The 57,671-nt window shown below is 35.7% G+C and carries 50 protein-coding genes, 5 tRNA genes and 2 rRNA genes (2 of these 57 running past the window's edge); 26 read left to right on the top strand and 31 right to left on the bottom strand.

Going from position 1 to position 57,671, the window contains the following annotated elements:
• A protein-coding gene (locus R1X58_RS08060; protein WP_240573694.1) for a thymidylate synthase crosses the window boundary here: on the top strand, positions 1-115 show its end. 710 nt of this gene lie to the left of the window's left edge; only the last 115 of its 825 coding nucleotides appear in the window; its start codon lies beyond the left edge, outside the window; the stop codon is at positions 113-115.
• Positions 116-183: 68 nt separating this feature from the next.
• On the opposite strand, the gene R1X58_RS08055 is transcribed toward R1X58_RS08060, so the two are convergent.
• Positions 184-480: an isoamylase early set domain-containing protein gene (locus tag R1X58_RS08055; protein WP_240573695.1), complete on the bottom strand. Its 297-nt coding sequence runs from the start codon at positions 478-480 to the stop codon at positions 184-186.
• A gap of 303 nt (positions 481-783) precedes the next feature.
• On the opposite strand from R1X58_RS08055, the gene R1X58_RS08050 reads away from it, so the two are divergent.
• The 5 genes from R1X58_RS08050 (at position 784) to lspA (ending at position 5,841) form a co-directional block, all read left to right on the top strand.
• Positions 784-1,680: a dihydrofolate reductase gene (locus R1X58_RS08050; RefSeq protein WP_240573696.1), complete on the top strand. Its 897-nt coding sequence runs from the start codon at positions 784-786 to the stop codon at positions 1,678-1,680.
• Positions 1,681-1,807: 127 nt separating this feature from the next.
• Complete coding sequence (locus tag R1X58_RS08045) at positions 1,808-2,710, top strand: DUF6807 family protein (protein WP_240573697.1); 903 nt, start codon at positions 1,808-1,810, stop codon at positions 2,708-2,710.
• Positions 2,711-2,779: 69 nt separating this feature from the next.
• The gene (locus R1X58_RS08040) at positions 2,780-4,336 is read left to right on the top strand and encodes an NAD(P)/FAD-dependent oxidoreductase (RefSeq protein ID WP_240573698.1); all 1,557 of its coding nucleotides are present in this window, start codon (positions 2,780-2,782) and stop codon (positions 4,334-4,336) included.
• 68 nt (positions 4,337-4,404) lie between these two features.
• On the top strand, positions 4,405-5,286 hold the full coding sequence (fabD, locus tag R1X58_RS08035; RefSeq protein ID WP_240573699.1) for an ACP S-malonyltransferase: 882 nt from the start codon (positions 4,405-4,407) through the stop codon (positions 5,284-5,286).
• A 33-nt stretch (positions 5,287-5,319) separates the two neighbouring features.
• A complete protein-coding gene (lspA, locus tag R1X58_RS08030; RefSeq protein WP_240573700.1) occupies positions 5,320-5,841 on the top strand; it encodes a signal peptidase II in 522 nt (173 codons plus the stop codon).
• 90 nt (positions 5,842-5,931) lie between these two features.
• Here the strand turns inward: lspA and galE are convergent, their stop codons facing one another.
• Positions 5,932-6,954, bottom strand: a complete 1,023-nt coding sequence (gene galE / locus R1X58_RS08025) for a UDP-glucose 4-epimerase GalE (RefSeq protein WP_240573703.1) — start codon at positions 6,952-6,954, stop codon at positions 5,932-5,934.
• Positions 6,947-8,101 (bottom strand): DegT/DnrJ/EryC1/StrS family aminotransferase, encoded by a 1,155-nt coding sequence (locus R1X58_RS08020; protein WP_240573705.1) that lies wholly within the window; start codon positions 8,099-8,101, stop codon positions 6,947-6,949. Before R1X58_RS08020 ends, galE begins: the two co-directional genes overlap by 8 nt.
• A gap of 164 nt (positions 8,102-8,265) precedes the next feature.
• Between R1X58_RS08020 and R1X58_RS08015 the strand changes: the two genes are divergently transcribed.
• A complete protein-coding gene (locus R1X58_RS08015) occupies positions 8,266-9,501 on the top strand; it encodes a 3-deoxy-D-manno-octulosonic acid transferase (protein ID WP_240573707.1) in 1,236 nt (411 codons plus the stop codon).
• Positions 9,502-9,637: 136 nt separating this feature from the next.
• Positions 9,638-10,042, top strand: coding sequence for a hypothetical protein (locus R1X58_RS08010; protein WP_240573710.1), 405 nt, complete (start codon positions 9,638-9,640; stop codon positions 10,040-10,042).
• A gap of 73 nt (positions 10,043-10,115) precedes the next feature.
• On the opposite strand, the gene xylA is transcribed toward R1X58_RS08010, so the two are convergent.
• The 7 genes from xylA to R1X58_RS07975 all read right to left on the bottom strand — a co-directional run bounded on the left by xylA (position 10,116) and on the right by R1X58_RS07975 (position 23,167).
• Positions 10,116-11,441, bottom strand: a complete 1,326-nt coding sequence (gene xylA / locus R1X58_RS08005; RefSeq protein WP_240573712.1) for a xylose isomerase — start codon at positions 11,439-11,441, stop codon at positions 10,116-10,118.
• Positions 11,442-11,453: 12 nt separating this feature from the next.
• Positions 11,454-12,941 (bottom strand): xylulokinase, encoded by a 1,488-nt coding sequence (locus R1X58_RS08000; protein WP_240573714.1) that lies wholly within the window; start codon positions 12,939-12,941, stop codon positions 11,454-11,456.
• 1 nt (position 12,942) lies between these two features.
• Positions 12,943-13,929 (bottom strand): GntR family transcriptional regulator, encoded by a 987-nt coding sequence (locus R1X58_RS07995; RefSeq protein WP_240573722.1) that lies wholly within the window; start codon positions 13,927-13,929, stop codon positions 12,943-12,945.
• Positions 13,930-14,052: 123 nt separating this feature from the next.
• Positions 14,053-16,080, bottom strand: a complete 2,028-nt coding sequence (locus R1X58_RS07990) for a sulfatase-like hydrolase/transferase (protein ID WP_240573724.1) — start codon at positions 16,078-16,080, stop codon at positions 14,053-14,055.
• 9 nt (positions 16,081-16,089) lie between these two features.
• On the bottom strand, positions 16,090-18,699 hold the full coding sequence (locus tag R1X58_RS07985) for an alkaline phosphatase D family protein (RefSeq protein WP_240573733.1): 2,610 nt from the start codon (positions 18,697-18,699) through the stop codon (positions 16,090-16,092).
• 269 nt (positions 18,700-18,968) lie between these two features.
• Positions 18,969-20,186, bottom strand: a complete 1,218-nt coding sequence (gene dinB, locus R1X58_RS07980) for a DNA polymerase IV (RefSeq protein WP_240573744.1) — start codon at positions 20,184-20,186, stop codon at positions 18,969-18,971.
• Complete coding sequence (locus R1X58_RS07975) at positions 20,186-23,167, bottom strand: DNA polymerase III subunit alpha (protein WP_240573746.1); 2,982 nt, start codon at positions 23,165-23,167, stop codon at positions 20,186-20,188. Before R1X58_RS07975 ends, dinB begins: the two co-directional genes overlap by 1 nt.
• Before the next feature lie 55 nt (positions 23,168-23,222).
• Between R1X58_RS07975 and R1X58_RS07970 the strand changes: the two genes are divergently transcribed.
• Positions 23,223-23,999 carry an XRE family transcriptional regulator gene (locus R1X58_RS07970; RefSeq protein ID WP_240573748.1) on the top strand — a complete coding sequence of 259 codons (777 nt, stop codon included), beginning with the start codon at positions 23,223-23,225 and terminating at the stop codon, positions 23,997-23,999.
• A 47-nt stretch (positions 24,000-24,046) separates the two neighbouring features.
• Here R1X58_RS07970 and R1X58_RS07965 read toward each other — a convergent pair.
• The 5 genes from R1X58_RS07965 to mutS all read right to left on the bottom strand — a co-directional run bounded on the left by R1X58_RS07965 (position 24,047) and on the right by mutS (position 27,351).
• Positions 24,047-24,130 (bottom strand) — tRNA-Leu (locus tag R1X58_RS07965).
• 25 nt (positions 24,131-24,155) lie between these two features.
• Positions 24,156-24,227 (bottom strand) — tRNA-Gly (locus tag R1X58_RS07960).
• A 212-nt stretch (positions 24,228-24,439) separates the two neighbouring features.
• Positions 24,440-24,523, bottom strand: a tRNA-Leu gene (locus R1X58_RS07955).
• A 25-nt stretch (positions 24,524-24,548) separates the two neighbouring features.
• Positions 24,549-24,620: transfer RNA gene (locus R1X58_RS07950), tRNA-Gly, on the bottom strand.
• A 118-nt stretch (positions 24,621-24,738) separates the two neighbouring features.
• Positions 24,739-27,351, bottom strand: a complete 2,613-nt coding sequence (mutS, locus tag R1X58_RS07945) for a DNA mismatch repair protein MutS (RefSeq protein ID WP_240573759.1) — start codon at positions 27,349-27,351, stop codon at positions 24,739-24,741.
• A 124-nt stretch (positions 27,352-27,475) separates the two neighbouring features.
• Between mutS and R1X58_RS07940 the strand changes: the two genes are divergently transcribed.
• From R1X58_RS07940 to R1X58_RS07930, 3 genes are all read left to right on the top strand, one after another.
• The gene (locus R1X58_RS07940) at positions 27,476-28,015 is read left to right on the top strand and encodes an RNA methyltransferase (RefSeq protein ID WP_240573768.1); all 540 of its coding nucleotides are present in this window, start codon (positions 27,476-27,478) and stop codon (positions 28,013-28,015) included.
• A gap of 76 nt (positions 28,016-28,091) precedes the next feature.
• Positions 28,092-29,636, top strand: a complete 1,545-nt coding sequence (locus R1X58_RS07935) for a glycoside hydrolase family 28 protein (protein ID WP_240573770.1) — start codon at positions 28,092-28,094, stop codon at positions 29,634-29,636.
• An 80-nt stretch (positions 29,637-29,716) separates the two neighbouring features.
• A complete protein-coding gene (locus R1X58_RS07930) occupies positions 29,717-30,130 on the top strand; it encodes a lipocalin-like domain-containing protein (RefSeq protein WP_240573773.1) in 414 nt (137 codons plus the stop codon).
• On the opposite strand, the gene folK is transcribed toward R1X58_RS07930, so the two are convergent.
• Positions 30,127-31,257 carry a 2-amino-4-hydroxy-6-hydroxymethyldihydropteridine diphosphokinase gene (gene folK, locus R1X58_RS07925; protein WP_240573775.1) on the bottom strand — a complete coding sequence of 377 codons (1,131 nt, stop codon included), beginning with the start codon at positions 31,255-31,257 and terminating at the stop codon, positions 30,127-30,129. The genes R1X58_RS07930 and folK overlap by 4 nt on opposite strands.
• Before the next feature lie 71 nt (positions 31,258-31,328).
• Here folK and R1X58_RS07920 point away from each other — a divergent pair, with 71 nt between their 5' ends.
• From R1X58_RS07920 to rpsU, 4 genes are all read left to right on the top strand, one after another.
• Positions 31,329-32,033 (top strand): queuosine precursor transporter, encoded by a 705-nt coding sequence (locus tag R1X58_RS07920; protein ID WP_240573777.1) that lies wholly within the window; start codon positions 31,329-31,331, stop codon positions 32,031-32,033.
• A 122-nt stretch (positions 32,034-32,155) separates the two neighbouring features.
• On the top strand, positions 32,156-34,819 hold the full coding sequence (locus R1X58_RS07915; protein WP_240573779.1) for an AsmA family protein: 2,664 nt from the start codon (positions 32,156-32,158) through the stop codon (positions 34,817-34,819).
• 223 nt (positions 34,820-35,042) lie between these two features.
• Positions 35,043-35,906 (top strand): sigma-70 family RNA polymerase sigma factor, encoded by an 864-nt coding sequence (locus R1X58_RS07910; RefSeq protein ID WP_240573781.1) that lies wholly within the window; start codon positions 35,043-35,045, stop codon positions 35,904-35,906.
• Between the two features lie 32 nt (positions 35,907-35,938).
• Positions 35,939-36,133, top strand: a complete 195-nt coding sequence (gene rpsU, locus R1X58_RS07905; RefSeq protein ID WP_188216744.1) for a 30S ribosomal protein S21 — start codon at positions 35,939-35,941, stop codon at positions 36,131-36,133.
• Between the two features lie 65 nt (positions 36,134-36,198).
• Here rpsU and R1X58_RS07900 read toward each other — a convergent pair whose 3' ends face one another.
• A complete protein-coding gene (locus R1X58_RS07900; RefSeq protein WP_240573784.1) occupies positions 36,199-36,993 on the bottom strand; it encodes a DUF2797 domain-containing protein in 795 nt (264 codons plus the stop codon).
• Positions 36,994-37,131: 138 nt separating this feature from the next.
• Here R1X58_RS07900 and R1X58_RS07895 point away from each other — a divergent pair, with 138 nt between their 5' ends.
• Complete coding sequence (locus R1X58_RS07895) at positions 37,132-38,649, top strand: GH3 auxin-responsive promoter family protein (RefSeq protein ID WP_240573786.1); 1,518 nt, start codon at positions 37,132-37,134, stop codon at positions 38,647-38,649.
• Positions 38,650-38,881: 232 nt separating this feature from the next.
• On the opposite strand, the gene clpX is transcribed toward R1X58_RS07895, so the two are convergent.
• The 9 genes from clpX to R1X58_RS07850 all read right to left on the bottom strand — a co-directional run bounded on the left by clpX (position 38,882) and on the right by R1X58_RS07850 (position 45,661).
• On the bottom strand, positions 38,882-40,114 hold the full coding sequence (gene clpX / locus R1X58_RS07890) for an ATP-dependent Clp protease ATP-binding subunit ClpX (protein WP_240573787.1): 1,233 nt from the start codon (positions 40,112-40,114) through the stop codon (positions 38,882-38,884).
• Between the two features lie 75 nt (positions 40,115-40,189).
• The gene (gene clpP, locus R1X58_RS07885; protein ID WP_240573789.1) at positions 40,190-40,864 is read right to left on the bottom strand and encodes an ATP-dependent Clp endopeptidase proteolytic subunit ClpP; all 675 of its coding nucleotides are present in this window, start codon (positions 40,862-40,864) and stop codon (positions 40,190-40,192) included.
• Positions 40,865-41,017: 153 nt separating this feature from the next.
• A complete protein-coding gene (tig, locus tag R1X58_RS07880; protein WP_240573791.1) occupies positions 41,018-42,352 on the bottom strand; it encodes a trigger factor in 1,335 nt (444 codons plus the stop codon).
• A 234-nt stretch (positions 42,353-42,586) separates the two neighbouring features.
• Positions 42,587-42,928, bottom strand: a complete 342-nt coding sequence (locus R1X58_RS07875; RefSeq protein WP_240573793.1) for a phage holin family protein — start codon at positions 42,926-42,928, stop codon at positions 42,587-42,589.
• Between the two features lie 52 nt (positions 42,929-42,980).
• Complete coding sequence (locus tag R1X58_RS07870) at positions 42,981-43,340, bottom strand: energy transducer TonB (protein WP_240573795.1); 360 nt, start codon at positions 43,338-43,340, stop codon at positions 42,981-42,983.
• A 37-nt stretch (positions 43,341-43,377) separates the two neighbouring features.
• Positions 43,378-43,821 carry a toxin-antitoxin system YwqK family antitoxin gene (locus R1X58_RS07865; RefSeq protein WP_240573803.1) on the bottom strand — a complete coding sequence of 148 codons (444 nt, stop codon included), beginning with the start codon at positions 43,819-43,821 and terminating at the stop codon, positions 43,378-43,380.
• 57 nt (positions 43,822-43,878) lie between these two features.
• Positions 43,879-44,043: a toxin-antitoxin system YwqK family antitoxin gene (locus tag R1X58_RS07860; RefSeq protein WP_240573805.1), complete on the bottom strand. Its 165-nt coding sequence runs from the start codon at positions 44,041-44,043 to the stop codon at positions 43,879-43,881.
• 130 nt (positions 44,044-44,173) lie between these two features.
• The gene (locus R1X58_RS07855; RefSeq protein ID WP_240573807.1) at positions 44,174-44,938 is read right to left on the bottom strand and encodes an alpha/beta fold hydrolase; all 765 of its coding nucleotides are present in this window, start codon (positions 44,936-44,938) and stop codon (positions 44,174-44,176) included.
• 6 nt (positions 44,939-44,944) lie between these two features.
• Positions 44,945-45,661: a pyridoxine 5'-phosphate synthase gene (locus R1X58_RS07850; RefSeq protein ID WP_240573809.1), complete on the bottom strand. Its 717-nt coding sequence runs from the start codon at positions 45,659-45,661 to the stop codon at positions 44,945-44,947.
• A 178-nt stretch (positions 45,662-45,839) separates the two neighbouring features.
• Between R1X58_RS07850 and R1X58_RS07845 the strand changes: the two genes are divergently transcribed.
• From R1X58_RS07845 to murI, 8 genes are all read left to right on the top strand, one after another.
• The gene (locus R1X58_RS07845) at positions 45,840-46,499 is read left to right on the top strand and encodes a CBS domain-containing protein (RefSeq protein WP_240573811.1); all 660 of its coding nucleotides are present in this window, start codon (positions 45,840-45,842) and stop codon (positions 46,497-46,499) included.
• 62 nt (positions 46,500-46,561) lie between these two features.
• Positions 46,562-47,446: an NAD kinase gene (locus R1X58_RS07840; RefSeq protein ID WP_240573813.1), complete on the top strand. Its 885-nt coding sequence runs from the start codon at positions 46,562-46,564 to the stop codon at positions 47,444-47,446.
• A 99-nt stretch (positions 47,447-47,545) separates the two neighbouring features.
• A complete protein-coding gene (gene porG / locus R1X58_RS07835) occupies positions 47,546-48,232 on the top strand; it encodes a type IX secretion system protein PorG (protein WP_240573816.1) in 687 nt (228 codons plus the stop codon).
• Position 48,233: 1 nt separating this feature from the next.
• Complete coding sequence (locus R1X58_RS07830; protein ID WP_240573840.1) at positions 48,234-48,974, top strand: isoprenyl transferase; 741 nt, start codon at positions 48,234-48,236, stop codon at positions 48,972-48,974.
• Complete coding sequence (gene bamA / locus R1X58_RS07825; RefSeq protein WP_304653877.1) at positions 48,946-51,558, top strand: outer membrane protein assembly factor BamA; 2,613 nt, start codon at positions 48,946-48,948, stop codon at positions 51,556-51,558. Before R1X58_RS07830 ends, bamA begins: the two co-directional genes overlap by 29 nt.
• Before the next feature lie 255 nt (positions 51,559-51,813).
• Positions 51,814-52,824 carry an OmpH family outer membrane protein gene (locus R1X58_RS07820; RefSeq protein WP_240573817.1) on the top strand — a complete coding sequence of 337 codons (1,011 nt, stop codon included), beginning with the start codon at positions 51,814-51,816 and terminating at the stop codon, positions 52,822-52,824.
• 37 nt (positions 52,825-52,861) lie between these two features.
• Positions 52,862-53,368: an OmpH family outer membrane protein gene (locus R1X58_RS07815; protein ID WP_188216760.1), complete on the top strand. Its 507-nt coding sequence runs from the start codon at positions 52,862-52,864 to the stop codon at positions 53,366-53,368.
• A gap of 67 nt (positions 53,369-53,435) precedes the next feature.
• Positions 53,436-54,215 (top strand): glutamate racemase, encoded by a 780-nt coding sequence (gene murI / locus R1X58_RS07810; RefSeq protein WP_240573822.1) that lies wholly within the window; start codon positions 53,436-53,438, stop codon positions 54,213-54,215.
• A 149-nt stretch (positions 54,216-54,364) separates the two neighbouring features.
• Here murI and R1X58_RS07805 read toward each other — a convergent pair whose 3' ends face one another.
• Both R1X58_RS07805 and R1X58_RS07800 read right to left on the bottom strand, forming a co-directional pair.
• Positions 54,365-54,883 carry a gamma carbonic anhydrase family protein gene (locus R1X58_RS07805; protein ID WP_188216762.1) on the bottom strand — a complete coding sequence of 173 codons (519 nt, stop codon included), beginning with the start codon at positions 54,881-54,883 and terminating at the stop codon, positions 54,365-54,367.
• 17 nt (positions 54,884-54,900) lie between these two features.
• Positions 54,901-55,905, bottom strand: coding sequence for a PorP/SprF family type IX secretion system membrane protein (locus tag R1X58_RS07800; protein WP_240573824.1), 1,005 nt, complete (start codon positions 55,903-55,905; stop codon positions 54,901-54,903).
• Positions 55,906-56,053: 148 nt separating this feature from the next.
• Here R1X58_RS07800 and R1X58_RS07795 point away from each other — a divergent pair, with 148 nt between their 5' ends.
• Positions 56,054-56,956 carry a NifU family protein gene (locus R1X58_RS07795; protein ID WP_240573826.1) on the top strand — a complete coding sequence of 301 codons (903 nt, stop codon included), beginning with the start codon at positions 56,054-56,056 and terminating at the stop codon, positions 56,954-56,956.
• A 218-nt stretch (positions 56,957-57,174) separates the two neighbouring features.
• Here the strand turns inward: R1X58_RS07795 and R1X58_RS07790 are convergent.
• The 3 genes from R1X58_RS07790 to R1X58_RS07780 all read right to left on the bottom strand — a co-directional run.
• Positions 57,175-57,247: transfer RNA gene (locus R1X58_RS07790), tRNA-Lys, on the bottom strand.
• Positions 57,248-57,326: 79 nt separating this feature from the next.
• A 5S ribosomal RNA gene (gene rrf, locus R1X58_RS07785) occupies positions 57,327-57,435 on the bottom strand.
• Positions 57,436-57,558: 123 nt separating this feature from the next.
• Positions 57,559-57,671, bottom strand: a 23S ribosomal RNA gene (locus R1X58_RS07780); it runs 2,717 nt beyond the window's last position.

The following is a 57,671-nucleotide window of genomic DNA, read 5'->3' as shown; positions in this document are numbered from 1 at the left end:
ACCAACGATGAAATTGAATCCTGAAATCAAAGATATTTTCGATTTCAAATTTGAAGATTTCACTTTAGAAAATTACGATCCGCATCCACACATTAAAGGTGTCGTTGCTGTATAAAAACATAAAAGGCTTTCTAAATTGGAAAGCCTTTTTTTATGTATTTTTTTATCAATAAGCGTTTTGTTTTACACCGTTACAACACTATTATCTGCAGCAGCGTAATCGCTCCACACATATGAATCGGCAGCATCATCATTTATATATGTTCCGTCAACAACATATTTAAACTCGTAAGAATCATCTTTATCTAAATCAACAACACCTTTAAAGGTTCCGTTTTTTAATTTTTTCAAAGGCATTGCTTTAGTATTCCACTCATTAAAGCTTCCTACTAAGGATACTTTTTTAGCGTCTTCAGCAAGAATTGAAAACGTCACTTTGCATACTGGTTTACTCTTTAAGTACTGTTTTGAAATAGCCATAATATAAGTTTTAGTGATTGTTATGCTAACAAAAATAACAAAGAATTTAACATAGGTTACATTCTAACATGCTTTAAGGCAAAGAATTATCAATTTATTAATAATGACCTATTCTAAATTTAAACCTCCTATTTTTCCCCTAATGAATTTTATGTTTTTATCAGTTTAAAATGAATATTAATAACTGATTTTCAGCTTCATTTTATATATAGAAAACAGAATTCATAATCACTTTCCCAACAAAAATAAAGAAAGGCAATTCAACAAAAAGCTTTAACTTTACTCCTGTGTAAAACGAGTATTATGTTTGGAAAAAAGTCATCGGTACCTGAAATCGACAAAGAACAATTAGAGCTTATTGAAAACGCCCAAAGACGTATTAAAAAGAAAAAAGGGCTTTACAGGCACTTTGTTATTTTCTTAATTGCCTCGGTATTTTTTATAATTACCAATTTGGTTTTAGGCATTGGTAATGCCATCACTCCATTTGGTCAAGACTGGTTTGTAATAGCTATTCTTATCTGGCTTTTCTTTTTTACTTACCATGCCTTTTCGGTATTTGTTACACACCGATTTATGGGTAAAGACTGGGAGAAAACACAATTAAACAAACTTGTTGCAAAGCAACAGGAACGTATTGAAAAGCTTAAATCCAGCTTACCTTCAGACGAAAGTTTACTTAAAAAATTAAATCAAAAATTGACAAAAAACGACAACCTGACCATTATTGTGGCTGCAGCCGAAAACAATGCTATTGGAAAAGACAACAAACTTATCTGGCACATTAGTGACGATTTAAAACGATTTAAAAGTTTAACCAGCGGGCACCATGTTATTATGGGACGTAAAACTTTTGAAAGTTTCCCAAAACCTCTACCTAACCGTACGCATGTAGTTATAACAAGACAGAGTGATTACGAAGTTCCGGAAGGTGTTATTGTGGTGAATAATTTAGAAGATGCCATTGCAGTCGCTAAAAACGACGACCAACCTTTCATTATAGGTGGTGGCGAAATTTACAAACAAGCTATGGAAGTAGCCGATAAAATTGAAATTACTCGCGTTCATGCCAATTTTGAAGCAGACACCTTTTTCCCTGAAATCGATTCTGAAATCTGGCAAGAAACTTCACATGAGTTCCATCAAAAAGGCGAAAAAAACGAATACGATTTTACCTTTTTAACTTACCAAAGAAGATAATCCAGGTATAAACTCGAAATCTAAGAATGGCTTTAACAGATTACCTTAATTTTCGTAATTTGTTAAAGCCAATTTTTGTTTACCAATGCAACTAAAAGTTACTTTCCTCTATTTTCTTTTCATCGTTATGTCAGCGGAAGCTCAATCCGTTTCTGTAGAAATAAATAAAGATCAGGCTTACTTTACAGAAGGCAATGATAGCATTCTTGTTTATCAAATTACTGAAAAATCACAAAACGGAAATTACAAAAGGGCAAATTATATTCATCCACTATATTCATTAGATGGCGAGATTTTAACTGAGGATTTCCCTGAAGATCATTTACATCATCGTGGCATTTTCTGGGCGTGGCATCAACTTTATATTGGAAACAAACGTATTGGTGATGGTTGGGAAATTGAAAATTTTAAATGGGATGTAACTTCAGTAAAAGAAATTGAAAACCATAATATTTCAAAAACCATTCAAGCCGAAGTCTATTGGAAATCCAATTTATGGTTAGATTCCGAAGGTTATGAAAAACCATTTGTAAAAGAAATTACAAGCATCACCGTTTATCCTAAAACCGAAAATTATCGCGCAATAGATATTGAAATCCGTTTATTAGCTTTAGAACCCGATATGCGTATTGGTGGTTCGGAAGACGAAAAAGGTTACGGCGGATTTTCGTCTAGAATAAAGCTTCCTGAAGACATCAATTTTACTAGTTGTAAAGGAAAAGTAACTCCCGAAAACCTTCCTGTTAAAGCCGCTAACTGGATGGATATTTCAGGTGCTTTAGGGAAAGACTCATCTCAAGCTCGCTTAACAATATTTTGCCATCCCTCAAATCCAGGAAAACAAAACCGATGGATTTTACGTCAAAAACGTAGTATGCAAAATGCAGTTTATCCTTTTTCTGGTGCCAAAACGGTTGCTTTATCCAACAACAAACCAACTATTTTGCGCTACCGTTTACTTATTCATAATGGAAACGCCAACACTTTAAATCTTCCGAAAATTTATAAAGCCTATAAAAAAGCATACTAAAAGGTCGTATAAATACCTTTCAGGAATACTTTTTAAAAAAATCATGGCTATTTTCACTAATTTCGCAGCATGGTTAAAGAATTGCAACTTCGTGTAACTCTTAAGGAAGAGGGACACCATGATATTTTGGTTATTAAATCGGCTCAAGCACTTGGTGTCGATAAGGAAGATATTACAGGAGTAAAGGTATTACGTAAATCGATTGACGCGCGTAAAGCAAAAATTATCTTTAACTATAAAGTGGCTGTTTACATTCGTGAAGTCATGCCCAAAACATCGGAATATCAATTTGATTATAAAGATGTATCGAAAGCCAAACCTATTCATATTATTGGTTTTGGACCTGCTGGAATGTATGCTGCATTACGTTGTATTGAATTAGGTTTTAAACCCGTTGTTTTAGAGCGCGGTAAAAACGTTCAGGATCGTCGTCGCGATTTACGCGCTATTAATCAGCAGCATTTTGTTAATGAAGATTCAAACTATTGCTTTGGTGAAGGTGGTGCCGGAACCTATAGCGATGGCAAATTATACACCCGAAGTTTAAAACGTGGTGATGTGCGCCGTATTTTTGAAAATTTAGTATATCACGGGGCTACCGACCAAATTCTGGTTGATGCGCATCCGCATATCGGAACGAATAAACTGCCAAAAGTAGTTCAGAATATTCGTGAAACCATTTTAAAATATGGTGGTGAAGTACACTTTGAAACGCGCGTGACCGATTTCATTATTAAAAACAATAAAATACAAGCCATTCAATTAAATGGAAATGATGAAATGCCTGCCGACCGCGTTATTCTGGCAACAGGACATTCGGCACGCGACATTTTCTATCTATTACACGAAAAGGAAATTGCCTTAGAAGCAAAATCGTTTGCTATGGGCGTTCGTGTGGAACATCCGCAACATATTATAGACAGCATTCAATACCATTGTAGTGGTGAACGTCACGAATTATTACCAGCTGCTTCATATAGTTTAGTACAACAGGTTAACGACCGCGGTGTATATTCGTTCTGTATGTGTCCTGGCGGATTTATTGTTCCTGCTGCAACAGCTAACGGCGAAGTTGTGGTTAACGGCATGTCGCCTTCAAAACGTAATAACTTATTTGCTAATTCCGGAATTGTGGTTGAAATAGATGTGAATCGCGATTTACCAAAATACGAACAGTTCGGAGCTTTAAAAGGTTTAGAATATCAGAAAAATTTAGAGCGCATGGCCTTCACCGCCGGTGGCCGTAGTCAGGTTGCTCCTGCACAACGTTTAACCGATTTTGTTGAGGGAAAACTATCAGCAGATTTAAATCCAACATCTTATCAACCAGGATTAAATTCAGCTCCGCTACATTCTTTAATGCCGAAATTAATTGGTAGCCGTTTACGAAAAGGTTTTGCTGCTTTCGGACAAAAAATGAAAGGGTATTATACTGCCGAAGCTAATATTGTTGGCGTAGAATCCAGAACCTCATCGCCAGTTTGCATTCCAAGAAACGAACGTTTGGAACATCCACAAATACAAGGGTTATTCCCTTGTGGTGAAGGAGGTGGTTATGCAGGTGGTATTGTATCGGCTGCGATGGATGGCGAGCGTTGTGCTGAAGCTGCCATTGTTGGCTTATAAAAACGAAACAAAATTATCTTAGAAAAAATATTCCTATTTTTGCACCACTAAATTTTAAACACTTACAAATGAAAGCATATATATTTCCTGGTCAGGGCGCACAATTTACAGGTATGGGGTTAGATCTTTATGAGAACTCTCCGTTAGCTCAAGAATTATTCGAAAAAGCCAACAACATTCTTGGTTTTAATATTACTGATATTATGTTCGAAGGTTCTGCCGAAGACCTTAAAGAAACTAAAGTAACACAACCAGCTATCTTTTTACACTCTGTAATTTTAGCAAAAACTTTAGGTGATAGCTTTAAACCAGATATGGTTGCCGGACACTCTCTAGGTGAATTTTCAGCATTGGTTGCTAACGGTGCTTTAAATTTTGAAGACGGTTTAAAATTAGTATCGCAACGTGCTTTAGCGATGCAAAAAGCCTGTGAATTACAACCAAGCACGATGGCGGCTGTTTTAGGGTTAGAAGATGCAATCGTTGAAAACGTATGTGCTTCTACCGAAGGTGTTGTCGTTGCTGCAAACTACAACTGCCCGGGACAATTAGTAATCTCTGGAGAAATTGAAGCGATAAATAAAGCTTGTGAAGCATTAAAAGAAGCGGGTGCACGCCGTGCTTTAGTTTTACCTGTAGGTGGCGCTTTCCACTCACCTTTAATGGAGCCTGCTCGTGAAGAATTAGCAGCTGCTATCGAAAATACGACTTTCAGTAAACCAAACTGTCCGATTTATCAAAACGTAACAGCTAATGCCGTTATCGATGAGAATGCGATTAAAACCAATTTAATTTCTCAATTAACAGCTCCTGTACGTTGGACGCAATCTGTACAACAAATGATTACAGATGGTGCTACTCTATTCACTGAAGTTGGACCTGGTAACGTTTTACAAGGATTAGTTAAAAAAATTGACAGACAGGCTGAAACAGCTTCAGCAAACGTATAAGTCTTAAACAGACCTGTAGAAAATATTTAATAGATGAAGTTTACTAAGCGTACCTTATACATTATTTTAGTTATTGCGATTACCATTGCTGTCGATCAAATTTCTAAAGTTATTGTAAGAGGAAGTATTGAACCACGAACCGAAGTTAGTCCCGGCGAACGCATTCCCGTAATTGGCGATATGTTTGTAATGATGAATGTTGAAAATAATGGTGCCTTTTTAGGAATGGGTAGCGATTTAAACCCGACGCTTAGACTTATCGTGTTACTTATTTTACCTATTGTAGTTTTAGGTTTTGTATTGCGTCATATCTTAAAAGACAAAACTATAGATCCATGGTCGTTATTTGCATTTGCCAGCATTATTGGTGGTGGTATCGCTAATGTTTACGACCGTATTGTTTACGGTTCGGTAACCGATTTTTTCTTTATTGATTTAGGCGGCGTTTTTAGAACTGGTATTTTTAATATGGCCGATGTTTCGGTAACAGCTGGAATGTTTATCCTGTTGTTTGCCAGTTTTAAAAACAAGAAAAAAGTAACAATCACGGAATAAATTAGATTCTGAAACAGATTCAGAATGACAATAAATAGAAAAGGCTGCAATTAAATTATTGCAGCCTTTTTATATCTAAACGATTAAGAATTATTTACCTCTAACCTTCTTTTCCCAACTCCATGCCGAACGCATTGCATCGTCAAGAGATAATTCAGTTTTCCAACCTAATTCGTTATTGGCTTTATTGGTATCGGCGTAAGCTGAAATAATATCTCCTTCACGACGACCAACGATTTTGTACTTTAATTTTTCACCTGAAACGCGCTCAAACGCCTGAACAACTTCTAAAACAGAACTTCCTTTTCCTGTACCTAAGTTAAACGTTTCATAGTTTTCTTTATTTTTTCCTTCTAATAAACGCTTTAAAGCCACAACGTGCGCTTTTGCTAAATCGACCACGTGAATATAATCGCGAATACAGGTCCCGTCTGGTGTTGGGTAATCATCACCAAAAACAGATAATTCTTCACGAAGTCCTATAGCCGTTTGTGTAATAAAAGGCACTAAATTTTGAGGCACTCCGATTGGAAGCTCACCTATTTCAACAGACTCGTGTGCTCCTACCGGATTAAAATAACGCAATGCAATAGCTTTTATTGATGGCGTTACCTTACAGGTATCTCTAATGATTTCTTCACCTATTTGTTTCGTGTTTCCGTAAGGCGACTCAGCTAATTTAACCGGAGCATTTTCAGTTATTGGTAATTCATCGGCCTGACCGTAAACAGTACAAGATGAACTAAAAATAAATGCTGCAGATGGTAGTTTCTTTAATTCTTTAAGAATATAAACCAGGGTACTAATATTGTTTTCGTAGTATAACAAAGGTTCTTTTACGCTTTCACCTACTGCTTTACTGGCCGCAAAATGAATCACGCCCTCAACATCGCTGTGTTTCTTGAAAAAAGCTTCTACTCCAGCTTTGTCTTTTAAATCTAATTTTTCAAAGATTGGCGTCTTTCCAGTGATAGCGGTAATGCCGTCTAAAACACTTTCAGATGAATTTGATAAATCGTCGATGATTACAACCTCGTAACCTTCGCTTTGTAATTCTACAACAGTATGGGACCCTATAAAACCTAATCCACCTGTAACTAAAATTTTACTCATTAATGTAGTTTATTATTGTTGATGTTATGTGTGCAATTTGCTCATCATCCAACTCGGTATGCATTGGTAAAGAAATCACTTCCTGCACCAATTGATTTGTTACTACAAAATCAGCTTCATTATATCTCTCATCGGCATAAGCTTTCTGCTTATGAAGCGGAATTGGATAATAGACACCGCAAGGTATAGAATTTTCATTTAAATGCTTTACCAAACCATCTCTTTTTGTGCTGCTTACACGTAAGGTATATTGATGAAATACGTGACAATCAAAGGTATCGCAAATCTCTTCACAGCCGTTTGATAATTTTGGTGTAATTATATTATCAATACCCTCAAAAGCTGCTGTATACTTTTTTGCTGCGGCTTGACGTTTTTTATTATAGGTATCCAGGTTTGGTAACTTAGCATTTAATACAGCTGCCTGAATACTATCTAAACGTGAGTTGACCCCAACCACATCATGATGGTAACGCTCATACATACCGTGGTTTACAATACCTCTTAGAGTATGTGCTAAATCGTCATCATTTGTAAAAATGGCTCCTCCATCACCGTAACACCCTAAATTTTTTGAAGGGAAGAAAGATGTTGCTCCTACATTTCCAATAGTCCCTGCCTTAGCCTTAGTTCCGTTAGGGTATGTGTAACTCGCTCCAATAGCTTGTGCATTATCTTCTATAACATATAAATTATGTTCTTTAGCTATTTCCATGATTGCTTCCATGTTTGCACATTGTCCAAACAAATGAACAGGAACAATAGCCTTAGTTTTTGGCGTAATGGCTTTTTTAACGGCTTCAATATTAATATTGAAATCGTCTTCATTAACATCGACTAACACCGGCGTTAATTGTAATAAAGCAATAACCTCTACCGTTGCGGCAAACGTAAAATCGGCTGTGATTACCTCATCTCCTGGCTGTAATCCAAGTCCCATCATAGCTATTTGTAAGGCATCGGTACCATTGGCACATGGAATAACATGTTTAACGCCTAAATATTGCTCTAAGTTCTTCTGAAATTCGTGAACCTTCGGTCCGTTTACAAATGCAGTGGTTTCTAAAACTTCTTGTATTGAGGCATTCACCTCATCTTTAATCTCATTATATTGACCTTTAAGGTCAACCATTTGAATATTTTTCATCTAAAAAAATTGTAACTATTTACAAGGTTTAATAAAACTAGAAAGACACTTTTTTACTAACACTTGTATTTGGAGTTAATAGACTACGAAATTACGAAATTAGTATGCGGTAACCAATGAAATTGTATTAAAGAAATGTATTTTAGCACCAAACAAATAAAGCATTGAGTTTTACTTACAACATAGGCATTAAACTAGCTGGTTTCGGGCTGCAATGTATCGCTCCGTTTAACGAAAAAATTAAAAAAGGCGCTGAAGGTAGACGCGAAACTTTTTCTATTTTAGAAAAAAATATATCTAAAAAAGACAAAACACTTTGGTTTCACTGTGCATCTTTGGGGGAATACGAACAGGGCCTTCCGGTTTTTAAAGTACTTCGTGAGCACTATAAAAATCATAAAATTGTGCTGAGTTTCTTCTCTCCTTCAGGATACGAGATTAGAAAAAATTCACCCTTTGCCGATGTTGTTGTTTATCTTCCTCTGGATTCAAAACATAACGCTAAACGCTTTATCAATCTTGTACATCCGGAACTTACCGTTTTTGTTAAATACGATATCTGGCCAAATCTTCTAAACGAACTCAGGAAAAAACAATTACGAGCCATTCTTATTTCTGCGGCGTTTAGACCAAACCAATCCTATTTTAAATTTTACGGGAAGCATTTGAGAAACGCCTTATTTGCCTTCGAACATATTTTTACGCAAAATGAAGCTTCAAAAGAATTATTAGAATCTATAAACTACAACAACGTAACGGTTTCTGGAGATACACGTTTTGACCGTGTATCGAGTCAGTTAGAGATTAATAACACTTTAGATTTTATTGAAGATTTTAAGCAAGATAAACTTTGTGTTGTAGCCGGAAGCACCTGGCCTGAAGGTGAAACTTTACTGATTAACTACATTAATAATCACGCTTCAAAAGACATTAAATTCATCATCGCTCCACATAATATCAAACCGAACCAAATTAAAAACCTTCAAGACAAACTTGAAGTTGAAAGCGTTCTGTTTTCAGAAAAAGAGCAACACAATTTAAAAACGGCAAAGGTTTTTATTGTGAACACCATTGGTATTCTAACCAAAATTTACAGCTACGCAGACATTGCCTACGTTGGTGGAGGCTTGGGAACCACAGGCTTGCACAATACTTTAGAACCGGCGGTTTTTGGAGTACCAATTATTATTGGAAATATTTATGATAAATTCCCAGAGGCTCAAGCTTTAATTGATAATAACGGTATGTTTTCAATTTCTAATCAAACTGAATTCGACACCATTCTGACAGAACTTATTGAAGACGACACCAAACGTCAATTTACAGGAAACAATAATGCTTCTTTCATAAAAAAACATAAAGGTGCTGTAGACAAAATTGTCAAATATTTAGGATTTTAATTTTAGTTGTATTTATAAAAGAGACTAGAGAATTCATCAAGCCCTAAACATTAGTAAATACTTAATTTTCAGATCTCAACAAGACTTCTACAATTAAATTTAGTATATTTATAAGCAACACCTAAAATCAAAACTAATGAAAAAACTATTGTTAAACACAGCCCTGTTATTAGCCCTAAGTTTAAGTTTTACTTCTTGCAGAGATACTAAAAAAGCTGATTCGATTGAAGAAGCTATGGAAAACGTTAGTGACGCTGTAGAAGAAGCCGCAGATGACGTTAAAGAAGCTACCGATGATGCCATGGAAGCCACAAGCGAAACTATGGATGAAGCCGGAAGTACTCTTGAAAAAGCTGCTGACGACATAGATGAAATGGCTAATGATGCTGTCGATGCCACTAATGAAGCTCTTGATAAAGCTGAAAAAGCTGTAGATGATGCAGCCAAATCAACAGGAAAAGCATTACAGGATGCCAGTGATGCTGTTGAAAAAGAGGTTCAAAAAATTACGGACGAACACTACGAGAAAAAGAAAAACTAATTTGGTTATATAAAATAAAAAAAGACTGCTTTTCAGCAGTCTTTTTCTTTGTGTTTAGTTTGCAAACAGATTATTAAATATATTGGTTAAGTATATTCTCAAATAATTCCTGCTTACCACTTTGCAACTTCAATTCACCATTTTCCTGAGCAATTTGATATAAATCCTGAAGACTTAATTTACCTTCTTCAAATGCCTTTCCTTTACCAGAATCGAACGACGCATATCGGTCTTGTCTTAATTTTTCATATGGCGAAGAGGTAATAATTTTATCGGCTGTTAATAACGCTCTTGCAAAGGTATCTGCTCCACCAATATGTGCTAAAAACACATCCTCTAAATCGGTTGAATTCCTTCTGATTTTAGCATCGAAATTCACACCACCACCTTGTAAACCACCAGATTTTAAGAACACCAACATGGCTTCGGTAGTTTCTAAAATATTATTCGGGAACTGGTCGGTATCCCATCCGTTTTGGTAATCTCCACGGTTTGCATCTAAACTTCCTAACATTCCGGCTTTCGCTGCCACTTCAATTTCATGTTGAAACGTGTGCTGTGCTAATGTCGCATGGTTTACTTCAATATTTATTTTAAAATCTTTATCTAACCCATATTCTTTTAAAAACCCAATAGCTGTAGCGGTATCAAAATCGTACTGATGTTTCATAGGCTCCATAGGTTTTGGCTCGATAAAGAAGTTTCCTTTAAAGCCTTGTGCTCTGGCATAATCTCTAGCCATGGTTAAGAACTGTCCCATATGATCTAACTCACGTCCCATATCGGTGTTTAATAAACTCATATAACCTTCACGACCACCCCAGAATACGTAGTTTTCACCGTTTAAAGCAATAGTCGCATCCAAAGCCAGTTTAATTTGTCCGCCGGCACGTGCAACCACATTAAAATCTGGATTAGTCGCGGCACCGTTCATGTAACGTGGATTAGAAAAGCAGTTTGCTGTTCCCCAAAGTAACTTAACTCCTGAAGCTGCTTGTTTTTCTTTTAAATAATCGGTGATTGTTGCTAATCGGCTTTCTAATTCTCCAAATGAATTTCCTTCTCTTACTAAATCTACATCATGGAAACAGTAGTAACCGAAGCCCATTTTCGTAATGAATTCGAATGCTGCATCGGCTTTATCTTTTGCTGCCTGAATCGGATCTGAAGCCTTATCCCATTCAAAACTCATGGTATCTGTCCCAAACGGATCTCCTCCTTTTGCACAGAAGGTATGCCAATATGCTACTGAAAATTTAAACCATTCTTTCATGGTTTTTCCTGCTACAACCTGATCTGGATTATAATATTTAAAAGCTAAAGGATTGTCTGATTCTTTTCCTTCAAACTTAATTTCCGGGATACCTTTATAGTATTCTTTATTACCTATTAATGCCATTTTATTTAATGTTTATTTGTTCTTTAATATAATTTCTAATTCTATTTTCCATTTGTTATACGCTTCCTGATATGGAGTTTTATCTTCCAATGGTTTGTAGGTCATCACATAATCGTTTTCCATAATGCGCTTGCCAAAACTCTCAAAATTACCTTTGTGTAAATCGGCTGCGCGGGCAGCTCCTATGGCTCCCGTGGTATTATAAATTTCGATATCCTGATTAATTAAAGTTGCTACCGTACTGGCGAAAATTTCTGAACGATACAAATTATCATTTCCAGCACGAATAACGGTTGGTTTAATACCATCGGAGGTTAAAATTTCCATGCCGTAAACAAACGAAAAGGCAATACCTTCAAGCGCTGCGCGACACAAATGTCCTTTATGGTGATTGTTTAAATTTAAATTTGAAATGCGCGTACCAATATCTTTATTATTCAGCATACGCTCGGCCCCATTTCCGAAGGGAATCAAACAAACCCCATCTGATCCTACAGGAATTTTTGAAGCCAACGTGTTCATCTCTTCATAAGAACTCACGGCTAAATTATTTAGCAACCAACGATACTGAATGCCTGCGCCGTTTATACAAAGTAGTTTTCCTATTCTAGTATCTGTGCCCTTCGCGTAATTAACATGAGCAAAATTATTTACTCGCGAACTTTCTTTAACCGAAAGGCTGTTGGTTATTGCATAAACCACTCCCGATGTACCTCCTGTTGAGGCCACCTCGCCAGGATTGAAAACGTTTAATGATAATGCGTTATTAGGTTGATCTCCGGCACGATAATAAATTGGGGTTCCGGCTGAAATGCCACTCTCCTTTTCACCTTGTTTAGATACAATCGATTGTATTCCAAAGGTTGAAACAATATCTGGAATTAGGTTTTTATCTATACCGTAATGATCCAGAAGGAAATCGGCTAAATTGTCGGTTTTAAAGTCCCAAAATATACCTTCAGACAATCCTGAAATGGTAGTATTTATGGTGTTTGAAAACTTATAAGCAATATAATCGCCTGGCAGCATAAACTTGTAAATCTTTTCAAAAATATCGGGTTCGTTCTCTTTTACCCACTTTAACTTCGATGCGGTAAAATTGGCTGGTGAATTCAATAAACTAATATTACATTTTTCTTCTCCAATGGTTTCGAAGGCGTCATTTCCGATTTCTACGGCACGACTATCGCACCAAATGATGCTTTTTCGCAAAGGTTTTCCGTCTTTATCAACAACTACCAAACCATGCATTTGATATGAAATACCAATACCTTGAATTTGATTAGCCTCAATATTGTTTTCTGATTTTAAACGCGCAATCGCCTTGCATACGTGCTGCCACCAATCGTCTGGATGCTGTTCTGCCCAGCCATTCTTTTCGGCATACATGCTCATTTCATCTTCGGGCTCCTGCACAACAGCAATACTTTTACCTGTTTCGACTTCTACAAGTGCTGCTTTTATTGATGAGCTTCCTATATCTAATCCTAAATAATACATGTTATAATGATTCTCTTAATATGAGTTTTGTTGGTATATATGTTTGAACTGTTTTATCTTCATTTACAAAAGCTGCTGCTGTGGCTCCCATAGCTTTAAAATCGGTTGAGACAACCGAAATACCTTTATAAATAAAGGGTTTCATAGGGGTTTCGTTATAAGACAAAAAGCCAACATCGGTTCCTGGTTCTAAATCATTGGAACGACATTGCTCTAAAAAACTTCCTAAAATGCGATCGCTAACACTAATGTAAGCCTCTCCCTTTTTCACATCAAAGTCCTTAACATCGGTGATTACCTTATAGTTTAGCTTATTTGATTCGCAAAACGTTTTGAAAAACTTAACTGTTTCTGGCGGATGACTTGTAAAAGAAGGATAAACAAACACTAAACGTTTATACTTTTTAAATGCTAAAACCGCTGGTTCTAAAGCCTTCTGAAATGCCTCACCAAAATCCTGAAACACGTAATTATGATTATCTTCAGCTTGAATATTCCAGTCGATTAGTAATAACTTATCTTTATCGAAATCTGATAATATGGAGGCAACCTCCTTATTATTAAAATTCATTACCACATACTTATAATATTTCCCTTTACTGTTCTGTAAAATGGTTTTAAAATTATTGATGTTGTAATGATGAAACTGCACATCTACAATCACATTTTTAGGCAAATTATTTACAAAAGCATGATACAACACTTCTTTATAGGCCTTAAATGTATCTAATACCAAAAGCACTTTTCTGGTATCATTGGCTACAAAATATCCTTTGTTAGGTACAGACTCAATAACGCCATTATCCTTTAAAATAGAATATACCTTGAACACCGTATCTCTGGACAAACTATAGTCTTTGCACATAGTATTAACAGACGGCAAAGGATCTCCACTTCCTAACGAATTATTTGCCAGCGCATCATTTATAGCATTAACAAGTTGCTGGTATTTTGGAATATCGGTATTAAAATTTAAATCGAAATGCATTATCCGTTCTGTTCTGTTCTGGTTTGTAAAAATAATTATTTTTTTAATATGAAAACAAAAACGGGAATCATTTTTAATATGATTCCCGTTTTATAACTGTTTTAATTCACTTGAATTAATGTCTTAGTCTGTAAAAGTCCACGAAAAACTGAATGGATTTTGCTGTTTTTCTTTATTAGACACGTATATTTTAACCGGGTGCACACCTTTCTCTAAAACCATTGTTGTAGTTTTAACTGTTCCGGATATGTATCCGTAATCAGCATCAAACAATATAGCATTGTGCAATCTTACAACACCTTTTTCTAAAGCGCTAAACTCAAAGGTATAAATCCCAGTTTCAAGCACGTTAATGTATCCTTCTAATAGCAATAATTCACCTGAAATTTTTTCATACTTCACCTTATTTAATTTTGAAACACGACCTTCTTTTATTGGTTGCATTGTTGATAAATTAGGTAACCAAGGATAGTCTCCATCAAAAAATTTCCATTGCCAACCTTTCCCTGCTTTCTTTTTGCTTAAAGCTGGAACAGGAACATTATCGTAAGGACGTTTAGCTTGTTTATCTGCTCGACGAATACGAAGCACTTTATCCTTCATTTGTTGCTGAACCTCAACAAGAGAATCATTTTTAGCTAGATTATGCGATTGATGCGTATCATTAATCACATCGTAAATCTCGAAATCATCATTAGCCGATTGAATATTATAACGAATCCCAACCAGGTCTCCTAATCGAATCATTTGCATTTGATTACGAACACGCTGTCTATTGTTTGGTGAAAAATCTTGGTAATTAGGCGTTTTCCCCGGAAAAACATACTCCGAATAAATTAGTGACTTTTCCTTTGAATCTTTTCCTGTTAAAGCAGGTAAAATAGAAACACCATCGCTTATCGCCGGTGCTGAAAAACCAGCAACATCTGTAAATGTCGCCAACCAATCGTAAGAAATACTCGGCTTATCTATTTTTATATTTTCAGGAATATGTTCTGGCCATCTTGCAATTAATGGCATGCGTTCTCCGCCTTCTAAAACATCACGTTTCATACCATCAAACGGACCAAAACTATCGAAAAACACAGGGCTATTAGCGGCGTAACCTTTTGGTAAATACGATTCATTAGACGGCCCGTTATCGGAAGTAAAAACTACCAAAGTATTCTCGTCTATATCCAAATCTTTAAGCAACTGTATCACATCGCCAACGGCATTGTCAATTCGTCTAACGCTCGTTGCATAACGCTTATAGGTTTCAGGCCAGGCTACTTCAGGTGTATTTTCATTATCATCATCATCATAAGTTGCCTGGGCGTATTCCGGATGCATATACGAATCTGGAGTTCCTGATGCTGTATTTATCATTTGTCCGGAAGCCCCTGTCCATTGCAATCCGCCTTTCAAACCACCTCCAATAGGATATTTTTGCGTTGGTAATTCTAATACAGCATGTGGCGTATCGTAAGCTAAATACATTAAAAATGGTTTTTCGGTTTTAGCTTGTTCTACAATCCATTTTTTAGCGACAGCCGTCCATAAATCGGTAGTATAACATTTGTCCAGACCTTGAGACACTTCTTTATCATTTTCCCAAACTTCCTTTTTTCCGCGATAGATACCTTCAACTGGATAATGCTCGTGCCCGTCACTATGCCGCATATACCCATAAAAATAGTCGAATCCTCTTTTATTGGGTGTACTTGGCCAGCCTCCGGCATCAGCTCCCTGCAACCCCCATTTACCAATTGCGGCGGTGACATATCCCATTTTCTGAGCGACATTACCAATGGTATAGTTATCGGCTAAAGCTTTATCAAATTGGTTATCTCGTACGTTGGCATGTCCTTGTGACAATCCGGTTAACAGCGAACTTCTTGAAGGAGCACAAACCGGTGCTGCCGAATAATGCTGCGTAAGCATGGCGCCTTCATGAGCCATTGTATCGAGATTTGGAGTGCTTAACCACGGCTCTGAACGGTTTCCTTTAGTTTTACGTTGATTTTGATAAAACACACCAATATCGCCGTAACCTAAATCGTCTGTTATAATAAAAATGATATTGGGTTTTGTCGGCTTTGTTTGCTGTGCCCCGACTGAAGCAGAAGCACAAAACCACAATAACACTCCAAATTTAAATACTCTTTTCATGAATAATGATTAAATCCAAACAGTAATAGCTCCTAAATTTTCATTTGAAGCTTCCGCCTTTATTTCCTTTTTTAATTCATTATTTACCAAAAACTGAATCGTATAATTTCCCTTTTTATACACTTTAGGCAAAAATGTTTTTTCTGACAGCGGTAATGAATATACTAATTCGTCATGTTCATCAACAATTCTAACTACCGGTAAAACTTCTGATGCTATTGTAAGTTCAGGAAGTACATACTTTGCTTTTTTAAACAGCTGATCTTCCTGTGTCACCGTAATTGGCCAACCCGGATATTGTGCACCTTCCTTAGTAACATCTTTAAATCTTTCATAACACGAACTGGTAATGGTTCGTTTCTTTTTATTCACCGAAACCATACCAAATCCTGTGGATCTGTTATATAAAACAGCTGGTTCTTTATGATGATCAAAAGGATTGGTTACAGCGTGTACTGATATTTTATTCCCAAAGCCATCCTCAAAATCTCCTCTATATGCAGGGTTTTCAACAGAGTGGTTTGCTGAATTTACTGGTGGCCAAAAACGTCGTGGCCAGATATTATTAAGCGCTGGTCCAGTAAATGCGAATCCGCTATCACCATGCTCTTCAACCCCGTATTGCACAAAAGTTCCCAAATGTTGATCTCCGGCAATATGAAACGTAAAGCCTTTACGAATAATCTCTAAAGTTTCATCTCGCTTATTTTGAGGCCATCCGTTCGAATCCATATCTTTGGTAAAATCATCGCCTTCAACATATTCTCCTTTTTCTGGAACGCGTAAACCAGGTACCATATCATCACTCGTTGCACCTTTTGGTAATGTCGCAATAGTTGCAAAATTTGTTTGAGATAATAAGATTTTCATCTGCGTATCGTTAGACCAGTCATCTACCCAATTTTTTAAGAATGTTTCTTGTCTTTGTCCCAGCAATTCAGCATCAATATCTCTGTGCTTTTTAATATCGAATTCTGTATTTCTAATGAATCCATTAAACACATCGGCTTCTTCAGGAAGTACTGTTTTAGGTGCCGATTTAAACTTTCTATCTTCTAAAATAGCAAAACTCACGCCTGCATAATCCCATTGCGTGTAATACACATTAATACCTTGTTTTACTGGAGTGGCGTCATATGGATCCGGAAGATGACCTGTTTGCGTAAACTGGGCCATATTTACCCAATCGGCATCCATTTTATAACCACCTGTATCCTGAGCTGCAGATTCAAAACCTAAACTTGTATCGGCATGTGTTCCCCCACATCCCCAAAGATTTCCATGAAAGACATCATGATCATCTGTAATAATTCCACACGGGTGATGACGGAACACCTCTCGATACGACCATCCGAACATCATCCATTTTCTTAAGAAATCTAAACATCGTTTATCATACTCTCCTTCATACTGTACGCCATAACCACCAGTACCTTCGTAAAACTGATCACCTAAAAACACGCAAACATCATACGACAACTTCTTTAAATTATCCACGATGTCCTGATCTGGAAAACCATAATGCATGTTACAATTTAGCACTGCAATATTTAAATCTTCTTTATCTTTAGGTTCAGCTTTAATGGTTCCTTCATAATAATAACGTTTTACACCATTAGACTGAGGAATCTCTGCACAAATGCGGTATGGAATATCGCTTGATTCGGTCCAGTTTTTTACTTCAAACAGTTTGTTTCTTCCATCGTTAACCAATTCGCCTTTAGAAATGGTTTTCCACTCTCCATCTTTGAAAACCTCAAATCCAACCGAATGACCTGATAAACTTTCAAATGGTGAACACTGAGCCATTAACTTTAACTTCCCTTTATTCAAGGTATATTGGGCAAAACAAACAGGACCGAATAACTGAGTTTCATTTTCCTGAAGTGCATCACCTTCTATTTTCCAATCTTTAAAAGAACATGTTGGTGTATCTTCAACTTTCCATCCCAAATCGATATTAGAAAGTAAAGCAAATGTGCCTGCTAAATCTTCATTTTTAACCTTTAACTCGGGACTTTCAAATAATTCCTTGTTATTTTCCGGATTTAAAATACGAACAACTAATGTTTGCTCTTCATTTTTTGAAGGCTTTGTTTTGATTTGTAATTTGAAACTTTTTGGAATTTGAGAAAATGGTGTTTCTATTTCCTGCTCGCCAACCTGAAGTTGTCCTTTGGTATTTAAGCCTATTTCAAGTCCTTTACCGAAAACGGCGGCCGAACGATAATCGTCAAATTTACCCTTCGCGCCCAAAAGCATGCCTATGCAGCCTTTTTTATAATTTTGCAGTGCACCCTTGGTTTCAATGGTAACTTCTAAATCTAAAGCAGAATCGCCATGTTGATGCATGACTGTTAATAAATGCAGATTTCGTTCTTTACCTGCTACCACACATTCGACAGCTCCATTGCGTATCTCCCAATCTTGCAAACGGTTTCCCCAATACTCGGGCCCTGCCCATTTCATATCCTGAAATTTATCCCACTGGCTTTTAAATTTGACTTTCTTTTTAGAATCCCATAATTCTTCTATATGTGAAGACAAACCATAACTGGAAAATGCCATTGGCAAAACAGATCCCAAAACAATGGTTTTTAAATATTCTCTACGTTTCATTACTATATATTTTTTTTATAAAATCATTTTTTAACATTCGGCATATATACCCCTAACAAATTTCTGTATTCTTTACTAAAAATTACACTAGTTTTTATGCGAATAATGGGGACATATTTATCAATTACAAACTACCAAAACTAACACCAAACTAAATATCAGTTCATTATATATATTTTACAATCTGTAATTATTATGCTGCCTTCGAATATAATAACGTATTAAAAATCAAAAACCCTTAAAAAAACAAGATGTTAAAATTATTTAATTTACTGCCTCCTATTAGCTAACAAAGGAGGAGCATCTCCATTAAACGGATTCCATCGACTTATGCTTTTAGCTCCCATACCGGAAGCGCGAATAACAGCTCTATCTCCATAACGCTCGCGCATATTATCGAGTGCTTGGTAGAGCCTGATGGTTTTATCGTCGTCTTCAAATAAATCGATTTGATGACCGCCTTCAACCAAATGACTAAACTTAACACCTATTAATCTAACCAGTAAACGGCGTTGATATAACTTATTATAAAGCTCCATAACCACTGGAATAATATGATGATCGGCTGCGCTGTAAGGAATACGTTTTTGCTGGGTATAGGTTTGAAAATCGGAGTATCGAATTTTAAAGGTTATACATGCCGTTAATTTATTTCCGCGACGTAATTGGTAGGCTAAATTTTCGGCCATGGCACTAATAATACTTTTAAGTTTATTAACATCGGTGGTGTCTTTATCAAAGGTACGTTCGGTTGAAATTGATTTTCTTTCGCGATACTGCACCACAGGACTATTATCTATTCCGTTAGCCTTTTTCCAAATAGCAATACCATTTTTTCCAAATACCTTAAACATCATTTCCATAGGCATTTTTTGAATGGTTTCAATCTGCTTAATTCCCAAATCGCACATGGCTTTGTAAGTTACATCGCCTACCATTGGAATTTTCTTCACCGATAACGGAGAAAGAAACATTTTTTCATGCCCCACAGGTATTTGAATTTGGTTATTAGGCTTCGCTTCGCCCGTTGCAATTTTAGAAACGGTTTTATTAGCAGATAAACCAAAGGAAATAGGCAATCCAGTTTCTTTAATAATTCTTGACCGGATTTCGGAAGCCAACTGAAGACACCCAAAAAACTTATCCATTCCGGTTAAATCTATATAAAATTCGTCAATAGACGATTTCTCATAAAGCGGCACACTTTCCTTAATAATTTCGGTAACCGCATTAGAAAACTTAGTATAAATTCCCGAATTCCCTCTTAAAACAATCGCTTCAGGACATAACTGCTTTGCCATACGCATGGGCATGGCTGAATGAATCCCAAACTTGCGAGCCTCATAACTACAGGACGCCACTACACCACGATCTGACGTTCCTCCAATTAACACAGGTTTACCAACTAATCTGTTATCCAACAAACGTTCACAGGATACAAAAAACGTATCCAAATCCATATGAACTATCGACCTATCGTTTCTCATCACCCTAATGGTTTATTTGAATATCTCGGATCTTCAATAATAGGCAAGCGCTCCATTTTAGACACCTCAACAGTTATACAATCGAACTCTTCAATCACCTTACCGGTAATGTTATAAATACCTTTTCCTCGAAACGGGTATTTTAAGGCTACCGGCGGAAAATGAACCGTATCTAAAAAATCGCCTGCGACATCTAAAAACGTTCCGAAATACATCATCTTTCCGTTAGATGTTTTCGTGCGCTTTACGGTGACTAAATACCCTTGAATAGTTATAACACGGCCAATATTATTAATCAAATCGAATGCGCACATCGGGTCTGTTAAAGGTTCACGCAACAAATGAAACGGACTACATAATGAAAACCCCAACAATTCAATTTCATCGAAAGCGTCTTCTAAAGGAGTCTGTGGCAATTCAGGAATAACAAAGGCTTTTCTATTGGGTTTAAACAAGGTTATTTCATGGTCGTTAACTACAGATTTACTCACTTTCATATGCGCTTCCCACAGTAATTCTCTTTTATTTTTTCCCGTAAAACGGAAGGCATTAATCTTAATTAAAACAATAAGCTGCTCTATACCGATGTTCACCCGATCTATAAAATCGTCTAAATCGAAAAAAGCCCCGTATGCCTGGCGTTCTTTGAGTATTTTTATTCCTATTTTATCTTCAAAAGCATGTAAAAATTTAAACCCAATGTATATCGATTTTCCTTTAATAACCGTATCAATACCACTATTGTTAACGCAAGGAGCTTCAATAATACCGTCATGCATTCGCGCTTCGTGCACATAATATTCGGTTTGATAAAATCCGCCATAATTATTAATAGTTGCCACCATATATTCCAACGGATAATACGCTTTTAAAAACAAACTCTGATAACTTTCTACGGCATATGATGCCGAGTGCCCCTTGGCAAAAGCATAGCCTGCAAAGCTTTCAACCTGTCGCCAGATTTCCTTGGTTAGGTCTAATGCTTTATTCGACTTTTTACAGTTTTCAAAAAATGCATCCTTAACTTTTAAAAACTCCTCTCTCGATCTGAATTTCCCAGACATACCCCGACGCAACATATCGGCTTCGCCTAAATTTAAACCCGCAAAAAAATGCGCCACCTTAATAACATCTTCCTGATACACCATAACACCATAGGTTTCGGGCATAATATCTCGTAATACCGGATGTGCATCGCGTCGGCGTTCAGGATACCGATACCGTAAAATATATTCGCGCATCATCCCCGACTTTGCAACTCCCGGCCGGATTACCGAACTCGCAGCTACCAGCCCCAGATAATTATCAACCTGAAGCTTTTTTAACAGCATACGCATGGCCGGCGATTCGACATAAAAACAACCAATGGCCTTGGCATTCTTCAACAGAAATTTAATGTTATCGTCTTCTTTAAAACGTTTAATATCATGAATATCGATAGGCACATCATCCGGATTATTATACTTTACGATTTCGACAGCATCTTTAATTTTTCCTAATCCACGCTGACTTAAAATATCGAATTTATACAAACCAATATCTTCAGCAACAACCATATCAAACTGCGTTGTAACATAGCCTTTAGGTGGCATAAACGTGGCCGTATAATAATGTATTGGCTTTTCTGAAATAAGAATACCTCCGGCATGAATGCCCAGATAATTAGGAAACCCTTGAATGCGTTTGCTATAGGTAATTACCAGTTTTGATAAATCATCTAAAACTTCAAAATTGAAACTTCCTAAGGTCAACACATCTATTTCATGTTTTGGCAAACCAAAAACCTTACCCAATTCGCGAATAGACGCCTTGTATTTAAAGGTATTGTAAACCGTAATTAAAGCGGTGTGCTCAAACCGTTCGAAAATGAATCTGGTTATATCGTCTCTATCTTTCCAGGAAAAATCAATATCAAAATCTGGCGGATTGGTTCTGTACAAATTAATAAAGCGTTCGAAATACAGATCTAATTCTATTGGGTCGACATCGGTAATACGTAACAAATACGCAATAACACTGTTAGCGCCGCTACCCCGACCTACATAAAAATAGCCTTTGCTACGGGCGTATTTTAAAATCTTCCAGTTGATTAAAAAATAAGAAACAAAGCCTTTTTCCTTTATAATCTTAAGCTCCTTTTCAATACGATCTAACAAGACATCATTAACCTCGGCATATCTATAAGCGACACCTTCATAAGCCAGCTTTTTAAGTAATTTGAAATCTAAACCTGTATTACCCGTATAGGCTTTTTTATTATTTGGTTTTTGTTGTGAAAAATCGAAATCTATATTACAAACATCTAGTAAGCGTTGGGTATTCGTAATTATTTCAGGAAAATCTTCGAATGCTTTTATAATATCGTCTGCCGATTTTATAATGTCGTGTATTGTACCTTGTTGTTCTGCTGGAAGTTTACTTAACAGCGTGTTATTATCTATAGCGCGTAATAATCGATGCGTGTTAAAATCTTTTTTATTTGTAAACGATACCGTTTGTAGAATTACAACCTTATCTAATTGATTTATGTATTTCGAAAACCGAAACCGATTAAGATCCTTTATAGACACTCCAATAAATTCATTCTCTCGCAAGACTTCAATTTCTATTTCATTTTGAAACGGATAAATAACAAAGGTATCGGGCATTGTTTCAGCCCGCTTCGGAAAAAATAAATCATAACGCAAATGATGCGACAAATAATCATTTATATTCTTAAACCCATTATTATTCCTCGCCAACACAACAAACTGCTGCTGCGCTTTGTTTCTAAAATCGACACCAATAACTGGTTTTATATTATAATTAGCAGATAGTCGTATAAAATCTAAACATGCCGATGTGTTATTAATATCGGTTAACGCCATAGTTTTAATCCCGTAATACTGCCCAATTTTTAACAGGTTTTCAGGAGTAATGGTACCATACCGTAAACTGTAATATGAATGACAATTTAAATACAACGTTTTCTGCTTTATCAATTATTTTACAAAATTAACTACAATATGTAGTAAGTATTGCTTAATTTTGTAGCATATGAGTTATTTCGCAGTCAACTTTAAGTACCTGAGAACCTTAAAAGGGTTTTCGCAAGAGCAAATGGCAGACGAGCTGAACATTACACGTTCCCGAGTGGGATCGTATGAAGAAGCTCGGTCTGAACCACCTTTAGACCTATTGGTTAAAATTTCAGATTACTACAAGCTGCCTATTGATGCTTTAGTAAAAAACAACCTGACGAAAGTTTCAGACACGTCGTTTATAAACATTGGTAATCATCGTATTTTATTTCCAATAACAGTAAGCGAGGACAACGAAGATCTTATTGAAATCGTTCCCAATAAAGCTACTGCCGGTTACTTAAATGGCTATGACGACCCGGAATATATCGAGCAGCTCGAAAAAATTAAACTACCATTTCTTCCGTCAGGAAAACACCGCACCTTTCCAATAAAAGGCGACTCCATGCTCCCGGTAAGAGATGGGTCGTATGTTGTAGCGCGTTACGTTGAAAATATTCAGGATATAAAATACGGAAGAACTTATATTATTTTAACCCTGAATGAAGGTATTGTTTACAAACGTATTAAAGCCGCCGAACAAGATGAAATGTTAACACTACATTCAGACAACAGAAACTATCAACCATACGAAATACACAAGAAAGACATTTTAGAATTATGGGAATTTACCTGTTGTATAAACACTCAGGAATACGATGAGAGTGAGCTAAAAATAAGCAGCATTATACAAATGTTTCAGGAATTGGGTGTGGAACTGGAACAACTAAAAAAGACCAACATAATCTCCTAAATTTTTAAGCAAAAAAAAAGCCTTTACGGAAATCATAAAGGCTTTAGTACTGAAGGCGGGACTTGAACCCGCACGAACTAATGTTCATTGGATTTTAAGTCCAACGTGTCTACCAATTCCACCACTTCAGCATGGTATATTTTTTGAAAGTATCAGAGCGAAAGACGGGATTTGAACCCGCGACCCTCACCTTGGCAAGGTGATGCTCTACCCCTGAGCTACTTTCGCAGTCATTTATTATGAACGTGCAATATTGCTATTGCGGGTGCAAATTTACTATAATTATTAAAACTACAAAGCTTTTTATTTCTTTTTAAAATAAAAATTTCAAAAAACGAACACGAAACCAAATAAAATATTGAAAATCAACAAAATACACAGGAATACAATTTAACTTTCAAACACAAAAAAAGCCTTCACGAAAATCGTAAAGGCTTTAGTACTGAAGGCGGGACTTGAACCCGCACGAACTAATGTTCATTGGATTTTAAGTCCAACGTGTCTACCAATTCCACCACTTCAGCATGGTATATTTTTTGAAAGTATCAGAGCGAAAGACGGGATTTGAACCCGCGACCCTCACCTTGGCAAGGTGATGCTCTACCCCTGAGCTACTTTCGCAGTCATTTTTATGATCGTCACCTATTATTAACAGGCGTGCAATTCGTGATTGCGGTTGCAAATTTAGTACATTTATTAGAAGTACAAAGCTTTTTTTCGAAAAAAATAAAAAATAATTTTAAGCCTGTTTCTTTTTAACCAACATACGCTTAATTTCATTTAATTTCATCAAGGCTTCCACTGGCGTAAGTGTATCGATATCAGTTTCTAATATTTCTTCTTTTATATTTTCAAGTAAGGGATCGTCTAAATTAAAAAAGCTTAACTGCATTTCATTTTCCATCGATTTCACCTTCTCGGTAAGCTCCTCACTAGAGTGCGACTTCTCCAATTTCTTCAAAACCTGGTTCGCGCGACGTAAAACCTGCTGCGGCATACCTGCCATTTTCGCCACATGAATACCAAAACTATGCTCGCTTCCTCCTTCAACAAGTTTTCTTAAGAATAGTACATTATCTTTTAATTCCTTAACCGACACATTAAAGTTTTTAATACGTTTAAACGTTTCGGTCATTTCATTCAACTCATGATAGTGCGTTGCAAACAAGGTTTTTGGTTTCGCCGGATGTTCGTGTAAATATTCACTAATAGCCCAGGCAATAGATATACCATCGTATGTACTGGTACCACGTCCGATTTCATCTAATAACACCAGACTTCGTTCTGAAATATTATTCAAAATAGAAGCTGTCTCATTCATCTCTACCATAAAGGTCGATTCGCCCATGGAGATATTATCGCTCGCTCCTACTCTGGTGAAAATCTTATCGACCAAACCAATTCTTGCTGATTGTGCTGGAACAAAACTTCCCATTTGCGCCAATAACACAATAAGGGCTGTTTGACGCAAAATAGCCGATTTACCAGACATATTTGGTCCGGTAATCATAATGATTTGCTGAGCGGTTCTATCCAAGAACACATCATTCGCAATATAAGCTTCCCCAATAGGCAATTGCTTTTCAATAACCGGATGGCGTCCGTCTTTAATTTCTAAATCGAAGGATTCTTCAATGGCTGGATACACATAATGGTTGTCTTTCGCCAATTGTGCAAAACCACATAAACAATCTAACTGACCAATTAAAAAGGCATTCTGTTGAACTGGTTTTATATACTGATTCATCCACCCCACCAATTCGGCAAACAACTGCTGTTCGATTGCCAGAATACGGTCTTCAGCACCTAAAATTTTAGCTTCGTATTCCTTTAATTCTTCGGTAATATAGCGCTCAGCATTAACTAAAGTTTGTTTTCTAATCCAATCTTCAGGGACTTTATCTTTATGCGTATTTCGTACTTCAATATAATACCCAAATACGTTATTTGAGGCTATTTTTAAAGAGGTAATTCCCGTGCGTTCGCTTTCACGCTCGAGCATATCATCTAAATAATCTTTTCCAGATTTAGACAAGTTTCGCAACTCGTCTAATTCGGCAGAAAAACCAGCAGCAATAGTGCTTCCTTTTAAAATATTTACCGGCGCATCTTCATTAAGCATTTCCTTAACTTTTTCACGAAGCACATCGCAACTTTGCAAATTATCACCAATAATTTTTAACGATTCATTCGAACTGTTAGTCGCAATAGATTTTATAGGAACAATAGCTTCCAGTGAATTTTTAAGCTGAATAACCTCACGGGGACTTACCTTCGCCGTGGCTATTTTAGAAATTAAACGTTCTAAATCGCCAATATGCTTAATTTGATTTTGTATTTTTTGGTGAACCGACGTTTCCTTGGTTAAATAATCGACCACCTCATGACGCTGTTTAATTTTACCTGCGTTTTTTAAAGGCAATGCCAACCAACGCTTTAGCATACGCCCACCCATTGGCGAAATGGTTTTATCGATAATATTTAAAAGCGTTACCGCATTATTATTGGTAGAATTATAAAGCTCTAAATTTCGGATGGTGAATTTATCCATCCACACATAATCGTCTTCGGCAATTCTTGAAATAGAGGTAATATGCTGTAATTTATTATGCTGTGTTTCGGCCAGATAATGCAAAATGGAGCCTGACGCAATAATACCTTCATACAATTCTTCAACCCCAAAACCTTTTAGTGTTTTTGTATCGAAATGCTTGGTTAAGGTTTCGTAAGCATAATCGGTTTGGTATACCCAGTCTTCTAAATAAAACGTATGAAAATCGTTTCCGAAGGTCTCGTTAAACAACATGCGCTTTTGCTTCGACACCAATACTTCACTCGGACTAAAATTTTGAAGCAACTTATCAACATACTCAGCATTCCCTTGAGAAGTTAAAAACTCACCCGTCGAAATGTCTAAAAACGAAACACCAATGTGTTTTTTATCGAAATACACCGAACACAAAAAGTTATTCGATTTCGACACCAAAACCTCATCATTTAAAGCCACACCCGGCGTTACCAATTCGGTAACCCCTCGCTTTACAATGGTTTTGGTTTGCTTCGGATCTTCTAACTGATCGCAAATGGCTACCCGTTGCCCGGCTTTTACCAGCTTTGGTAAATAGGTATTTAACGAATGGTGCGGAAACCCTGCCAAAGCCGTTTCAGTCTCACTTCCTGCACCTCGTTTTGTTAATATAATCCCCAAAATTCCGGCTGCTTTTACGGCATCATCTCCAAAGGTTTCATAAAAATCCCCCACACGAAATAACAATAAAGCATCAGGATATTTTGCTTTAATGCTATTATACTGTTTCATTAACGGAGTTTCTTTTTTTGCGTTCTTAGCCAAGGGTAAGTAGTTTTTTAATGTTATTTTTGCATCAATTGTAGGAGTGCTAAAGTAGCATAATTTTAGTGGTTTTTGAAATGGAAACGCTATAAGTTATCTACAGAATATTGACATTAAAACCACCATGCGTAAATTAAAAAATAGCGAATTAGACCGATTAAGCGTTGAAGATTTTAAACAGGTTGAAAAAAAACCCATCATTATTGTTTTAGACAACATTAGAAGTTTAAATAATATCGGGTCAGTTTTTAGAACCAGCGATGCCTTTTTAATTGAAAAGATTTATTTATGCGGTATTACGGCAACGCCACCACATAAAGACATTCATAAAACCGCATTGGGAAGTACCGAGACTGTAGATTGGGAATACGTTGAAAACACGATGGATTTAGTGGACCGCTTAAAAGCCGAAAACGTTAAAATCTGTTCCATCGAGCAGGCCGAAAACGCCACCATGCTTGACAACTTTACCCCTGAAGCCAATACCAAATATGCTTTAGTTTTTGGTAACGAAGTAAAAGGTGTAGCACAAAAAGTGGTATCAGCAAGCGATACAGTGATTGAAATCCCGCAATATGGCACAAAACACTCCCTAAATATTTCGGTGAGTTGTGGTGTGGTGGTTTGGGATATATTCAGCAAACTAAAAACAATTACAGAATAAACCGCTGAACAAAACCAACAGCAATGTAGGTTTTAAATCTATAGTTTTACGTTAATTATTACCAATAAGAACTAAAATGAGAGCTTTTATCACCATACTATCTTTAGCTTTATTCACCAGTTGTAAAACTGAAATCAAGGTCGGACCAGATTACAGCAAACTGGAAAGTATCCCAACCAAAGAACAGGTAGGCCGTACCGTATTACCAGACACCATTGCTCCGGTAACCGCACCGTTTGCTATGCCCGAATTTGTAAAGCCAAGTTTCCCTGATAGAAGTATCAACATTAAAGATAAAATTGAAGTCACTGCTAGTTTAATAACAAATATTATTCAACAAGCTATCGACACCATAAGTACACAAGGAGGAGGAACAGTTATCATTCCTGAAGGCGAATGGCTTACTGGACGTATTGCTTTAAAAAGCAATGTGAATCTTCATTTTGAAGACGGCGCCGTACTTCGTTTTAGCACCGATGTCAAAGACTATCAACCAGCCGTTTTTACGCGCGTTGAAAGTTTAGAAGTGATGTCGCTTGCTGCTTGTATTTACGCAAATAACCAAGAAAATATTGCTATTACCGGAAACGGAAAGCTTATCGGGCCATTTGACGGAGAAATCAAAGCGCGCTCTTACATGAAGCCTATTGAAACTTTAGTAGATTTAAATAAACCAGCTGAAGAACGTATTCATGATGGCTCGAAAGAAGACTGGATTTTCCCTCCAAAATTCATTTCACCTATCAACTGTAAAAAAGTATATATTGAAGGCGTTTCATTAGAAAATACGGCCTTCTGGAATATCGTACCAACCTATTGTGACAATGTGATTATTCGAGGTGTTTATGTGAATTCTTACGGTATTCCTCGTGGTGATGGTATCGATATCGAATCGTCTAAAAATGTACTTATTGAATACTCGACATTAAATACCGGAGACGATTGTTTTACCATGAAATCTGGTCGTGGTGAAGACGGCATGAAAGTTAATAAACCTACCGAAAACGTGGTGGTACGTTACTGTCTGGCGCAAAAAGGGCATGGCGGTATTACCTGCGGAAGTGAAACTGCAGGCGTCATAAGAAATTTATATGTTCATGACTGTGTGTTTGAAGGCACCGTTGTTGGTATTCGTTTTAAAACGCGCAGACCAAGAGGCGGTGGTGGCGAGTACCTGTATTACGACCGCATTCGTATGAATTTAGAAGCCACAGCCATAAAATGGGATATGTTAGGAACACCTGCTTATGTTGGTGAATTGGCTGAGCGTTTACCAGCCAGACCTGTAAATAAACTAACACCGTTTTACAAAGACGTTTCTATGACCAACCTAATTATAGAAAACAGCACGCATTTCTTAAAGGTTTATGGTATTCCGGAATCACCATTGACCAATTTAACCATTGATAATGTTGACGCAAACAGCTCAGGTCTCATAATTATTAACGACGGAAAAAATGTAAACATTTCTAACGCAAAAATTGAAACTCCAGATCATGTAATTGATATTCTTGGCGGTGAAAATATCTCGTTAGAAAACGTTGAAATTAAAACAGAATCTTCTGCTTTAGAGTTTCCAAATGAAGAAGCGACTTTAAATAACGTGAAGTTTTTAAAATAATAATTTTCTTACTTCTGAGTTTTGATTTTTCTCAATGAAATGGTATGTTTGATTTAGAATCAAAAAATTCATCATCAATCATGAAACTATTAAAATCAATATTCCTTGTTTTTGCTATTGTCTTATTTTCAAATTGTGAAATTAAAAAAGAAACTAAAGACACAACAATAACAACATCGGAACTAATTGGAAACTGGAGACTTTCAGAAGATTCTGAAACTGAAAATAAAATTAAAAACGTAATATTTAAAGATGATTTCTCTGCTGAAATTACTTTTAATGACGGTTCTTCAACAAAAATTATTCAAGGCACTTGGAAATTAGATGAACCTAAACAAATAGAGGAAGGTGATTTCAATCTCACAATGAAATCGGACGTTAAACTTAATTTCAACGAAAGCAACACTAATAATGTTACCGTTTTTCTAAACGCCGAAGAACTTGACAACAAAATAATTCTAACGTCTCATAACTTGACACTTTCAAAAAGTTAATTAGAAAAAATCTCCTGTAAAACCCACAAATAATCTTCACGGTTATTTACAAAGTCTTTGTTAGAGACATCTATAATTTTTACGTTAAAATCGGTTTGAGTTTTTAAAAATTCCAGATAACCCGCGTTTATTTTTTCAAGATACTCATCAGCAATATTCTGTTCGTAATCGCGACCACGCTTTTTAATGTTTTGCTGTAAACGTTCGGTATTCTGATAGAGATACACATACAAATCAGGCTTACGCAACTCTTTATACATTAAGTAAAAAAGCTTTCTATACAGATTAAACTCATCTTCCTGCAAAGTCACTTTCGAGAAAATAAGCGACTTAAACACATCGTAATCGCTAACAATAAAATCTTTGAACAAATCGAGCTGCGATAAATCATCACTAATTTGTTGATAGCGGTCGGCTAAAAAAGACATCTCTAACGGAAACGCATAGCGACTGGCATCCTTGTAAAACTGTGGTAAAAACGGATTATCAGCGAAGCGTTCTAAAATAAGCTTAGCATTAAAATCATTCGAAATTTTAGTGGCTAAACTCGTTTTTCCGGCACCAATATTCCCTTCTATAGCAATATAATTAAAAGTTGAAAAATCGAAATCCGCGCTCGGGTTATGCAACACCTCAGCAATAGGCTCTAAAACCGAAGTATCGTCACATTCATCCAACAAAGCTCCAATGCTCTTTTTTAAAACCGGATGTTCAACTTTTACTGCAATATCGTTCAACGGCAACAACACAAATTTTCGCTTTTGCATTTCCGGATGTGGCACAATCAACGTTTCGGTAGAAATAATTTCATCTTCAACTAAAACAATATCCAGATCTATAGTACGTGCTTCGTAAGCATTGGGATTGGTTCGTACGCGCCCTAATTCAATTTCAATTGCTAATAAAACATCTAAAACCTGCTGGGGTTCTAAATCGCTTTGCAATGCTAAACAACAATTATAAAAATCGTCACTTTCAAAACCAAAAGCCGGTGACTCATACACTTTAGAAATCTGAGTAATCACACCAATACGCTGATAAATTAAATTTACCGCCTGCTGTAAGTTTTTAAGTTTATCGCCTTTATTACTTCCTAAAGCGATATGAAATGTTGTGGGTTGCATCATAAGTAACGGCAAAATAACTAAAACAAATTTTATTACTTTATATTTACTAATCGTATTTATTCACAAATTGCATGACTTTAAAAGATAAACTCGCTGCCCAACGTATTTATATGCTTTTAGGGGCTCTATTTATTACCTCGCTGGTGGTTTCGAACTTAATATTTCAGAAGTTTTTTTACTGGTATCCGTTTGATATTGAAATTTTCGGATCGAAACTTTTTGAAATTTCAGTTGGTATTCTTCCCTATCCCATTACCTTTTTAATCACCGATTTAATTAGTGAAATTTACGGTAAAAAACGAGCCAATCAAGTGGTTGTTGCTGGTATATTTGCTTCGGCATTCTCACTACTTATTGTTTACGTCTCGAGCATTGTACCCGCCACAAGCTGGTCTCCTGTAGACGACACCATGTTTAAAACCGTTTTTGGAAATACCGTACTTGCGGTTTTTGCCAGTATGATGGCTTATCTTTTTGCACAGTTTATTGACATACAGATTTATCATTACTGGAAAAGTTTAACTAAAGGCAAACATTTATGGTTACGCAATAACTTTTCAACATTTATTTCTCAATTTGTAGATACCTTTACCGTTGTTGGTTTGCTTTGCATTTTTCATATTATTCCATGGGAAAATTTTCTCGGACTTATCCTATCTGGATTCTTTTTTAAAATATTAGTTGCACTTTGTGATACGCCGTTTATGTATTTAGGCGTTTACCTGTTTAGAAAGCGCTTTAATTTAAAGATGAATGAAGAAATTCTTTTGCTTTAATTTTTATAAAAAACTTAACGAAGAAAATTCTTAGTTTCAAACTTTTCTGGTGACATTTGCGTATATAAAGTAACTCATTATTAAACCTATAACCTACTCATAAAACATAATACCCCATATTTATGAAGAAAGCTTTAAAAATTTTAGGTCTGTCTGTGCTAATTATTTTAGTGATTTTAATAGCGTTACCATTTGCTTTTAAAGGTCAGATAAAAGACATGGTTAAAACCTTTATTAACCAGAACGTCAATGCAAATGTCGAATTTAGTGATGTGAGTTTGAGTTTACTTAAAAGTTTTCCGCAGGCCCATGTTGAAGTGAACGATTTAGTGATTACCAATTTCGAACCGTTTAAAGGCGACACCTTGGTGAGCACTAAGAATATCTCCTTTACCATGTCGGTTAAAGAATTATTTAAAAATACTGAAGATGGTCCGTTAACTATAAATTCCATTTCTATTGATGATGCCTTGGTTAACCTAAAAACAAATGCCGAAGGCAAAAGTAATTATGACATCGCAAAAGAGGACGGCTCAACAACAGAAACAGAAACAACCAGCGATAGCGGTTTTGCGTTCGATATTGAAAACTACAGCATTAATAACGGTTCGTTTAACTATTTAGATGAAGCTTCTAAAATACAATTCAGCATTACAGAATTAAACCATACTGGAAAAGGAACATTTTCAGGAACTATTTCAGAGCTGGACACCAATACTGAAGCCCTTGTAAGCTTCAGTATGGATAGCACCGCGTACCTAAGCAACAACCACATTAAATTAGATGCTTTAATCGATTTAGATTTAGAAAACAGCAAATATACCTTTAAAGACAATAAGGCGTTTATTAATCAACTGCCTTTAGAATTTCATGGTTTTGTTCAGCTTATTGAAGAAGGTCAGGATATCGACATTACTTTCGAAAATCCGGGTTCTACATTTAAAGATTTCTTAGCGGTTATTCCTGCTAACTATTCAAAAAGCATAGAAGACGTGCAAACTACAGGCGATTTTAAAGTTAAAGGTATTGTGAAAGGTAAAGTAACCGAAGAAACGATTCCGACTTTAGACATCAGTATTACTTCAAACAATGCATCATTTAAATATCCAGATTTACCTAAGTCGGTTGAAAATATCATTATCAATACAGAAATTAAAAATGAAACCGGTAACGTTGATGACACCTATGTAAATATCAACACCCTAAACTTTAGAATAGATAAAGATGTTTTCAAATCGTCGGCAACCATTAAAAATTTAACCAAAAATATGCTGGTTAATGCTAATGTTGATGGCACGTTAAACTTAGGGAATTTAACCAAAGCCTATCCGTTGGAATTAGATCAGGAATTAAGTGGTATTTTAAAAGCTAATATCCACACCGCTTTCGACATGAATGCCATTGAGACCAATGCATACGAGCGCATAAAAAGCTCAGGAACCATGAGTGTTTCCGACTTTAAATTCGCTTCCGAAGACATGGCAAATCCCGTGAGCATTTCAAAAGCCGATATGACATTTAATCCTTCAACGGTTACACTTAATAACTTTAATGCAACCACAGGAAGTAGTGATATTAGCGCCAATGGATCAATTAACAATTTACTCGGATTTTTACTAAGCGACAGCACCTTAAAAGGAAACTTTAATGTAAACTCCAATAATTTTGTACTGAGCGATTTTATGACTTCCGATGAAGAAACAACAACTTCAGAAGAACAAAAAACCTCAACAACCACAAGTAATACGGAGAGTTTAAAAATTCCAGCATTTTTAGATTGTACTATAAACGCCAATGCAGCGAATGTAACTTACGACAATTTAAAACTGAAAGACGTTAAAGGCTCACTGGTGATTAAAGACCAACAGGCTACATTAAACAACCTAACATCAAAACTGTTTAATGGTAATTTAGCGGTTTCGGGTAATGTTTCTACAAAAAACGAAACACCAACATTTAATTTAGATTTAGGTGCCGAAAATTTCGATATCGCCGAATCTTTTGCTGGTTTAGATATGTTTCAAAGCATCGCCCCTATTGCTAAAGCTTTACAAGGAAAATTAAACACGAAACTAAATTTAAAAGGCGATTTAACTCAGGATTTTACTCCAAATTTAAATACCCTTTTTGGTGACGCTGCCGCGGAATTATTAACTACAAAAGTAGACCCACAAAATGCACAGGTTTTAAACAAACTGGAAAGCTCCTTAAGTTTTGTTGATTTTGATAAATTCAGCTTTAACGACTTAAAAGCTTATTTAGAATTTGCTAACGGAAAAGTTACCGTAAAACCTTTCACTTTTAAATATCAGGATATTGCCATTGAAGTTTCTGGATCCCACGGCTTCGACAAAACCATGGCTTATAGCGCGGTATTTGATGTCCCTGCAAAATATTTAGGAAACGATATTAACAAACTTATCAGCAGTATAAACGACAGTAAAGTTAATGATATTAAGGTACCTATTACTGCAAATATTTCCGGTAGTTATACAGACCCGAAGGTGTCAACCGACTTAACAAGTGGCGTTAAAAATTTAACGAGTCAGTTAACAGAAATTCAAAAACAAAAATTAATTGGTCAAGGTAAAAATGAACTCAATAATTTATTAGGCGGATTAACCGGGAGCACTTCATCTTCTAAAACCACAACCAGTACAGATTCAACTTTAACTCAGGAGGCAGAAACCAAAACCACTTCACAGGAACAGATTAAAGAAAATGTGAAAAATGTTTTAGGCGGTCTTTTAGGAGGCAAAAAGAAAAAAACAGATACCGTGAATTAAAAATATCGATAAAATAAAATTTCAAAAAAGGCAGGTTTACACAACCTGCCTTTTTTATTGAATTTCTAAAAAACACCTGAAAACAGACTTAATTTTCATCAAATTTGAAGTATTCAGCTCAAAATGAAGGGTTTTATGTTAAAGAAATGCAAGTTTCCTTGCTTTTTTCAATTAAAATATTATAATGTGGGTTAGATATATTTTAAAACAGAAAAAAGTATAAATGAGGCAACTTAAAATCACAAAACAAGTAACCAACAGAGAGTCTAAATCCCTTGACAAATACTTGCAGGACATAAGCAAAATTCCACTGATTACAGCAGATGAAGAAGTCGAGCTGGCGCAACGTATCAGACAAGGTGATCAGGTGGCTTTAGACAGGTTAACAACAGCCAACTTACGTTTTGTTGTTTCGGTAGCTAAACAATACCAGAATCAGGGGCTTACCCTACCCGATTTAATTAATGAAGGGAATGCCGGATTGGTAAAAGCAGCCAAGCGTTTTGACGAAACACGTGGTTTTAAGTTCATTTCGTATGCTGTTTGGTGGATTCGACAAGCAATTCTTCAAGCTTTAGCCGAACAATCTCGAATAGTTAGATTACCTTTGAACAAAATTGGCTCGATTAACAAAATTAATAAGGCCTATTCGTTTTTAGAACAGACACACGAGCGTGCTCCCAGCGCCGAAGAAATTGCTCAGGAACTAGATTTAACCGTTAGCGATGTTAAACAATCCATGAAGAATTCCGGACGCCACCTATCCATGGATGCACCATTAAAAGAAGGCGAAACCTCAAATTTATATGATGTGGTTTCGGCAGGCGATTCGCCAAACCCGGATAGATACTTAATGAATGAATCGTTAAGTACAGAAATAAACAGAGCCTTAGATACTTTATCACAAAAAGAAAGCGACATTATTCGTTTAAATTTTGGATTGAGCAATCAACCGCCAATGAGTTTAGACGAAATAGGAAAAACGTTCGATTTAACACGCGAACGCGTTCGCCAGATAAGAGAAAAAGGCATCAGAAGATTAAAGCATACATCGAAAAGTAAAATTTTAAAAACGTATTTGGGATAGTCCTGAATACACTCACTCTATAAATAAACTATATGTTAAGAATTGAAATTAAAGAAGGGGAAAACATTGAACGCGCACTGAAACGCTACAAACGTAAACACAGAAACGTTAAGGTGATGCAAAACTTGAGAGATAATCAATTTTTCACAAAACCATCGGTTAAAAGAAGACGTCAAATTCAAAAGGCGGAATATATCCAAAACTTAAGAGATCAGGAAGATATATAAATCGTTCCTTTTAGGATATTAAAAAAATCACGCCAAAAGCGTGATTTTTTTATTTCATTATTTAATTACTGAATAGTAATATTCACTACCAAACCTTCATTACTGCGCACATTAAAAACTGTTTGGTCTTCAAAAATTAAATATTGTCCTTTTATTCCTTTTAACACTCCCTGATAACTTGGTGTTTTTCCTAAATTTAAACTTTTAGGTTTTAATGGATATTGATGTACCGGATACTCCAAATTGGTTTCCGAATTGCTCTCAATAAAATACTCTTTAGCTTCATCTGGGATATATTGTTTTAAACGCTCACGCCATTCCACCAAATTTTCATCTTCTATATCATTTTTTAACATAGTACGCCAATTGGTTTTATCAGATACGTATTCTTTTAAAGCCACCTCGGTAATTCCTGCAAGATACCGGTTAGGCACCTCAACAATTTCAATGGCTTCATGTGCTCCTTGATCTATCCAACGTGTAGGCACCTGAGATTTTCTGGTCACCCCTACTTTTACACTACTGGAATTTGCCAGATACACAATATGCGGCTGTAACTGCATTTTCTTTTCGTACTCCAAATCCCGATCTTCTTTTCCTAAATGTGCCGTACTCAATTCCGGACGCATAATCCAGTCGGCTGCCTGTGGCACATCAAAAAAACAACTTTTACAAAAGCCCTGACGATAAATAGGCTTATCTAATCCGCAGTTTAAACACTGGTATCTAACAAACTCTATGGAAATATGTTTATCCAACAACTGATTCATGTTTATAAAGTCGTTATCAAACACTAAATAATATTGAATAGGCGATGCGTATTCTGTTTCCATTTTCGTTAAAACCCCTTGGTAAGTCATCTGCTTTCTTTTTATTGTTTTTTGTAATTCCCTTCAAAATTACGAACATTTAAAGAATAAATCTAAATGTGAATTTTGCTTTTACTTTTCAACAAAAAAAATGTTATTTTAGGCATTCAAAGATAGTAGCTCAAAAATATGCCAATTACGATAGTTAATTCCATTGCTTCCTGGTTTTTAAAAAAACGATTCCAACAAATTGATTTGTTTTTAAAACATCCCAACGAGGTACAGAATGAATTATTGCTCAGTCTTTTGGATTTTGCTAAAGACACCGAAATTGGCAAACAATACGATTTTGCTTCAATAAAAAACTATCAAACCTTTACCGAGCGCGTTCCTATTAAAAACTACGACGGCTGGCAGGATATTATTCAGCGTTCCATGAAAGGCGAGTCGAATCTGTTCTGGCCAACACCAATAAAATGGTATGCCAAATCGAGCGGAACAACGCGAGCAAAGAGCAAATTCATTCCGGTTAGCGAAGAATCTTTAGAAGACTGCCACTACGCAGCAAGTAAAGATTTACTTTGCATGTACCTGAATAACAACGAAGAGTCACAATTATTCACAGGTAAAAGTTTACGCTTGGGCGGAAGCAAACAGTTATACAAAGAAAATGGCACCGCATTTGGCGACTTATCTGCCATCTTAATTGACAATATGCCGTTTTGGGCAGAGTTTAGTAGTACGCCTTGCAATAAAGTTTCTTTAATGAGTGATTGGGAATACAAAATGCAAGCCATTGTTGATGAAACCCGCTTTGAAAATGTAACGAGTCTTGCTGGTGTCCCTTCATGGATGTTAGTACTTTTAAACAATGTTTTAGAAACTACAGGAAAAGGTAATTTACACGAAGTCTGGCCCAATCTGGAAGTTTATTTTCATGGTGGTGTGAGCTTTACGCCTTATGTAGACCAATACCAAAGTATACTTCCTAAAAACGGATTTAAATACTACGAAATTTACAATGCTTCGGAAGGCTTTTTTGCCATTCAGGATAAAAACGATTCTAACGAATTGTTACTCATGTTAGATTATGGTATTTTTTACGAGTTTATCCCAATGGATGTTTACGCAACTTCGGAAGAAAAAGCCATTCCTTTAAGTGAAGTAGAACTCGGCAAAAACTACGCGATTATCATTACCACCAATGCTGGATTATGGCGCTATAAAGTTGGAGACACGGTTCGTTTCACCTCTTTAAGTCCTTATCGCATAAAAATCTCCGGAAGAACCAAACATCACATAAATGTTTTTGGTGAAGAGTTGATTATTGAAAATGCTGAAAATGCCTTGAAACAAGTGTGTAAAGATACCGAAGCCGAAATTGTTGACTTTACAGCTGCGCCTGTTTTTATGGAGGGTAAAGAAAAAGGTGCACACGAATGGTTAATTGAATTTAAAAGACTTCCCAGAAATATCGAGCAATTTAACGAACTGTTCGACGATGCTTTAAAAGCATTAAATTCTGATTATGAAGCCAAGCGTTTTAACAACATTACCCTTAACAAGCCTAAGATTAATGTGGCTCGTGAAAACCTATTTTACGACTGGCTAAAACAAAACAATAAATTAGGAGGTCAACATAAAGTGCCACGACTATCTAACACTCGAGATTATCTTGAAGAGTTACTAAAATTAAACGCCAGTTAGATTTTACCAAAATTACCGACGAAAGGTTTTACACAAAGTCTTTAGTCGAGTATTTCATCTTATAATCTAAAAGAGGAAAAAGGGTTTTGCATAGATTGTTAATAAGTCTATATTTATTTAAAATTTGAAAACAAAACGTTACCAAAATATACCCTTATATTAATTAATATCCATAAAAAATAAAAAACCACGCTAATAGCGTGGTTTTTTTATGTGTAAAATTATGGAAGTCTTAAGAAACTGCTTTTAGTTTTTTTAAGGCTGTTTTTGATAATTTTTCTTCAGCGTACGCTTTAGTTACATTCAAGTTTTTTTCATCGCTACTTGGCAATTCAAACATCGCATCCGTTAAAATCTCCTCGCATAACGAACGAAGTCCTCTGGCTCCTAACTTATACTCAATAGCTTTATCAACAATATACCCTAAAGCACCATCGGTAATCGTAAAATCAATATCATCCATCGAAAATAACTTCTGGTATTGTTTTATAATAGCATTTTTTGGCTCAGTTAAAATGGCTCTTAAGGTTTCAGCATCTAACGGATCCATATAAGTCAACACTGGTAAACGACCAATAATCTCAGGAATTAATCCAAAATCTTTTAAATCTTTCGGAATAATATACTGTAATAAATTATTTTGATCAATTACCTCATCAGACATAGATGCGCTATATCCAACCGCCTGCATATTTAAACGTTTAGAAATCACACGCTCAATACCATCGAATGCTCCACCGGCAATAAATAAGATATTTTCGGTATTTACTTCAATGAATTTTTGATCCGGGTGTTTACGTCCGCCTTTTGGTGGTACGTTAACCACGGTTCCTTCCAACAGTTTTAATAAAGCCTGCTGAACACCTTCACCAGATACATCACGTGTAATAGATGGGTTATCGCTTTTACGAGCAATCTTATCGATTTCATCAATAAAAACAATACCTTTTTCAGCGCGCTCTAAATTATAATCGGCTGCCTGTAATAAACGTGTTAAGATACTTTCAACATCTTCACCAACATAACCAGCTTCAGTTAAAACAGTAGCATCAACAATAGCTAAAGGCACATTTAACATTCTGGCAATGGTTTTAGCCATTAAAGTTTTACCTGTACCTGTTTGCCCAACCATAACAATATTACTTTTTTGAATATCGATATCGTCATTTGTTGTTGGCTGTAATAAACGCTTGTAGTGGTTATATACCGCTACAGACATTACCTTTTTAGTTGTATTCTGACCAATAATATATTCGTCTAAAAACGCTTTAATTTGCTGCGGCTTACGTAATTTCAGCTCCGCAGATAAATCACTAGTATCACTCTGTTTAGATTCTTCTAAAACAATACCATGCGCTTGCTCGATGCATCTGTCACAGATGTGAGCATCTAACCCAGCAATTAATAAATTGGTTTCTGGCTTTTTTCTACCACAAAACGAACATTCTAATTCTTCTTTTGCCATTAATCTTACAATTTTCGGGAGAAAAACATTTTATAAATCCCTCTATAACAATTCTTTAAAATTACAATTTTTATTTTAGTTACGAACCAAAATCTCGTCAATCATACCGTATTCCTTAGCTTTATCAGCTTTCATCCAGTAATCACGATCACTATCAGCATACACTTTGTCGTAATCCTGACCTGAGTGCTTACTAATAATCTTGTAAAGTTCTTCTTTTAAAATCAAGATCTCACGAGCTGTAATTTCGATATCACTTGCCTGACCTTGAGCGCCTCCTAACGGTTGGTGAATCATAACGCGAGAGTGTGTTAATCCGCTACGTTTACCTTTCGCTCCTGCACATAATAAAACCGCACCCATAGACGCTGCCATACCTGTACAAATAGTCGCTACATCTGGCTTAATAAACTGCATGGTATCATAAATACCTAAACCAGCGTAAACACTACCACCTGGGGAGTTGATGTATATTTGAATGTCTTTATTAGCATCGGTGCTTTCTAAAAACAATAATTGTGCTTGAATAATATTAGCTACCTGATCGTTAATTCCTGTTCCTAAGAAAATGATACGATCCATCATTAAACGCGAGAACACGTCGAAAATAGCGATGTTCATTTGGCGCTCTTCAATAATGTTTGGCGTTAAATTGGTTGGATACATACTACTAATAATTTTATTGTAGTATGTACTGCTAATTCCTTGATCTTTTATCGCGAATTTTTCAAATTCTTTTGCGTAATCCATAGTGTACTTTGTTATTGAGGTTAAATCCTTAAGTTTTAAAATAATGACTAATTTACGACTTCAGAAAAGCCATATTTAATCAACAAATTAGGCTCTAGAATTAGTAAATTCTAGAGCCTAAATATACGCATTTATTCTTTATAAGATAAATGATTATTTATCTCCGTAAACTTCTTTAATGAAGTCTTCGTAACTTAATTCTTTAACTTCGATATTAGCTTTTTCTTTGTAAAGCGCTAATAATTTTTGAGAGATTAATTGCTCTGAAATACGACGCGCTTCATCCTGACTTCCTAATACACGAGCAGCAATATCATCTAACTCTTTATCTGAAGGATTCATTTGACCAAACTGAGCCATTTGAGCTTTAATCATATCTTTCGCATGATTTCGGATATCGTCCATAGTTACTTTGATATCGTTATCTACGATTAATTTGCTCTCGATTAACTGGTAACGGATTCCTTTTTCTGACTTCTCGTACTCTTCTTTAGCTTGATCGCTATCGATTGCTTGCTCTTCGTTAGAGGTTTGCTGAATCCATTTTTGTAAGAACTCAGCTGGCAAATCAAACTGTGTGTTTGCAACTAAATACTCAGTTACATCATTTAAAAGTTTTTGATCTGCTTGTTGAGCGAATTGCTTTTCAGCATCTTCTTTAATCTTTTGTTTTAATTCAGTTACAGATTTTACAACGTCTTTACCAAAAAGTTTATCAAATAATTCCTGATCTAACTCTGCTAACTCACGTGTGTTGATTTCTTCGATAGTAAATGTTACTTCGATATCTAAACCGTGAACCTCATCGTGACCTAATTTTAAAGCGTGCATTAATTCGTGCTCATCATCAAAAAGACCTTTAGTTTGTAACGTTACAACATCACCAACTTTAGCTCCAATGAATAATTTTTCAGTAGCATCTCCTGCAAATCTATCTAAAGTAAGGTTTACTTTATTTTCGATTTCGCGCTCTTCGTTTCTGTAAACACCAGTAATTTCGCTATCTGCAGCAACCTCGTTTTGAGATACCAATTTACCGTATTGCTTTTGAATGTTAGCCACTTGCTCGTCTAACATTTTGTCGTCAGCGATGATATTATATTGAACGATAGGTTCGTTGCTTGCTACATTTACTTCAAATTCCGGAGCTAATCCTAATTCGAATTCAAAAGAAAATGTATCTGCATCCCAATCGATATTATCCTGAGTTTTTGGTAGTGGTTGTCCTAAAACATCTAACTTCTCTTCAGTTAAATATTTATTTAAAGCGTCTTGTAATAATTTGTTTACTTCGTCAACTAATACAGCTTTACCATATTGTTTTTTAACCATTCCCATTGGCACGTGTCCTTTTCTAAATCCTGGAATGTTAGCTGTTTTACGGTAATCTGATAATATTTTCTCTACTTTATCGCTATAATCTTCTTTCGCGATATCTACTTTTACTACAGCATTTAATGCATCAACGTTTTCTCTTGTAATATTCATTTTTAAATGATATAAAGCCTTATCAGGCATTTAACAAAACAGGTTTTTGGTAAAACCTGAAATAATGTAACTAAAATCGGGTGGCAAAAATACAATATTTTTACCACCCGACAAAGTTTTTAATTGCTTGATTTTATGCGATTTCCTTAATTATTTTTAGAAGGTGTCAAGTTATTCGTTTTTAACACATTTACTCCTATAGAATACAGAAATGAAAGGCAATTTCTATAAGATTTAATCTTCTTTTAAAACGGACTGAAGTATGGACTGTAAAATTGAGAGTAACAAACTAAACAAGACAGCCCACCAAAAGCCATCTAAACTAAATCCAGAAACAAATTTTCCTGCCAGATAAATGATTAATCCATTAATAATTAGCAAGAATAACCCTAAGGTTAAAATGGTAGCTGGCAATGTAAATAATACCAAAAGTGGTTTCACAAATAAATTTAACACCGCTAATACAATAGCTACAATAATAGCCGTAACATAACTATCGATATGTACACCGGATAATATTTGCGATATGACCAATACCGCGATGGCGTTAATTAATAATCTAATTATTGTTTTCATATTTAAAGAGTTAGATATGAAATATACGAATTATATGAGAAATAAAAACTATCTAATTACCTCTAATCGCTAAACCAATTGGTAATGAATAAGGGACTGTAACTAGTTTACCTCTTACTATTCCAGGTTTCATTCTTGGTAAAAGAGAAACAACTCTTATCGCCTCAGCTTCTAGCCCCCCGTGTTTCGCTTTGGCTCGTATATTAATTACGTTACCGGTTTTGTCTATTTTAAACATGACGTATATTTTTTGTACCCCATTCAAGCCAATATCCTTTATAAAAGAAGTATTATATTTTTGAGAAACAAAGGCAGTTACATTTTCAGACATACATCTTTTCTTCCCATTATTTGCAAGTGAATTTTCACATCCGGGATAAACAGGAACTCTTTGAAAAACTCCATCAGGCACTTCAACTACCTCAAGATTACTAGCCCCTGATGCTTTCTTATATACTCCTTTTTTTATATTTTAACACCCCAAAAAGATGTCCATTAGAATCAAAATGTTTTTCCTCTCCTTCCTTTTTGTCTAGCTCAAAATTACCTGAATTTTTAACGCTTCCATTTTTATCATACTGCCTATATTCTCCCTGCTTATATCCGTTAACATAACCAACTTCCCATTCTAACTCTCCTGTTTCATAAAACTGTTTCCAAAGTCCATTAAGTTCGTAATTATCATAATGACTTTCAACTTTTAAAATTCCGTTTTTATAATATTCTTTATAATCTCCAGACCAAACAAATCTTCCCTTATTATTTGTCTCCTTAATTTCTACGGAATAAAACAAGATCCCATTTTCATCATATTCATAAGTTATTAATCTGCCTTCAACGTCATTTTTTGTTTCTTTTAGAATAACACCTTCTTTAGAATATTCTCGTTTCATGCCCGTAAACTTTCCGTTATTATCATTCACGTAAACTTCTAAAAGTTGCCCATTGTCTTAATAGGTTTTCCAGACTTTAATTTTTTTATCATTCTTATAAAAGCCTTCTTGTTTTAATTGACCATTTTCATAATATTCTTTATATGGGCCATCTGGATGATTTGTTTGTGCCTTTGCTAATAATGTTAAGCAAGCAAAAGTCAACATGAGTAAGTATTTCATTGTAAATTTTTAATTTATCAATAAGTAAATATAAGATTTTTCTTCAATCGTAAACTTGAAATAACAAAAAAGGCTTCCAAACACTTTACAAGCATTCAGAAGCCTTGAATATGTTGATTTAGAAATTACCTTAATTCACAAAAGTCATAACAGCGTCATAAAAATCGGTTGGGTTTTCGGCATGCAACCAGTGACCAGCATTAGCAATGGTTACAATATCGGCTTTTGGAAAATGACGCTTGATAATTGGTTCATCATCGACACCTATATATTCAGAGCGATCGCCACGTAAAAACAAGGTATCACCATCAAAGGTTGCATAACTTGGTAAGGGCTCGCCAACTTCAGCCACTTCTTCTTTAAGCACGTCAATATTCATACGAAGCGCCAATAGGCCTTTTTCTTTCCAATATAAGTTTTTTAATAAAAACTGACGTGTTCCCATATCGGAAACATATTCGGCTAAAACCTTATCAGCTTGACCGCGGCTTTTTACCTCATCAAAATTTAAAGCACTTAATCCGTTTAAAATAGCATCGTGATGTACTGGATAAAAACGAGGCGAAATATCGGCTACAATTAATTTAGAAACCAACTCCGGATATTTGGTTGCAAACAACATCGCAGTTTTTCCTCCCATGGAATGCCCTAATAACACGATTTGCTCTAAACCATGAATTTCACAATACTGCTTTAAATCTTCGACCAAAACTTCATAACTAAAATCTTGGTGATGAAAACTGTGTCCGTGATTACGCTGGTCGACCATATGCACCTGAAACCCTTGATCAGCAAACTGCATACCCAATGTTTTCCAGTTATCGCCCATACCTAAAAAGCCGTGAAGAATAACAAATGGCTTCCCTTCACCCACTATATTTGAATGTAATACCATGCTTGTTTATTTTTTCAGCTTTCGTAAATACATTTGAATCACGTTTTCCACTCCTAAATATAAACTCTCAGCAACTAAAGCATGCCCGATAGACACCTCTAAAAGGCCAGGAATCTTATCACTAAAAAATTTAATATTATCTAAAGACAAATCGTGTCCTGCATTAACGCCTAGACCTAGCTTATTTGCAAATTCGGCACAGTCGGCATAAGGTTTAATGGCACTTTCATTCCCTAAACCATATTGGTGAGCAAATGCTTCAGTATACAACTCAATGCGATCGGTCCCGGTTTCTTTGGCACCTTCAATTTGTTCTAAAACCGGATCAACAAAAATAGAAGTACGAATACCATTCTGTTGAAATTCCTTAATCACATCAATTAAAAAATCTTTATGTTTAATAGTATCCCAACCTGCATTACTGGTAATGGCATCTTCGGCATCTGGCACTAAGGTTACCTGAGTAGGTTTCACTTCCAACACCAAATCTATAAACGATTTTATCGGGTTTCCTTCAATATTATATTCAGTATAAACTACAGATTTTAAATCGCGCGCATCCTGGTAACGAATATGGCGTTCGTCTGGTCTTGGATGTATGGTAACACCTTCGGCTCCAAACTCCTGAACATCTTTTGCAAATTGCACCACATTAGGCACATCGCCACCTCTGGAGTTTCTTAACGTTGCTATCTTATTTATATTTACACTTAGCTTTGTCATGTATTGCTGTTTTAAAAGACAAAAATACAAAGTAGAACAGGCTTATGTACTTTTTTTTTGATTAATTTGCATAGGATAAACGTAAGATAATGAAATACCCATGATGAAACTTAAGTCACATTACAGCGAGTTAATTCGGGTATTCCATGTGTCCATAAATAACAACAAAGTATAACACATGAAATTATCACAATACATAATTAACGATGTAAAACCACTAAATTACAATAGTAAAATTAGTGAGTTACAGAAAGTGTTTAACCAATTAACATGGTCTCACCTTCCTATTCAAGATGATAACAATACGTATTTAGGCTGTTTTTCTGAAACCGATGCGCATTGTGTAGAAAGCGATAAAACCGTTAACGATTATCGATACACCTTAGAAGATTTCTATGTTCGCGACACTACACTTTGGTTAGATGTTTTAGAAGCCTTTGCTGTGAATTCTACCAATATTATGCCTGTTTTAGGTGCCGATAACAGATATTTAGGTTATTATGAATTAAATGATGTAATTAGTTTATTTAATGAATCGCCTTTTTTCTCTGAAGCTGGAGGTGTTGTCGTAGTTGAGAAAGGCATTAACGATTATTCATTTAGTGAAATCAGCCAGATTGTTGAATCGAATAACGGCCGACTTTTAGGTGCTTTTGTTTCTAAAATGAATTCCGATTTAATTCAAATCACCCTAAAAATAAGTACCGGAGGAATCAGTGATATTATACAAACCTTTAGAAGATACAGCTACAATGTCATTTCTGGCCATGATGAAGACCGTTATTTAGAAAGCCTGAAAGAACGATCAGATTACCTGAATAAATACCTTAATATTTAACTTTTAAATATTAGCCGCTTTTTAAACGCTGCTTCTATTTAATTCAATTAAAAAAGACACCTATGAAAGTTGCTGTTTTTGGACGCTTTTACAACGAAACGACAACAACTTCGGTTGAACGCTTATTTGCCTATTTACTGGAAAAAGATGCCGATGCTTACATCGAAACCGAATTTTTCAACCTTATAAAAGAAAATTCTCCTCATATAGACGAGTACCGATCGTTTAAAACTTTCGACAAACTAGATAAGTCTTTCGACTTTCTGGTAAGTATTGGTGGTGATGGTACCATTTTACGGGCCATCATTTTTGTTAAGGATATGGATATTCCAATTATCGGTATCAATACCGGGCGTTTAGGATTTTTAGCAACCATACAGGTCGATCAGATCGAAAGCGCTATTCAAAATATTATTGACGGTAAATACAAAATATCGGAACGCAGTTTATTATCGGTAGAAACCTCTCCAGAAAACAAAGAAATAAGTGCGCTTAATTTCGCATTAAACGAGGTTGCTATAAGCCGAAAAAACACCACCTCCATGATTACCGTTGAAACCCATTTAGATGGTGAATACCTAACGTCATACTGGAGCGACGGATTAATCATCTCTACACCAACGGGGTCTACCGGTTATTCTCTTAGTTGTGGTGGTCCGGTAATCACGCCAAGCAACAACAGCTTTGTGTTGGCACCAATTGCTCCGCACAACCTAAGTGCACGTCCTTTAATTATTCCAGACTCTACCGAAATTCAGTTAAAAGTGGCCGGTCGCGAAGACAGCCATTTAATATCATTAGATTCCAGAATTGCCACTTTAGAGAACGGAACTATGATAACCATTAAAAAAGCCGACTTCACCATTAAAATGATTGATCTTTTAAATGAAAGCTTTTTAACTACACTGCGAAAAAAATTACTTTGGGGCGAAGACAAGCGCAATTAGACAATAATTTTACAGAAATGTTGTTTTAGACTAATACAATTTATAGCAAATTGTTATTGGCTAATCATATTTATTATATTTGCAATCTTTCGAACATTTATGAGGTATTTAACCGTATTGATAATAAGCATTTTAAGCATTCAAGTTAGTTATGCTCAAATTCACGAAATAGGAGTTTATTTAGGAGGCAGTAATTTTATTGGCGATGTTGGAGCGACCAATTACATCTCTCCTAATCAATTGGCAATAGGTGGAATTTATAAATGGAACCGCAGTAAACGCCACTCTTATCGTGCTTCTGTTATCTTTAGTGATTTAGAAGGCTTAGACTCAAAATCTGATGACCCGAGGCGTCAGCAACGTGGTTATGAATTCTCTAACGGCATCCTAGAAATTGCTGCCGGAATGGAATTTACCTTCATGGATTTCGATTTACACACAGGACGTAAACTAACCACACCGTATTTATTTACCGGGTTAAGTTTAACAAACTATGATGATACTTACTTTGTTAACGGTGAACAAACCGACGAAGGCAGTTCGAGTTGGACTTTCGGAATACCGATGGCACTGGGTGTAAAAACAACGTTTATTAACGGATTAATATTAGCTGTAGAAGTTGGAGCGCGCTACACCTTTACCGATGGTCTTGATGGCAGTTCACCTGCCGATAGCAATCTGCAACCCTACAGATTTGGAAATATAAATAACAATGACTGGTATGTATTCTCTGGTGTGACACTAACCTATACCTTTGGAGAAAAGCCATGTTATTGTACAAATTAAAATGAATTTAAGAGAAAGCATACAACCTAACAAACTACCAAAACACATTGCTATTATTATGGATGGCAATGGTCGTTGGGCTAAACAAAAAGGCATGATACGTGCCTTTGGTCATGAAAATGGAACAAAAGCTGTAAAAGAAGCCGTTGAATGCTGTGCAGAACTGGGTGTTGAAAACCTAACCCTTTACGCCTTTTCTACAGAAAACTGGAATCGCCCTAAATTAGAAGTCGATACTTTAATGAAATTACTTGTTAATTCATTAAAAAAAGAAATAAAAACACTTCAAGAAAATAACATAAAACTCTCTGCTATTGGCTGCTTAAACAACTTACCCCAAAAAGTGTATGCCGAGCTTCAGGAGGTCATAGAACAGACAAAAAGTAACAGCAGAATGACTTTAACGCTGGCTTTAAGCTATGGTTCGCGCGAAGAATTACTAAATACTGTTAAAGAGATTAGTATTAAAGTTAAAAATAACATAATTTCGCCGGAAAAGATTGATGAATCAATTATAAATGAGCATCTTTACACGCATGGTTTACCAGATGTAGACTTGCTTATTAGAACCAGTGGAGAGCAACGCATAAGCAACTTTTTACTTTGGCAAATCGCATATGCCGAATTGTATTTTACTAGCGTTTTATGGCCGGATTTTACAAAGGAGCATTTGTATGAAGCTATTATAGAATATCAAAAAAGAGAACGACGATTTGGGAAAACAAGTGAACAACTTAGCTAATAAACTACCTTTGACAAATTATATTAAACACTGCTTCGCAATATTACTTTTTGCATATAGCCTTACCATTCAAGCACAAGAAATACCTTATAATCAAGGTCGAGAATATACACTGGGAGATATAACCGTACTGGGAAACACCGCGTTTGAAGAACAAACCATAATTACCTATTCCGGATTAAGAAAAGGACAGGAAATTACCATTCCTGGTGAAGATATTAGTGCTGCCATTAAAAAACTTTGGAACTCAAAACTATTCAGCGATATTGAAATTTACATCACCAAAGTTGAAGGTGATACAGCGTTCCTTGAAATCAGATTATCTGACCTTCCACAACTTAACGAATTAAAAGTGAACGGCGTTAAAAAAGGTAAAGTTGAAGGTATTATAAAAGACAATAAACTTAATAAAGGGGTTAAGGTTACAGAAAACTTAATAACAACAACTAAAAACTACTTAACCAGCAAGTATAAAAAAGAAGGGTTTTTAAACACTAAAGTTTATATAGATACCAAAGAAGTAAAAGACTCTTTACCTACGGCCAGAGTTAATATGCTTGTTAACATCGATAAAGGTGAAAAAGTAAAAATCGATCATATCGTGTTTAACGGAAACGAAGTTTTAACCGACAAAACACTTCGTAAAAGCATGAAAAATACGAAACAAAAAAACCCAATTCGTGTTCTAAAACGTTCAAAGTATATTGAGGCCGATTATAAAGAAGATCTTGTAAGCCTTGTTGACAAATACAAAGAAAATGGTTATCGTGATGCCCGCGTACTTTCAGACAGTATTTCTATTAACAGCGATAAAACCATTTCATTAAACATTAATGTTGAAGAAGGCGAAAAATATACTTTTGGAGACATCACTTTTATTGGTAATACCGTATACTCTAACGACCTATTAAATCGCGTTTTACGTATTAGAAAAGGAGACACCTATAATGGGGTATTACTTCAAAAGCGCATTGCTGATGATTCTAAACCAGATGGTGACGACATTACCAACTTATACCAAAACAACGGTTATTTATTCTCACAAATCAACCCGGTTGAAGTAAGTGCCGATAACAATGTAATCGATATGGAAGTAAGAATTACCGAAGGTAAACCAGCTTACTTTAACAGTGTATCGGTTGTTGGAAACGACAAAACAAACGACCACGTTATCTATCGTGAAATTCGTACCCGTCCGGGACAATTATACAGTAAAGCGAATGTGGTTCGTACCGTTCGTGAGCTTGGTCAGTTAGGATTCTTTGATGCTCAGGAAATCTCTCCTGACTTTAAAAATGCAAATCCTAATGAAGGAACCATCGATATGGAATACTCTGTAAAAGAAACTGGATCGAGCCAGATTGAGCTTCAAGGTGGTTACGGTGGTGGAGGTTTCATCGGAACCTTAGGATTATCGTTTAACAACTTTGCAATTAAAGATATCTTCAAGAAAGATGCTTATAAGCCAATCCCAATGGGAGATGGTCAAAAATTAGCTTTACGTTTACAAGCCAGCCGTTTTTATCAAACCTATAGTTTTTCGTTCTCTGAACCTTGGATGGGAGGAAAACGTCCGGTACAGTTTTCATCATCGTTATCACATACAAAACAGTTCTTATACGACTACCAAACAGGTAACGCCGATAAATCTAGAAGTTTCAATATTACAGGTATTACTTTTGGTTTAGCAAAACGCTTGCAGGTTCCTGATGATTACTTTACATTGTCTCAGGCTATCAGTTACCAACGTTACGACTTAAACAACTATAACACCGGATTATTTACATTCGGTGATGGTTTCTCAAACAACTTATCATATACTGTTGGTTTAAGCAGAAACAACACAAGTGTAGACCCTATTTATCCAACAGGAGGTTCTAACTTTGCAGTTACCGCAAAATTATCATTCCCATACTCTTTAGTAAATGGTGTAGACTATTCGGCACTTAAAGCGGAAAGAGATGATAATGTAGCTGTCTTAACAGACTCTAACTCTACTGAAACTGAATTATCTGATGCTAACACTAGAATTTCTGAAATCGACCAAGAACGTTACAACTGGTTAGAATTTTATAAAGTAAAATTCAAGGCAGACTGGTACACACAAATCTTTAAAGATTTAGTATTAAAGCCTAGTGTAGAATTTGGTTTCTTAGGTGCTTATAACCAAGACCGTGGGGTAATTCCTTTTGAAAGATTCTTCCTTGGAGGTGACGGTTTAGGAAGTTACAGTTTAGATGGTAGAGAAGCTATCGCGTTACGTGGTTACCCTAACCAATCGTTATCTACAAACGATGGTGGTACCATTTACAATAAATTCTCTTTAGAGTTACGTTATCCAATTACATTAAAAGCTTCGGCTAAAATTTACGGATTAACATTCCTTGAAGCAGGTGCTTCATATAACGAATTTAAAGATTATAATCCTTTCGACCTACAACGTTCTGCAGGTCTTGGACTTAGAATCTTTATGCCTGCTTTCGGATTATTAGGTATCGATTTCGGTCACGGATTCGACCCAATTCCAGGAGAAGCGACTAAGAGTGGATGGCAAACGCACTTTATCATTGGACAACAATTTTAATTTTGGCACGATATTTTCTAATAACATTATAAGTATTTGCAGAAGAATTGAAATTTTTGAAATTAAATTTCGTTTATTTTAAAATGAGCATTCTAAAATTTTTCATACCGAGGAAAATGTTTATTTTGCGTCAACCATTTGATCACTTGAATGACGAACTTTAACCAATAAAAAAATCAGTTCTAATCGTGGCAGAAACAAAAATATCATCTGTCTTTTTAGAATTTATAACCAATAAATTAAAAAACTTAACAGATGAAAAATAACGTTCTTTTTTTACTGATACTAGTTTTTACATTAAGCTTTGCTTCTCATGCACAACGCGGGGTTCGAATAGCTTATATAGACACAGAGTACATATTAGAAAACGTTCCGGAATACCAAGAGGCTACATCTCAACTTAACGATAAAGCCAACAAATGGAAATCTGAAATAGACACTAAACTAAGTGCTGTAGAACAAAAACGAAAAGACCTGAGTAACGAAAAAGCCCTTTTAACCAAAGAGCTTATCGAAGAACGCGAAGAAGATATTGCTTTCGAAGAGCAGGAAATTTTAGATTATCAACAAAAGCGTTTTGGCCCTAACGGCGATTTGTTCATTCAAAAACGTCAGTTGATGCAGCCTATTCAAGATCAGATTTTTGCAGCTGTTCAGGATATTGCAACAAGCAGAAAATACGATTTCATCTTTGATAAATCCTCTGAAGCTACTATGTTATATTCTGCGAAACAATTCGATTTAAGCGAACAGATTATAAGAAGCATTAGCAGAACAGCAAAACGTACTCAGGCCCAGTCCAAAGCTGAAAAACGAGCTGCCGAAGATGAAGAATTAGTTCCTGAAATTAATGAAGAATTAGAAGCTCGAGAAAAAGCATTACAGGAAAAACAAGCCGCAAGAGAAAGTGCTGTTGAATTACGCAGACAAGAAATTTTAGCGGAGCGTGAGGCCAAACAAAAAGAAGCCGAAGAACGTCGCCAACAAATACTTGCAGAACGCGAAGCTGCAAAACAAGCCAAATTAGATGCCAGAAAACAAAGCACTGAAAAAACCGAAGATGCAGCTTCTAATGCCAAAACAAGCACAGATGCCAAAGCTGCGGAAAGCACAGGTGAAGTAAAAACTCAGGCTCAGCTTATTGAAGAGAACAGACAGAAAAAATTAGCCGAACGCGAGGCCAGAAAAAAAGAATTAGAAGAAAAAAGACAAAAAATATTAGAAGAAAGACAACGCGAGAGAGATAGTATCAACAACAATAATTAATTAAACAATTTAAAACACACTTAATACTTTTTTAAAAATGAAACAATTAAAGAACCTTTTATTAGCAACTGTACTATGTGTTGCATCTGTAACTTTATCAAATGCACAAAGTAAAGTAGCTCATATTAACACTCAGGAGTTAATTCAGGCAATGCCGGAGATGAAAGCTGCACAAACTCAACTTGAGACTTTAAGCAAAACATATCAAACAGATATGCAAGCTTCAATTACAGAATACCAAAATACAGCAAAACAATACGACGCAGAAGCTGCAACTAAAACAGAAGAAGAAAACGCTAAGAGAATGCAGGAATTACAAGAAAAGCAAATGCGTATTCAACAATTCCAGTCTGATGCTCAAAAAGATTTACAAAAGAAAGAAATGGACTTATTAAAGCCTATTACTGAAAAAGCTAGAACTGCAATTTTAAAAGTAGCAAGAGCTCAAGGTTTTGATTACGTTTTAGATTCTGCTCAAGGTGTAACAATCTTAGCTGATGGTAAAGACTTATTAAACGATGTAAAGAAAGAATTAGGTATCTAATCATCTTTATTTAGAAATTTAATTAAAAGCTGCTTTTCACAAAGCAGCTTTTTTTATTTTTGTTACTATGAGCAAACAACCTATTGGCATTTTCGATTCTGGTGTTGGAGGCACCTCAATTTGGAAAGAAATACACGCCCTTTTACCTCACGAAAACACCATCTACCTTGCCGATAGTGCCAATGCCCCTTATGGCTTAAAGGGCAAAGACAAAATTGTTCAATTAAGTATCAAAAATACCGAATATTTAATCAGGCAGGAATGTAAACTTATTGTTGTGGCATGCAATACAGCAACCACGAATGCCATAAGTGTTTTAAGAGCTAACTATGATATTCCATTTATTGGTATTGAACCGGCCATTAAACCAGCCGCTCTACAAACCAAAACAAACAGTGTAGGGATTTTAGCAACCAAAGGTACTTTAAGTAGCGAACTCTTCTCTAAAACGTCTGGCCTTTTTGCCAGTAATATTAAAGTTATCGAACAGGTTGGTGAAGGTATTGTTGAACTAATTGAAGCTGGACAAGTGTATTCGGAAACCATGCGCCAATTGTTAACAAAGCATCTACAACCTATGATTGATGCCAACATCGATTATCTGGTTTTAGGTTGTACTCATTACCCCTATTTAATGCCTTTACTTTTAGAATTACTTCCAAATCAGGTGAAAATTATAGATTCTGGTGCTGCTGTAGCGAAACAAACCAAAGCCGTTTTAGAAAATCATGGCCTTCTAAACATGCAAACCGACAAACCACAAAACACCTTTTTCACCAACGGCAATCCCAAAGTAATGGCAAACTTACTTGACGATAAATTTGAAGTGAATTTCCTGAATTTTTAACTATTGCATTAGCGATTGAAGCTTCGTTCGAGCTCTGCCAATTTTATATTGATAAGCGACTGCTGAAATATTTATATTCATGAGTTCATTAACTTAAAATAGAGTCTCACGAATAAAATGCCACCCAAAGGGTAATGCCCAACACCTAACTAGTCCTCCTTAAACCAACTGGAATACTTTACGTAGTTATTAGCAATACGATCGATTTGTCCCGAAATGAGCTCCTGACTTATATCCTTGATTTTCTTTGCTGGAACACCGGCATAAATACTTCCGGATTCTACATGTGTATTTTGAGTTAACACCGCTCCTGCTGCTATAATACTATTGCTTTCAATCACACAATCGTCCATTACAATACTGCCCATACCTATTAACACATTATCGTGAATGGTACAACCATGAACTAAGGCATTATGTCCGATAGAAACATTATTACCAATGTTTGTTGGTGCGGTTTGATACGTGGCATGAATAACAGCACCATCCTGCACATTCACCTTATTCCCCATTTTTATATAATGCACATCCCCACGAATTACAGCATTAAACCATACGCTACATTCCTCTCCCATCGTTACATCTCCAACTATAGTCGCATTTTCGGCTATATAACAATCCTCGGGAATTTGAGGCGATTTTCCGTTTACAGGTTTTATTAAAGGCATATTGAATTTTGAAAAATTTAATTTACGGCAGGACAATTACAATCATAACGCTGACGACGACACCCAAAGTTATATCCTAAAGTAAATTGATGAAACCCACCGTTGGTATATACGACAGAATTACTTTGATACGTATACGTATAAGCAAACATAAACTTATTGTAATTAATTCCCAAAATAGGCGTGAATTGATTTAAACGTTGACTCTTAACATCTGTTCCCGAGTTGGTATACTCGGCACCGTCGAAACTGTTTCTATACGACAAACCTCCCCAAATGGTTCCGAAATCCATCGATTTATAAGCTTTAGCATTAATATCTATTGCTGCCTCCTTAGTCGCCTCACGATACTGAAACATTACAGAAGGTTCAAAACTCCATTCACTACCATACTTACTATACACATACCCAGTAGTTAATAAATAACGTCTTAAATTACTTGTAATATTGATATCACGGTTTATTCCTGAATTATTTAAAAGATTCTTTACCGTTCCATGTAAATAAAAATCTAAAAACTGATACGAAAATCCGAAGTCCATATTAAAATTGGTTTCGTTTTGTACCGTTCCATCAATGATAGGATCTGGACCATCAAATAAAAATGAGGTTTCATCCAAGCGATACTGAATAATCCCAGCACTTAAACCAAACGATAACATATTTAAATCGACTTCACTTCTGGAAAACATTAAATGATGCGCATAGGTTGCGTAAGCACCGTTCTGCGAATGATAACCGTTCTTATCTTTAAATAGAATTCCACCTATTGCTGAAGGCGATTCTCCAATTCTACTATTAACACTTAAAGTCATTAATCGTGGTGCGTCTTCATGTCCAAACCACTGTTGACGTCCTGTTAACCTAACCTTGGCACAATTAGCAGCCCCAGCCATCGACGGGTGAATTAAATAATAATTGTCGGTAAGATAATCGGTATATATAGGTAAACCTTCTTGAGAAAATGCGACTTGAACAAACAATAAACTAATGGTTGCGATTAAAAAGCTTTTTAATTTCATATTAAGTTTACACTATAAATTGAATTGTTTTGAGGTTACCTTTATGTCACAAAACTCGTCTTTTAACCGGTTCAATAAGAGGCAACAAAACTCAAATATATGGATAACTAAAGTTTTCTTTTAGTATTTTTGTAAAAAATTAGCTAAAATGAAAACATACAAAGTTTCGGTAAGAGAAACAACCAATAATACGATAGTAAAATTCGAACTAAACGAATTTATTACACAACATCAAAGTTTTGAATTTAACAATATTGATGAGGCTAAATCTTCACCGTTAGCACAACAATTATTCTATTTACCATTCGTTAAAAAAGTATACATCTCAGGAAACTTTATTGCTGTAGAGCGTTACAGTATTGTAGAGTGGAGTGATGTTCAGGATGAAATGGCGGAACAAATTGAATCATACTTAAATGATGGAGGTGTTGTAATTGAAAAAACAGCGGAATCTAAAAAAGTTCCTGTTACCGTTTATGCTGAAAGCACACCAAACCCATCGGTTATGAAATTTGTCGCTAACAAGAAAATTGTAACAGCTTTATTTGAATTCACATCTATCGACGAGGCCAAACTATCACCTCTTGCTACAGAGTTATTCCATTTCCCTTTTGTTAAAAGTGTTTTTATTGAAGAAAACTACGTATCCATTACAAAATACGACGTTGCCGAATGGCAAGATATCACTATAGAATTACGTGAGTTTATTAAAAATTATATTGAAAACGGGAAAGAAGTTGTAGTTGCCGGAGCTGCAGAACAGTTACAGAAATCTACAGAACAATTAGACTCTAATTTTGATGCTTTAGATGACACTTCGAAACAAATTATAAACATTCTGGAGGAATACGTTAAACCAGCTGTAGCTAGTGATGGAGGAAACATTCAATTCATCTCTTACGATGAAAACACTAAAAATGTTAGCGTTCTTTTACAAGGCGCTTGTAGCGGATGTCCATCATCTACATTCACTCTTAAAAGTGGTATTGAAAATATGCTAAAAGAAATGCTACAAGGAAAAGTTAACACAGTTGAAGCTATCAACGGTTAATACAGTTTGCTCACAAAATACCCTCAAGCGTTCATTTAATTATGAGCGCTTTTTTTTATGACTTAAACCGTCTGCTATTGCATTTGATATAATTAGGTATCCAAAACCAATAAAAGCGTCGTGTAAAGCCTTTAAAATAACTCTCCGGTAGTGAACTGTATATTAAACAAAAAAGCCTTTATCTACAATGATAAAGGCTTTTGATATTTGAAGTTTTGTGACCAGGCTGGGGTTCGAACCCAGGACCCTAACATTAAAAGTGTTATGCTCTACCAGCTGAGCTACCTAGTCTTTCATGGCTCGTGTCTCTGTCATTACACAAGGCATATAATAAAAAATCCTCAGTCTATTCTATAAGACTGAGGATCAAAAAAGGCAACGACCTACTCTCCCACAAATGGCAGTACCATCGGCGCTAACGGGCTTAACTTCTCTGTTCGGAATGGTAAGAGGTGAGCCCCGTCGCTATAATCACCTTAAATTTTAGGTTGGTGTAACTTACATCAACCGCGCATCACGCGCTAATATTTTAACATATTGAAAAAAGAACCATATCGGTTAGATACTATTTAAAAAATCTGTACTCTTAAAAAAAACAGGCGTACAATAAGCCTATGGGTTATTAGTACTACTCGGCTATGACATTACTGCCTTTACACCTGTAGCCTATCAACGTGGTCATCTCCCACGACCCTTTAAAGAAATCTCATCTTGT

The organism is Aestuariibaculum lutulentum (genome assembly GCF_032926325.1).
In the GTDB taxonomy this organism is placed as follows: Bacteria; Bacteroidota; Bacteroidia; order Flavobacteriales; family Flavobacteriaceae; genus Aestuariibaculum; species Aestuariibaculum lutulentum.
Note: the sequence above shows the minus strand (reverse complement) of the source record. Positions and strands in the feature narration are given on the sequence as shown.

Coding starts and splice junctions, on each gene's coding strand:
- R1X58_RS07895 (WP_240573786.1), top strand. CDS start 37,132: ATGCCAATTACGATAGTTAATTCCATTGCTTCCTGGTTTTTAAAAAAA.
- R1X58_RS07995 (WP_240573722.1), bottom strand. CDS start 13,929: ATGCATTTCGATTTAAATTTTAATACCGATATTCCAAAATACCAGCAA.
- R1X58_RS07875 (WP_240573793.1), bottom strand. CDS start 42,928: ATGAAAACAATAATTAGATTATTAATTAACGCCATCGCGGTATTGGTC.
- xylA (WP_240573712.1), bottom strand. CDS start 11,441: ATGGCATTAATAGGTAATAAAGAATACTATAAAGGTATCCCGGAAATT.
- porG (WP_240573816.1), top strand. CDS start 47,546: ATGAGGTATTTAACCGTATTGATAATAAGCATTTTAAGCATTCAAGTT.
- R1X58_RS07800 (WP_240573824.1), bottom strand. CDS start 55,905: ATGAAATTAAAAAGCTTTTTAATCGCAACCATTAGTTTATTGTTTGTT.
- R1X58_RS07845 (WP_240573811.1), top strand. CDS start 45,840: ATGAAATTATCACAATACATAATTAACGATGTAAAACCACTAAATTAC.
- R1X58_RS07850 (WP_240573809.1), bottom strand. CDS start 45,661: ATGACAAAGCTAAGTGTAAATATAAATAAGATAGCAACGTTAAGAAAC.
- R1X58_RS07985 (WP_240573733.1), bottom strand. CDS start 18,699: ATGAAACGTAGAGAATATTTAAAAACCATTGTTTTGGGATCTGTTTTG.
- R1X58_RS07940 (WP_240573768.1), top strand. CDS start 27,476: ATGCGTAAATTAAAAAATAGCGAATTAGACCGATTAAGCGTTGAAGAT.
- rpsU (WP_188216744.1), top strand. CDS start 35,939: ATGTTAAGAATTGAAATTAAAGAAGGGGAAAACATTGAACGCGCACTG.
- R1X58_RS08045 (WP_240573697.1), top strand. CDS start 1,808: ATGTCAGCGGAAGCTCAATCCGTTTCTGTAGAAATAAATAAAGATCAG.
- R1X58_RS07970 (WP_240573748.1), top strand. CDS start 23,223: ATGAGTTATTTCGCAGTCAACTTTAAGTACCTGAGAACCTTAAAAGGG.
- lspA (WP_240573700.1), top strand. CDS start 5,320: ATGAAGTTTACTAAGCGTACCTTATACATTATTTTAGTTATTGCGATT.
- R1X58_RS07830 (WP_240573840.1), top strand. CDS start 48,234: ATGAATTTAAGAGAAAGCATACAACCTAACAAACTACCAAAACACATT.
- R1X58_RS08010 (WP_240573710.1), top strand. CDS start 9,638: ATGAAAAAACTATTGTTAAACACAGCCCTGTTATTAGCCCTAAGTTTA.
- folK (WP_240573775.1), bottom strand. CDS start 31,257: ATGATGCAACCCACAACATTTCATATCGCTTTAGGAAGTAATAAAGGC.
- R1X58_RS07855 (WP_240573807.1), bottom strand. CDS start 44,938: ATGGTATTACATTCAAATATAGTGGGTGAAGGGAAGCCATTTGTTATT.
- clpX (WP_240573787.1), bottom strand. CDS start 40,114: ATGGCAAAAGAAGAATTAGAATGTTCGTTTTGTGGTAGAAAAAAGCCA.
- galE (WP_240573703.1), bottom strand. CDS start 6,954: ATGAGTAAAATTTTAGTTACAGGTGGATTAGGTTTTATAGGGTCCCAT.
- R1X58_RS07900 (WP_240573784.1), bottom strand. CDS start 36,993: ATGACTTACCAAGGGGTTTTAACGAAAATGGAAACAGAATACGCATCG.
- R1X58_RS07910 (WP_240573781.1), top strand. CDS start 35,043: ATGAGGCAACTTAAAATCACAAAACAAGTAACCAACAGAGAGTCTAAA.
- R1X58_RS07805 (WP_188216762.1), bottom strand. CDS start 54,883: ATGCCTTTAATAAAACCTGTAAACGGAAAATCGCCTCAAATTCCCGAG.
- R1X58_RS07840 (WP_240573813.1), top strand. CDS start 46,562: ATGAAAGTTGCTGTTTTTGGACGCTTTTACAACGAAACGACAACAACT.
- R1X58_RS08000 (WP_240573714.1), bottom strand. CDS start 12,941: ATGTATTATTTAGGATTAGATATAGGAAGCTCATCAATAAAAGCAGCA.
- R1X58_RS08050 (WP_240573696.1), top strand. CDS start 784: ATGTTTGGAAAAAAGTCATCGGTACCTGAAATCGACAAAGAACAATTA.
- clpP (WP_240573789.1), bottom strand. CDS start 40,864: ATGGATTACGCAAAAGAATTTGAAAAATTCGCGATAAAAGATCAAGGA.
- R1X58_RS07935 (WP_240573770.1), top strand. CDS start 28,092: ATGAGAGCTTTTATCACCATACTATCTTTAGCTTTATTCACCAGTTGT.
- fabD (WP_240573699.1), top strand. CDS start 4,405: ATGAAAGCATATATATTTCCTGGTCAGGGCGCACAATTTACAGGTATG.
- R1X58_RS08040 (WP_240573698.1), top strand. CDS start 2,780: ATGGTTAAAGAATTGCAACTTCGTGTAACTCTTAAGGAAGAGGGACAC.
- R1X58_RS07915 (WP_240573779.1), top strand. CDS start 32,156: ATGAAGAAAGCTTTAAAAATTTTAGGTCTGTCTGTGCTAATTATTTTA.
- R1X58_RS07990 (WP_240573724.1), bottom strand. CDS start 16,080: ATGAAAAGAGTATTTAAATTTGGAGTGTTATTGTGGTTTTGTGCTTCT.
- dinB (WP_240573744.1), bottom strand. CDS start 20,186: ATGAGAAACGATAGGTCGATAGTTCATATGGATTTGGATACGTTTTTT.
- R1X58_RS08020 (WP_240573705.1), bottom strand. CDS start 8,101: ATGAAAAATATTCAAATGGTTGACCTTAAAGGTCAATATAATGAGATT.
- R1X58_RS07820 (WP_240573817.1), top strand. CDS start 51,814: ATGAAAAATAACGTTCTTTTTTTACTGATACTAGTTTTTACATTAAGC.
- R1X58_RS07865 (WP_240573803.1), bottom strand. CDS start 43,821: ATGAAACGAGAATATTCTAAAGAAGGTGTTATTCTAAAAGAAACAAAA.
- tig (WP_240573791.1), bottom strand. CDS start 42,352: ATGAATATTACAAGAGAAAACGTTGATGCATTAAATGCTGTAGTAAAA.
- R1X58_RS07795 (WP_240573826.1), top strand. CDS start 56,054: ATGAAAACATACAAAGTTTCGGTAAGAGAAACAACCAATAATACGATA.
- murI (WP_240573822.1), top strand. CDS start 53,436: ATGAGCAAACAACCTATTGGCATTTTCGATTCTGGTGTTGGAGGCACC.
- R1X58_RS08055 (WP_240573695.1), bottom strand. CDS start 480: ATGGCTATTTCAAAACAGTACTTAAAGAGTAAACCAGTATGCAAAGTG.
- R1X58_RS07815 (WP_188216760.1), top strand. CDS start 52,862: ATGAAACAATTAAAGAACCTTTTATTAGCAACTGTACTATGTGTTGCA.
- R1X58_RS07930 (WP_240573773.1), top strand. CDS start 29,717: ATGAAACTATTAAAATCAATATTCCTTGTTTTTGCTATTGTCTTATTT.
- R1X58_RS07920 (WP_240573777.1), top strand. CDS start 31,329: ATGACTTTAAAAGATAAACTCGCTGCCCAACGTATTTATATGCTTTTA.
- R1X58_RS07860 (WP_240573805.1), bottom strand. CDS start 44,043: ATGAAATACTTACTCATGTTGACTTTTGCTTGCTTAACATTATTAGCA.